Source organism: Dehalococcoidia bacterium, assembly GCA_035574915.1.
Lineage (GTDB): Bacteria > Chloroflexota > Dehalococcoidia > DSTF01 > WHTK01 > DATLYJ01.
On record DATLYJ010000122.1, the window covers coordinates 1 to 57,366 of the forward strand.

General features: G+C 67.1%; 52 protein-coding genes. 29 read left to right on the forward strand and 23 right to left on the reverse strand.

Features of this window, described 5'->3' with window-relative positions; all coding sequences use genetic code 11:
- A partial coding sequence (locus VNN10_11425; GenBank protein ID HXH22631.1) for a hypothetical protein occupies positions 1–275 on the forward strand: 275 nt, incomplete at its 5' end.
- Between the two features lie 220 nt (positions 276–495).
- On the opposite strand, the gene VNN10_11430 is transcribed toward VNN10_11425, so the two are convergent.
- Both VNN10_11430 and VNN10_11435 read right to left on the reverse strand, forming a co-directional pair.
- Positions 496–2,103, reverse strand: coding sequence for a long-chain-fatty-acid--CoA ligase (locus VNN10_11430; protein ID HXH22632.1), 1,608 nt, complete (start codon positions 2,101–2,103; stop codon positions 496–498).
- A gap of 106 nt (positions 2,104–2,209) precedes the next feature.
- Positions 2,210–2,950 (reverse strand): enoyl-CoA hydratase/isomerase family protein, encoded by a 741-nt coding sequence (locus VNN10_11435; GenBank protein HXH22633.1) that lies wholly within the window; start codon positions 2,948–2,950, stop codon positions 2,210–2,212.
- Between the two features lie 234 nt (positions 2,951–3,184).
- Between VNN10_11435 and VNN10_11440 the strand changes: the two genes are divergently transcribed.
- From VNN10_11440 to VNN10_11490, 11 genes are all read left to right on the forward strand, one after another.
- Positions 3,185–4,189 carry an ABC transporter ATP-binding protein gene (locus tag VNN10_11440; GenBank protein ID HXH22634.1) on the forward strand — a complete coding sequence of 335 codons (1,005 nt, stop codon included), beginning with the start codon at positions 3,185–3,187 and terminating at the stop codon, positions 4,187–4,189.
- Positions 4,179–4,895, forward strand: a complete 717-nt coding sequence (locus tag VNN10_11445) for a hypothetical protein (GenBank protein HXH22635.1) — start codon at positions 4,179–4,181, stop codon at positions 4,893–4,895. The genes VNN10_11440 and VNN10_11445 overlap by 11 nt, the downstream gene beginning before the upstream one ends.
- A gap of 494 nt (positions 4,896–5,389) precedes the next feature.
- Positions 5,390–6,433, forward strand: coding sequence for a M23 family metallopeptidase (locus tag VNN10_11450; protein ID HXH22636.1), 1,044 nt, complete (start codon positions 5,390–5,392; stop codon positions 6,431–6,433).
- Positions 6,434–6,633: 200 nt separating this feature from the next.
- The gene (gene pyrR / locus VNN10_11455; protein ID HXH22637.1) at positions 6,634–7,197 is read left to right on the forward strand and encodes a bifunctional pyr operon transcriptional regulator/uracil phosphoribosyltransferase PyrR; all 564 of its coding nucleotides are present in this window, start codon (positions 6,634–6,636) and stop codon (positions 7,195–7,197) included.
- Positions 7,198–7,219: 22 nt separating this feature from the next.
- Entirely contained in the window at positions 7,220–8,686 is a 1,467-nt protein-coding gene (locus tag VNN10_11460) for an aspartate carbamoyltransferase catalytic subunit (protein ID HXH22638.1), read from the forward strand.
- A gap of 7 nt (positions 8,687–8,693) precedes the next feature.
- Positions 8,694–10,022, forward strand: a complete 1,329-nt coding sequence (locus VNN10_11465) for a dihydroorotase (protein ID HXH22639.1) — start codon at positions 8,694–8,696, stop codon at positions 10,020–10,022.
- A complete protein-coding gene (locus tag VNN10_11470) occupies positions 10,019–10,645 on the forward strand; it encodes a DNA alkylation repair protein (protein ID HXH22640.1) in 627 nt (208 codons plus the stop codon). The genes VNN10_11465 and VNN10_11470 overlap by 4 nt, the downstream gene beginning before the upstream one ends.
- Positions 10,638–11,753: a glutamine-hydrolyzing carbamoyl-phosphate synthase small subunit gene (gene carA, locus VNN10_11475; protein HXH22641.1), complete on the forward strand. Its 1,116-nt coding sequence runs from the start codon at positions 10,638–10,640 to the stop codon at positions 11,751–11,753. Before VNN10_11470 ends, carA begins: the two co-directional genes overlap by 8 nt.
- A gap of 2 nt (positions 11,754–11,755) precedes the next feature.
- A complete protein-coding gene (locus VNN10_11480; protein HXH22642.1) occupies positions 11,756–12,208 on the forward strand; it encodes a GNAT family N-acetyltransferase in 453 nt (150 codons plus the stop codon).
- A 46-nt stretch (positions 12,209–12,254) separates the two neighbouring features.
- Positions 12,255–15,548 carry a carbamoyl-phosphate synthase large subunit gene (gene carB / locus VNN10_11485; protein HXH22643.1) on the forward strand — a complete coding sequence of 1,098 codons (3,294 nt, stop codon included), beginning with the start codon at positions 12,255–12,257 and terminating at the stop codon, positions 15,546–15,548.
- Positions 15,549–15,589: 41 nt separating this feature from the next.
- The gene (locus VNN10_11490) at positions 15,590–16,420 is read left to right on the forward strand and encodes a dihydroorotate dehydrogenase electron transfer subunit (GenBank protein ID HXH22644.1); all 831 of its coding nucleotides are present in this window, start codon (positions 15,590–15,592) and stop codon (positions 16,418–16,420) included.
- A gap of 133 nt (positions 16,421–16,553) precedes the next feature.
- Here VNN10_11490 and VNN10_11495 read toward each other — a convergent pair whose 3' ends face one another.
- From VNN10_11495 to VNN10_11525, 7 genes are all read right to left on the reverse strand, one after another.
- Complete coding sequence (locus VNN10_11495) at positions 16,554–16,895, reverse strand: hypothetical protein (GenBank protein HXH22645.1); 342 nt, start codon at positions 16,893–16,895, stop codon at positions 16,554–16,556.
- Between the two features lie 46 nt (positions 16,896–16,941).
- Positions 16,942–18,207: a glutamate-5-semialdehyde dehydrogenase gene (locus tag VNN10_11500; protein ID HXH22646.1), complete on the reverse strand. Its 1,266-nt coding sequence runs from the start codon at positions 18,205–18,207 to the stop codon at positions 16,942–16,944.
- A gap of 212 nt (positions 18,208–18,419) precedes the next feature.
- Positions 18,420–19,544 (reverse strand): glutamate 5-kinase, encoded by a 1,125-nt coding sequence (proB, locus tag VNN10_11505; protein ID HXH22647.1) that lies wholly within the window; start codon positions 19,542–19,544, stop codon positions 18,420–18,422.
- 26 nt (positions 19,545–19,570) lie between these two features.
- A complete protein-coding gene (locus VNN10_11510) occupies positions 19,571–20,542 on the reverse strand; it encodes a cation diffusion facilitator family transporter (protein HXH22648.1) in 972 nt (323 codons plus the stop codon).
- On the reverse strand, positions 20,539–21,585 hold the full coding sequence (locus tag VNN10_11515; protein ID HXH22649.1) for a lysylphosphatidylglycerol synthase transmembrane domain-containing protein: 1,047 nt from the start codon (positions 21,583–21,585) through the stop codon (positions 20,539–20,541). The genes VNN10_11510 and VNN10_11515 overlap by 4 nt, the downstream gene beginning before the upstream one ends.
- A gap of 72 nt (positions 21,586–21,657) precedes the next feature.
- A complete protein-coding gene (locus VNN10_11520) occupies positions 21,658–22,113 on the reverse strand; it encodes a hypothetical protein (protein ID HXH22650.1) in 456 nt (151 codons plus the stop codon).
- A gap of 200 nt (positions 22,114–22,313) precedes the next feature.
- Complete coding sequence (locus VNN10_11525; protein ID HXH22651.1) at positions 22,314–24,128, reverse strand: ABC transporter substrate-binding protein; 1,815 nt, start codon at positions 24,126–24,128, stop codon at positions 22,314–22,316.
- 231 nt (positions 24,129–24,359) lie between these two features.
- Here VNN10_11525 and dapB point away from each other — a divergent pair, with 231 nt between their 5' ends.
- The 4 genes from dapB (at position 24,360) to dapA (ending at position 28,061) form a co-directional block, all read left to right on the forward strand.
- Positions 24,360–25,154, forward strand: coding sequence for a 4-hydroxy-tetrahydrodipicolinate reductase (gene dapB, locus VNN10_11530; GenBank protein HXH22652.1), 795 nt, complete (start codon positions 24,360–24,362; stop codon positions 25,152–25,154).
- A gap of 98 nt (positions 25,155–25,252) precedes the next feature.
- Positions 25,253–25,813, forward strand: a complete 561-nt coding sequence (locus tag VNN10_11535; protein HXH22653.1) for a cupredoxin domain-containing protein — start codon at positions 25,253–25,255, stop codon at positions 25,811–25,813.
- Between the two features lie 242 nt (positions 25,814–26,055).
- Positions 26,056–27,072, forward strand: a complete 1,017-nt coding sequence (locus VNN10_11540; protein HXH22654.1) for an aspartate-semialdehyde dehydrogenase — start codon at positions 26,056–26,058, stop codon at positions 27,070–27,072.
- A gap of 44 nt (positions 27,073–27,116) precedes the next feature.
- A complete protein-coding gene (dapA, locus tag VNN10_11545; GenBank protein ID HXH22655.1) occupies positions 27,117–28,061 on the forward strand; it encodes a 4-hydroxy-tetrahydrodipicolinate synthase in 945 nt (314 codons plus the stop codon).
- A 54-nt stretch (positions 28,062–28,115) separates the two neighbouring features.
- Here the strand turns inward: dapA and VNN10_11550 are convergent, their stop codons facing one another.
- Both VNN10_11550 and VNN10_11555 read right to left on the reverse strand, forming a co-directional pair.
- The gene (locus VNN10_11550; GenBank protein ID HXH22656.1) at positions 28,116–28,508 is read right to left on the reverse strand and encodes a VOC family protein; all 393 of its coding nucleotides are present in this window, start codon (positions 28,506–28,508) and stop codon (positions 28,116–28,118) included.
- A 58-nt stretch (positions 28,509–28,566) separates the two neighbouring features.
- Entirely contained in the window at positions 28,567–28,959 is a 393-nt protein-coding gene (locus tag VNN10_11555; protein HXH22657.1) for a hypothetical protein, read from the reverse strand.
- 274 nt (positions 28,960–29,233) lie between these two features.
- On the opposite strand from VNN10_11555, the gene VNN10_11560 reads away from it, so the two are divergent.
- The 3 genes from VNN10_11560 (at position 29,234) to VNN10_11570 (ending at position 33,226) form a co-directional block, all read left to right on the forward strand.
- Positions 29,234–29,848, forward strand: a complete 615-nt coding sequence (locus VNN10_11560) for a helix-turn-helix domain-containing protein (GenBank protein HXH22658.1) — start codon at positions 29,234–29,236, stop codon at positions 29,846–29,848.
- A 165-nt stretch (positions 29,849–30,013) separates the two neighbouring features.
- The gene (locus tag VNN10_11565; GenBank protein HXH22659.1) at positions 30,014–31,699 is read left to right on the forward strand and encodes a LuxR C-terminal-related transcriptional regulator; all 1,686 of its coding nucleotides are present in this window, start codon (positions 30,014–30,016) and stop codon (positions 31,697–31,699) included.
- 162 nt (positions 31,700–31,861) lie between these two features.
- Positions 31,862–33,226 (forward strand): FAD-binding oxidoreductase, encoded by a 1,365-nt coding sequence (locus VNN10_11570; GenBank protein ID HXH22660.1) that lies wholly within the window; start codon positions 31,862–31,864, stop codon positions 33,224–33,226.
- 371 nt (positions 33,227–33,597) lie between these two features.
- Here the strand turns inward: VNN10_11570 and fusA are convergent, their stop codons facing one another.
- Positions 33,598–35,670 (reverse strand): elongation factor G, encoded by a 2,073-nt coding sequence (fusA, locus tag VNN10_11575; GenBank protein ID HXH22661.1) that lies wholly within the window; start codon positions 35,668–35,670, stop codon positions 33,598–33,600.
- A gap of 319 nt (positions 35,671–35,989) precedes the next feature.
- Between fusA and VNN10_11580 the strand changes: the two genes are divergently transcribed.
- Entirely contained in the window at positions 35,990–38,077 is a 2,088-nt protein-coding gene (locus VNN10_11580; protein HXH22662.1) for a hypothetical protein, read from the forward strand.
- A gap of 77 nt (positions 38,078–38,154) precedes the next feature.
- Here VNN10_11580 and aroG read toward each other — a convergent pair whose 3' ends face one another.
- From aroG to VNN10_11600, 4 genes are all read right to left on the reverse strand, one after another.
- Positions 38,155–39,282, reverse strand: a complete 1,128-nt coding sequence (aroG, locus tag VNN10_11585; protein HXH22663.1) for a 3-deoxy-7-phosphoheptulonate synthase AroG — start codon at positions 39,280–39,282, stop codon at positions 38,155–38,157.
- 4 nt (positions 39,283–39,286) lie between these two features.
- Positions 39,287–39,670 (reverse strand): chorismate mutase, encoded by a 384-nt coding sequence (gene aroH, locus VNN10_11590; GenBank protein HXH22664.1) that lies wholly within the window; start codon positions 39,668–39,670, stop codon positions 39,287–39,289.
- 187 nt (positions 39,671–39,857) lie between these two features.
- The gene (trpA, locus tag VNN10_11595) at positions 39,858–40,658 is read right to left on the reverse strand and encodes a tryptophan synthase subunit alpha (GenBank protein ID HXH22665.1); all 801 of its coding nucleotides are present in this window, start codon (positions 40,656–40,658) and stop codon (positions 39,858–39,860) included.
- Positions 40,658–41,425: a CPBP family intramembrane glutamic endopeptidase gene (locus tag VNN10_11600; GenBank protein HXH22666.1), complete on the reverse strand. Its 768-nt coding sequence runs from the start codon at positions 41,423–41,425 to the stop codon at positions 40,658–40,660. Before VNN10_11600 ends, trpA begins: the two co-directional genes overlap by 1 nt.
- 196 nt (positions 41,426–41,621) lie before the next feature.
- On the opposite strand from VNN10_11600, the gene VNN10_11605 reads away from it, so the two are divergent.
- The 4 genes from VNN10_11605 to VNN10_11620 all read left to right on the forward strand — a co-directional run bounded on the left by VNN10_11605 (position 41,622) and on the right by VNN10_11620 (position 45,363).
- A complete protein-coding gene (locus VNN10_11605) occupies positions 41,622–42,605 on the forward strand; it encodes a uroporphyrinogen decarboxylase family protein (protein ID HXH22667.1) in 984 nt (327 codons plus the stop codon).
- 53 nt (positions 42,606–42,658) lie between these two features.
- Positions 42,659–43,531, forward strand: coding sequence for a riboflavin biosynthesis protein RibF (gene ribF, locus VNN10_11610; protein HXH22668.1), 873 nt, complete (start codon positions 42,659–42,661; stop codon positions 43,529–43,531).
- Between the two features lie 146 nt (positions 43,532–43,677).
- On the forward strand, positions 43,678–44,916 hold the full coding sequence (tyrS, locus tag VNN10_11615) for a tyrosine--tRNA ligase (GenBank protein HXH22669.1): 1,239 nt from the start codon (positions 43,678–43,680) through the stop codon (positions 44,914–44,916).
- A 141-nt stretch (positions 44,917–45,057) separates the two neighbouring features.
- Positions 45,058–45,363: a hypothetical protein gene (locus tag VNN10_11620; GenBank protein ID HXH22670.1), complete on the forward strand. Its 306-nt coding sequence runs from the start codon at positions 45,058–45,060 to the stop codon at positions 45,361–45,363.
- 74 nt (positions 45,364–45,437) lie between these two features.
- On the opposite strand, the gene VNN10_11625 is transcribed toward VNN10_11620, so the two are convergent.
- From VNN10_11625 to VNN10_11645, 5 genes are all read right to left on the reverse strand, one after another.
- Positions 45,438–45,665 (reverse strand): hypothetical protein, encoded by a 228-nt coding sequence (locus tag VNN10_11625; GenBank protein HXH22671.1) that lies wholly within the window; start codon positions 45,663–45,665, stop codon positions 45,438–45,440.
- Entirely contained in the window at positions 45,662–45,868 is a 207-nt protein-coding gene (locus VNN10_11630; protein ID HXH22672.1) for a methytransferase partner Trm112, read from the reverse strand. Before VNN10_11630 ends, VNN10_11625 begins: the two co-directional genes overlap by 4 nt.
- Before the next feature lie 425 nt (positions 45,869–46,293).
- A complete protein-coding gene (locus VNN10_11635; GenBank protein ID HXH22673.1) occupies positions 46,294–47,706 on the reverse strand; it encodes an oligosaccharide flippase family protein in 1,413 nt (470 codons plus the stop codon).
- Between the two features lie 55 nt (positions 47,707–47,761).
- Positions 47,762–48,043, reverse strand: a complete 282-nt coding sequence (locus VNN10_11640) for a hypothetical protein (GenBank protein ID HXH22674.1) — start codon at positions 48,041–48,043, stop codon at positions 47,762–47,764.
- 19 nt (positions 48,044–48,062) lie between these two features.
- The gene (locus VNN10_11645) at positions 48,063–48,407 is read right to left on the reverse strand and encodes a zinc-ribbon domain containing protein (GenBank protein ID HXH22675.1); all 345 of its coding nucleotides are present in this window, start codon (positions 48,405–48,407) and stop codon (positions 48,063–48,065) included.
- A gap of 125 nt (positions 48,408–48,532) precedes the next feature.
- On the opposite strand from VNN10_11645, the gene VNN10_11650 reads away from it, so the two are divergent.
- A complete protein-coding gene (locus tag VNN10_11650) occupies positions 48,533–49,348 on the forward strand; it encodes a DNA-formamidopyrimidine glycosylase family protein (GenBank protein ID HXH22676.1) in 816 nt (271 codons plus the stop codon).
- Between the two features lie 203 nt (positions 49,349–49,551).
- On the opposite strand, the gene VNN10_11655 is transcribed toward VNN10_11650, so the two are convergent.
- Positions 49,552–50,781, reverse strand: a complete 1,230-nt coding sequence (locus VNN10_11655) for an aspartate kinase (GenBank protein HXH22677.1) — start codon at positions 50,779–50,781, stop codon at positions 49,552–49,554.
- 151 nt (positions 50,782–50,932) lie between these two features.
- On the reverse strand, positions 50,933–51,808 hold the full coding sequence (thrB, locus tag VNN10_11660; GenBank protein ID HXH22678.1) for a homoserine kinase: 876 nt from the start codon (positions 51,806–51,808) through the stop codon (positions 50,933–50,935).
- 230 nt (positions 51,809–52,038) lie between these two features.
- Between thrB and VNN10_11665 the strand changes: the two genes are divergently transcribed.
- From VNN10_11665 to VNN10_11680, 4 genes are all read left to right on the forward strand, one after another.
- Positions 52,039–54,447: a heterodisulfide reductase-related iron-sulfur binding cluster gene (locus VNN10_11665; GenBank protein ID HXH22679.1), complete on the forward strand. Its 2,409-nt coding sequence runs from the start codon at positions 52,039–52,041 to the stop codon at positions 54,445–54,447.
- A gap of 107 nt (positions 54,448–54,554) precedes the next feature.
- Positions 54,555–55,364 (forward strand): electron transfer flavoprotein subunit beta/FixA family protein, encoded by an 810-nt coding sequence (locus tag VNN10_11670; GenBank protein HXH22680.1) that lies wholly within the window; start codon positions 54,555–54,557, stop codon positions 55,362–55,364.
- A 75-nt stretch (positions 55,365–55,439) separates the two neighbouring features.
- Positions 55,440–56,411: an electron transfer flavoprotein subunit alpha/FixB family protein gene (locus tag VNN10_11675; protein HXH22681.1), complete on the forward strand. Its 972-nt coding sequence runs from the start codon at positions 55,440–55,442 to the stop codon at positions 56,409–56,411.
- A 117-nt stretch (positions 56,412–56,528) separates the two neighbouring features.
- Positions 56,529–57,257 (forward strand): hypothetical protein, encoded by a 729-nt coding sequence (locus VNN10_11680; protein ID HXH22682.1) that lies wholly within the window; start codon positions 56,529–56,531, stop codon positions 57,255–57,257.
- Positions 57,258–57,366 lie beyond the last annotated feature (109 nt).

Below are 57,366 nucleotides of genomic sequence, written 5' to 3' on the forward strand. Positions count from 1 at the left end.
ATGCGACGCCTGTCGCCGCCCCGGCGCCGCCGCGCCGCGACCCCCTCCGCCTCGTCCTCGAGGAATCGGACGACGAAGCCGCTGACCAGGCCCGGCTCGCCCGCCTGTTCGACCTCCTCCGCGCCCACGCCGGCGAAGACCCCGTCGTGCTCACGATCCGGACGCGTGAGGGCGAAGAGGTAGACCTCGCGCTCCCCAGCGCGCGCGTGGACGCAGACTTGGAAGCGGCGCTGCTACGGACGCTGTCTGGACAGGCTGCGGCCGCGGCCTCCTAAGCGGGTCGAGAGCGCGGCCGGTTGCCCGTCGCCGGCTTCAGGACAAGGCGAGCGGGCTTGCATGTCCCGCGAGCGACAGACATCGGCCAACCTGGTGGTAGCACGAGACCAGGAGTCTCGCGGTCGACATCCGGCGAAGCAAGAGGGCTGGCGGCTTCGGCTGAACCCGCTCGAAGCACGGGCGGGCAAATCACGCATCTGGCCGCTTGAGGGCTGACTCTTACCCGTTGTCCGCCCCGCCGTGTTCCTTCCGCAGTTCAGTCTTCAGCACCTTACCCATCGGGTTTCGCGGCAGCTCAGGTACGAAGGTGATATACGCCGGCATCTTGTAGCTCGCGAGCCTCTCGCGGCAGTAAGCCTGTAGCTCGGCGCGCATCCGCTGCAGCGTCGCCTCGTCGCGGGCGCCGTGGCCGTTCTTCAGCACTACGACCGCCTTGATCGTCTCGCCCCAATCGGGGTCGGGCACGCCTATGACCGCCGCTTCTTCGACGGCGGGGTGCCCCTCGAGCACGGCCTCGATCTCGCCCGCGGAGATGTTCTCGCCGCCACGTATGATCAGGTCCTTCACGCGGCCGGTGATGAAGAGATAGCCGTCCTCGTCCAGATAGCCGACATCTCCCGTGTGCAGCCATCCATCGACGATAGCCGAGGCCGTGGCGTCCGCCTGCTTCAGGTAACCCTTCATCACGCGGGCGCTCATGACGCAGATTTCACCCTCTTGCCCGGGAGGCAACGGCCGGTTGTGCGCGTCCATGATGGCGATTTCGACATCGTCCATCGGGCGGCCGACCGAGCGCAGGCGCTTGATCTTCTTCTCGTTCTCCTCCGGCGTGCCGTCCAGGCGGTGGTCCTCGGGCCCGAGGTACGTGAGCGTGGAATTGCTCTCTGTCTGCCCGTAAGCGTTCATGAGGCCGGCGTTAGGCGCCGCCTTCGCGAAGACATCGATGGCCTTGCGCACCACCTCGAAGGGCATCGGCGCGGCGCCATACGTGATCAGCTGGAGCGAGGTCAGGTCGTACTTCTCGAAGTCCTGGTGCTCCATCACGCGCTTAAGCATCGTCGGCACCACGAACGCGTGGGTCACCTTCTCGTTCTGCACGGCCTTCAACCACGCCTCGGGGTCGAACTGAGGCAGGATCACGAGGCGCCGGCCGCCCCAGATGGAGGACATCACCGCCGTAATGCCGGCAACGTGGAAGACACCCACGGACAGGAGCGTCGACTCGACTTCCGCGGTCGGGTCGGCGGGGCTCATCGTGTTCATCACGTAGAGGGAGAGGTTGAGGTAGGTGAGCGCCACGCCCTTCGGCATCGCCGTCGTACCGGAGGTGAAGATCAGGACGCTCGGCTCGGTCTCGTCCACCTCGGTGAAGATCTCGTCCGGCTCGTAGGACTCGAGAAGCTGATCGTAGGACTTCAGTCCCTCCGGCCGGCTCTCCAGGGCGATGACCTCGTTCAGGGTCGGGAGCCGCGGGCGGAGTTGGGCGATGAGCGGCAGATAGCGGTCGCCGGCAAAGAGCACCTCCGCCTCGGAGGTGTTGATCATGTACTCGATCTCTTCCTGCTTCGCCCGCGGGTTCAGCGGCACGTAGCAGGCGCCGATTTTCGCGCAGGCGTAGTAGGCTTCGACGGCTTCAGGGGAGTTGACGGCCATCAAGGCGACCTTGTCGCCCACGCCCACGCCCATGGCCTGGAGCGCGTTGGCGAGGCGGTTTACGCGGTCGGCCATTTCGATGTAGGTGATGCGCTTGGAGCCGTCGGCGGCAATAAGGGCTTCACGGTCGGGCACAACGGCGCTGCTTATCGTCAGGAACTCGGCCGGATTCATCGACTACCCTCGTATCCACATCTATCCATAACTTGACAGCCTGACCGGTGGGCCTGACTCGCCGCCCGCGGTGCGTGCCGCCAGATTTTACCCACGGAGCGGGGGCTTATGTCACGGCTTCCAGCGCCCGCCCGAGCCGCCACTCCATGCGGACGCCTTCTTCCAGCGGCAGGTCCAGTCCCCTAACGACGGCCTCCTTCGCGCGCCGCACGGCCGGCGCGGGCCGCGCGACGACGCGCCTCGCAAGTTCCTCCGTCCGGGCCTGGAGGTCGCCAGCGGGGACCACCCACTGCACCAGCCCGAAGTCCAGGGCCTGCCTGGCGCTGATCGGCTCCCCTGTCAGGATCATAAGCAGCGCATTGCCACGAGCAATGGTGCGCGGCAAGAGTTGCGTGCCGCCCGCGCTCGGGATATAGCCCAGCTTCACTTCCGGAAGGCCGAAGCTGGCGTCTTCAGACGCGATGCGCAGGTCGCAGCAGAGGCTCATCTCGCAGCCGGCGCCGAGGGCGAAACCGCGGATCGACGCGATCATCGGCTTCTCGATCGCCAGCATCAGGCCCCAGAGGTCACGTTCGTGCCGGGCCCGCCGCGCTTCGACGTACGAGGGCGCCGTACCGAACTCGGTTATGTCGGCCCCGGCAGAAAACGCCCGCTCGCCCGCGCCGCGCAGCACAATTGCGCCGACGTCGGGGTCGGAGCGGACCCACTCCATAGCCGTCCACATCTCGTCGCGCATCTGAAGATTGACGGCGTTCAGCTTCTCGGGCCGGTTCAGAGTGATCCAGGCGATGCAGCCCCCGGGCCTGGGCTCGACCTCTTGTTTGTCGAAGAGGAGGCTCTCGAACATGGTGCCTTCGTGGTGAGTATAGCCGCGCCGATTCGTGCAGGTGGCGGAGGGACGGCGCCCGAAGGCGCCCGCGGCGGATGGGCTGCCGGGACGGCCCGCAGCGAGCCCTGGAGACGGCGGTGCAGCGGAGCCGCTTTCCGCCGACCTGTCGCCGTTTGGCCCTGCACGCTCGGGTGGGTTGCGGTCGACAATTTGGTACGAGGGTGATGTCTCGCAAAGGCTAGAATGACGCTTGTGGATACTGTCTGGGCGGTCGAGACCCGCCAGCTGACGAAGGTGTACGGCGACCGCGTCGTGGCCCTGAGCGGCGTCGACCTGCGCGTGCGCCCCGGAGTCGTCTATGGCCTCGTCGGGCCGAACGGTGCCGGCAAGACGACGCTGTTCCGCATCCTCATGGGCCTGCAGCAACCGACGGCGGGCGAGGCGCTGGTGTTCGGCGAGAAAATGCACGCCAACGCCGCGGATCTGCGTCGCCGCATCGGCTTCCTGGCGACGAACCCGCGCTTTCCCAGGCACGAGACCGCGATTCAGTACCTGCGGTTCGTGGGTGAGGTCTCCGGCCTCAGCAGAGACGAGCGCGAGTTCCGCGTCGCCGCACTGCTGCGCGACTTCGACCTCATGAGTGCCGCCGGCCAGCGCATCGGCACGTTTTCGACCGGTATGACGACGCGCCTGGGCATTGCCGCTGCCTTCATCAACGAGCCCGACCTCCTCATCTGGGACGAGCCGACCAGCGGCCTCGACCCGGTGGGGCGCCGGCAGGTCATCGACCTCATCCGCTCGATGGACGCGAAGAAGACGCTGATCGTGAGCACGCACGTCCTCGGCGACGTCGACCGCGTCTGTCACGACATTGGCGTGCTGTACCGCGGGCAGCTCATTTACTCCGGCCCGATCGGCGAGATGAAGCGCATGACGCACGCCCGCACCGTGGAATTGGAGGTGGAGGGCGAGGTGAGCAGGCTCGTCAGCCGCCTGGCCGCGCTGGAAAGGCCCCTTTCGCCCGAGTACGAAGAGCCGTTCCTGAGGCTGACGCTGTCGGAGGACCTGCCGCTGGCCGCGACGCTCTCGCACGTGCTCTCGCTCGCGGCCGAGGAAGGCGTGGCTGTGACCTCGATCAACATGCTGGGCGACCAGTTGGAGGAGGCGTTCCTGCAACGGCTCGAGGAGGACCGCCGCCACGGTCTGCAGTCGCACTGGCGCGCCGGGACGTTCAGGAGGGGCGGCGATGTCTCTTAGGGCGGCGCGGGCCATCGCTCGCTCCGAGGGTGCCGCGCTGTCCGGCTCGTGGTTGCTTCGCGGCTGGGTGGTGCTGGTGGCGGTGCTAGCGCTGCTCGCCCTGGCGAGCATGGACGAGGCCCGGAGCGTGTCGCGCGGGCTGACCGGCTTCCTCGCGGTCTACTCGCTGCCGTCCGCCATCCTCGCTGGCGTCCTGGGCGCGGCGGCGCTGAGCTCCGATCTGGACGTCGCCGCCGATTCCGTCCTCGCTCGCGCGGTCACCCGCACCGACTTCACGCTCGGCAAGGTCGGGTCCCGCCTGCTGCTCGTCTTTGCGGCGCACCTCGCCGTCGTGCTGCCGACGATGTACCTGGCGCAGAAGGTCGGGAGGGGAAACGCCGACGATGCGCAGATCGCCGTCGTGGCCCTGGCGCTGGGCCTTACGCTTGTGTTTCTCGTGGCGCTGGGCTCGCTCGCCGGCGCGCTGTTTCGCAACACCCTCGTGGCGATCGCGCTGCTCATGGTGGTCTTCGCGTCGCAGTCCCTGATTTTCGACTTCGTGGGCCTTGAGTACCTCTCGCCGACAGCCCTGCTGCGCGATGCCGAGGAGTGGCTCGACGGCCGGGCGGGGACGTGGGAACAGGCGCGGTACATGCTGGCGTTTGCGCTGGGCACAGGCGCGTGCCTCGGCGCGACCCTCGCGGCGTTTTATCGCCGCGACCTCTAGACGCCAACGGGGTGGCGGCCCCGGAGGCTCGCCTAACTGCCGGGAAGTGCCTGATCCCGCGGCATTTCGAACTGCCATAACTGACGAGGCGCAGAAGCGTGGACAACTTCGAGGTTAATAGACTCGTTATGGGGATGTTATGTACAGCGGGGCAATAGAAAACGTCGAATGAACGCTAGAAGTAACTTCTATAGAAGATACGGGCTTGAAATGCAACGGAAGTCATTGACAACGCGGTGTAGAATACTGCGGATTGTTCGACCGGCCAGCACGAAAGGGAGTGCTTCAGCAGGGAGGTTGCAGGCATTACTTCTGCGCCCAGCGGGCGACCTTCGCCCGGAGCCCTGAATCCCCGCGCGGGACGCAAGGCGAGTCCAACCGCTAGTAGGCGATACCGAAGGCCCCTCTTCCACGGTCTGATCCTTTCTATCGCTATCGCTTCGGCCTTCTACGCCGCCTTCCTTCCCGGTCGGGCGTCGACCCGCGCCGGCGGTTTGGCCAACGCCGTGGACGGCCTCACCTACTCCGGCGCCGTCACTGGCCAGCCCGCCCCGCAGAGCGTCGGCGTGACGTTGGTCGCGCAGCAGCGTCAGCTGGCCGCGCATGGCGCCGAGCTCGACGCCGGGCTCCCGGAAGCAGCTTCCACCTCCGCCGGCCGCGGTGATGGCGGCGTGCGCCTCATGGCCAGCAGCGCGGGCTCCCCGACTGCGACCCTGCCCCCCTGCGATACCACTCAGAGCATCCTTTACTGCGTCTACACCATTCAGCCGGGCGACACGCTCTGGACAATCGCCAATGCCTTCGGCCTGACCAGCGGCGAGGTGACCGCCGCGGACTTCCTCGTCCACAGCAACAAGCCTGACATTGCCAGCGCGGACGACCTGCTGCAGATCGGCCAGAAGATCAAAGTCCCCACGCAGAACGGCGTCGTCCATCTGGTGCGCAGCGGCGACACCGCTTCGTCGATCGCCACGCTCTATGACGTTCCCCTCGAAGAGATCGCGGCGCTGCCGCAGAACCAGGTCACTGACCTCAACAATCTCAAGGTAGGTCAGGAGTTGCTGGTGCCGAACCCGAAGCGATTTGCCCGGCCCGCGCCCGTGGCATCGTCGGGCGGCTCAGCGTCGGCTCCCAGCACGCAGATCGTGCGCGGCGGGCAGGCCTCGGTCTCCGGCTTCATCTGGCCCGCCTCCGGCCCGATATCGAGCTATTTCACGGCCGCGCACCCCCTCGGGATCGACATCGACTTCCACGGCAACCCCAACCAGCCAGTGGGCGCTGCAGCCTCCGGGACGGTAGTTTTCGCCGGCGGCAACCCCTGTTGCTCTTACGGCCTCTACGTCGTTATCGACCACGGCAACGGCTTCCAGACTCTGTACGCGCACCTGTCCTCGATTGTCGTCAGCGTCGGCCAGCGGGTCGCCCAGGGGCAGATCCTCGGCTACGGCGGCCGCACCGGCTATGCGACCGGCAACCACCTCCACTTCGAGGTTCATCTCAACGGGGCCATCGTCAACCCGCTGATCTATCTGCCCTAGCCGGACCGGACCCCTCATTCTCCTTTGTCAGTGTTGTGATGCTTGTCACAACCGCGCTGGCGGTGTACAATCCGTTAGAACCTTTAAGTCCGGTCCCGTGAGGCCGGGAAGGTAAGCCTGCAAGTTCGTCTCGCCCGTAGGGCGTCCGAGCCATACAGCTAACCTCACTGACCTCCGGGAGTACCCTGAGGTCTTTCTTTATGCCGGAGCGGGTCCTCCTCACAGCCGATGACATGCGCCGCGCCCTGGTGCGCATGGCGCATCAGATACTCGAGGCGAACCGCGGCAGCGCCAACCTGCTCCTGGTTGGCATGCGCACCCGGGGCGTCCCGCTCGCCCGCCGGCTGGGCGCCCTGATCAGCCAGATCGAGGGCTCGGACGTCGAGACGGCCGAACTCGACATCACCTCCTACCGCGACGACAGGCCACGGACGGGGGCGGCCAACGGCAGCGCCCTGACGCCCCCGCTTGACCCGACAGGGAAGAAGGTTGTCCTGGTAGATGACGTACTCTTTACCGGGCGCTCCATCCGGGCGGCGATGGATGCCATCATGGACCTCGGCCGGCCGGAGCGGATCCAGCTCGCCGTGCTGGTCGACCGTGGCCATCGCGAGCTCCCCATCCGGCCCGACTACGTCGGCAAGAACGTGCCGACCGCCTCGCACGAGCGTATCCAGGTCCACCTGGTGGAGACGGATGGCTGCGATGAGACCTTGATCGCGAACGGGGCCATCGCGCCCAGGACGGAGTTGGCGGCCAAATGATGCAAGAAAGGACGGCGGCGAGATGTTGAACCTGTTTGGTCGCAGCATCGTCTCGGTGGATGACCTCTCCAACGAGGAGATCGAGGAGATCTTCCTCCTGGCAGACCAGATCCGCGACTCGCGTGACTCCTTCATGGACCGCCTACGCGGCCGGATCATGGCGACCCTCTTTTACGAGCCCAGCACCCGCACCCGCCTCTCCTTCGAGAGCTCCATGCAACGCCTGGGAGGCGGCGTCATCTCGGCCTGGGACATGGCGGCGTCCTCGGTCTCGAAGGGGGAGACGCTGGCCGACACGGTCCGGGTGGTCGGCAAGTACGCGGACGTGCTGGTGCTGCGCCACTCCTCCGAAGGCGCGGCACGGTACGCCTCGGAACTTGCCGGAGTCCCGGTAGTGAATGCCGGTGACGGCGCCCACGAGCACCCAACTCAGACCCTGTGCGACCTCTACACGCTGCGGTCGAAGCACGGCCACCTCGCCGGGCTCAAGGTGGCGATCTGCGGCGACCTCCAGTACGGGCGCACAATCCACTCGCTCATCTACGCCCTTGCCCGCTTCGGAGCCAGCGTAATTCTGCTCCCCGGCGGCGACCGCGAGCTCCCCGAGCACCTGCACCGGAAGCTATCGCGTGACTACGGTGTCGACCTCATGAAGGCGAAGATTGGTATGCTCCGCGCCCTCTACGGTGGTGAGGATGCGGAGGTCGGCCCGGAAAATATGGTCGATGCCGTCTATGTGACCCCTACCCAGTCGCACCAGCTCAGCCTGCTGACGGAGGACGAAGTCCGGATCAACTTCCAGGGCGTCCAACTCTATATCACTCGCGCCCAGAAGGAGCGCTGGGCAGCCGGCGAGCAGGCGCCGCCCTTGTACCCTAAGGTTAACGCCAGGGTCCTGTCTCTGCCCGAGTTCAAGGACACCTCCATCCTCCACCCTCTGCCCCGGGTAGACGAGATCAGCCCGGAGGTGGATGAGGACCCGCGCAGTCTCTATTTCCAGCAGGCAGCGAACGGCATCCCGATCCGTATGGCGCTCCTCCTGGGCATCCTCGGCCAGCCCGCCACCGCGGCCGCTCGTCCACCGGAGAAGTACCAGCTGCACAGCGCTCGCGGCGGCACCCGCTGCGAAAACCAGGCCTGCGTCACCCGCACGGAAAACGTCCCGGTTGCGCGGTTCAGGCTTATCCCCGAAACGGACGGCTACCGCCTGCGTTGCGCTTACTGCGACAGCGACTTCCTGGCGACTTACTACGGAAACACTCAGAGCAAGGTGTTTCACAGCGTGCGTGAGCTCGCTCGCGAGGCGCCCAGCCGCGAGCACGTGGTCTTCTTCAAGTCTGAAGCCGATGCGCTAGAGGCCGGGTTCAGGCCCGCGAGCCCTCACACCCGGCGCGCGCCGAGCAAAGATGCCGTTTGGCCGCCCCTCCTGAAGAAGCCGGCTGTGAGCGGCGCCCGGCCCTCGAAGCGCCATCAGGTCGTCTCTGTTTAGGACGGCCATGCTTTCAGGGGACCTCCTCATCTGCGGCGGCCGCGTGCTCGACCCTGCTGCCAGCCTGGACCTCGAAGCCGGCTGCGTCCTCGTGAGCGAAGGCCGCGTCATCCGGGTGGCGCCCTCGCTCGAGGCGAAAGGGGCGCGCGTGCTCGACGCGCGGGGCATGGTGGTGGCTCCCGGCTTCGTGGACCTGCACACTCATCTCCGCGAGCCAGGATTCGAGTACAAGGAGACGATCGAGACAGGGACGCAGGCCGCCGCGCGTGGCGGGTTCACGACCGTCTGCGCCATGCCAAACACGCAGCCGCCGCTGGACAGCCGCGAGACCGTCGACTTCGTCCGCAAGCGCGCCGCCGAACGCGGCCTCGTCCGCGTCCTGCCCATCGGCTGCGTGACGAAGGGCCGCGTCGGCGTCGAGCTTGCGGACCTCGCGGAGCTTGCGGCGGCCGGCTGCGTCGCCTTCAGCGACGATGGCTCTCCCGTCGCAGACGCGGGCCTCATGCGGCGCGCCCTCGAAGCCGCCCGCGACCTCGGGCTCGCGATCATCGACCACTGCGAGGCGCCCGCCATGTCCGGCGGCAGCATGCACGAGGGCTGGGTTTCGGCCCGGTTGGGGCTGAAGGGCATCCCGGCCGCCTCAGAGGAGACGACCGTGGCCCGCGACATAGCGCTGGCGCGCGAGACGGGCTCACACGTGCACATCGCCCACGTGAGCACAGCTGGCAGTGTCGCGCTCGTGCGCGAGGCGAAGGCGCGGGGGGTGCGCGTCACGGCCGAGGTCACACCCCACCACCTGACGCTGACGCACGAAGCGGTCTTGAGGCAGGATGTCGGCGCGGAGCCGCCCTACGACACCAATGCCAAGATGTACCCGCCGCTACGGTCGGCTGAGGACGTAGCTGCCTGCGTCGCGGGTTTGCTGGACGGCACGATCGATGCCATCGCTACGGACCACGCCCCGCACGCTCAGGGCGACAAGTCTTGCAGCTTCGAGGCTGCCGCCTTCGGCATGGTTGGCCTGGAGACCGCCCTTGCCCTCGTGCTGACCCGCGCCCCGTCCATCGGCCTGGTCCGCGCGGTCGAGGCGCTGACTATCGGCCCCGTCCGCGCCCTCGGGCTGGACCGCTTCGTGCCTGGCGCGGGCACTCTCAGGCCCGGCGCCCCCGCGGACATCGTCGTGTTCGACCCGGCCGCCGAGTGGCAGGTAAGGCCCGGCGACTTCGCTTCCAGGGGAAAGAACACGCCCCTGGCCGGCGCGACCCTGCGGGGGCTGGTCGTCGCCACGATCTTCGGCGGCACTGTCGTCTTCGCGCGAGAAGGAGTTGAGGTTTGACCGCAGCGCCCAGCTTCGATGTCCGCGGCGAAGTCGCCCTCCTGACGGCCGCGCTCAAGGGCCGCGCCGACCCGTCGTACGAGTGGGGAATGCGGCGCACCGTCCCCTCACAACAGCCTGCACATGCGGTCCGCGTCCCAGAAGTCAGAAGGGTCGCCGCCGCCTGGGCGCGGGAGCACCGCAGCCTGCCCGCGGGCGCTTTCACGGCGCTCGCCCAGGCCCTCTGGGACACGGGCTGGCGTGAGGAGCGCCTGCTTGCTGTGTACCTGCTGAGCCGGCGGAAGGCTGTCATGGAGACGCTGCCCTGGGACACCATAGAGGCCTGGGCGGCGGGCATCGACAACTGGGAGCACGTCGACAACCTCGCTGGCCTCACCGGCCGCATGCTCGTCACCAGGCCGGAACTCATCGACAGAGTGATGGCGCTGGCTGCTAGCGACCATGTCTGGAAGCGCCGCTTAGCCATCGTCACGCTCATCGAGGCCGCCCGCGACGACCCGGCCTGGTTGCCGCACCTCCGCGCGGTGGCGGAGGGCCTGCGCGGCGACCGCGGCCCCACGATGCGCAAAGCCCTCGACTGGGCCCGCCGCGCGGCGAAGAAAGTGGAGGCCAAGGGTGCCTGAGCCTGCCTTCCTCGTCCTAGAAGACGGCACCGTATATGAAGGCCGGGCCTTCGGCGCAGCGGCAGAGGCCACGGGCGAGGTCGTCTTCAACACTTCAATGACCGGCTACCAGGAGGCGCTCACCGACCCCTCCTACGCGGGTCAGATCCTGGTCATGACCTACCCCATCCAGGGCAATTACGGCACCAACGCCCGCGACGACGAGTCGCGTCGCGTGCAGGTGAACGCCTTCGTCGTGCGCGAATACTGCGAGGCGCCCAGCCATCGCCTGCTGACGGAGAGACTGCACGAATACCTCGCCAACCGCGGCGTGCCGGGGATCGCAGGCGTCGATACACGCGCCCTCACGCGACGCCTGCGCTCCGCCGGCGTCATGATGGGCACCCTCACCTCGGGCGACCCGGCGGCTGCGCTGGCCCGCCTGCGCGACCTGCCGCGCTACGGCTCCGTCGACCTCGTCCCTCAGGTCAGTTCGCCGCGGCCGTTCGCATGGCCGCCGGAGGGCGTCTACGCGCCACCGCCGCGGGACCCCGCCCTGTATCATCGCATCGTTGTCGTCGACCTCGGCGTGAAGTACAACATCATGCGCTCGCTGCGCGTGCTGGGCTGTGACGTCATGGCCATGCCGGCGAAGTCGTCCGCCGAGTCCATCCTTGCCCTGCGTCCGGACGGCGTCGTGCTCTCGCCGGGCCCCGGTGACCCGGCGCTGCTCGACTATGCCGCCGAGACCGTGAAGGGCCTTCTGGGCCGGACGCCGCTCATGGGCATCTGCCTCGGCCACCAGGTCGCCGGCGTTGCGCTTGGCGCGAAGTGCTACAAGCTGAAGTTCGGGCACCGGGGCGCGAACCACCCCGTCCGGGAGTACAGCACGGGCAGGGTGCACATCACCTCCCAGAACCACGGTTACGCCGTCGATGGCGATGGCCTGCCGTCGTCCGTGGAGGTCAGTCATGTACACCTCAACGACGGCACAGTGGAGGGGATGGTGCACAGGGAAGTCCCCATGCTCACGATTCAGTATCATTCAGAGGCCTCGCCCGGCCCCCTGGACAACATGTACTTGTTCGAGCGCTTCATTCAGCTGGTTGCGGCTGAGAAAGGACGCTAGCCATGGTCGAACCGCGCGTACGGAGAGCGACAGAGGACGACGCCGAGGGCATCAGCGCCGTCATCGCGGAGATCCTGAAGGACCCGGAACCAGTTGCCCTGCGCGAGCCCCTCTCGCCGGAGCAGGTGGTCCGCTGGATGGACCGTCTCGGGGACAATGGCGGCCTCTTCGTCTGCGAGGTCGAGGGTGACGTGGTTGGCTTCTCGGCCCTCGACTACAACACTGAGGAGCCGGACACAGCGACCCTTGGCGTATGGCTGCTAGCACCGCACCGCAAGAAGGGCTACGGCACGCTGCTGGCCGAGAGGGCGTTGGAGCACGCGCGGGAGAAGGGCTACAAGCGCATCCGTGGCCGCCTGCCCCAGAACAACGAAGTGGCTCTGAGCTTCCTGTCGAGCATCGGCGCGCTCGTGCCGCTGTACAACCCGGAGGCGCGCTTCGAGCTGCCACTGTGATGCTGACGCTTCATAGCATCAGATCTTGATGAGTGTCGTCCGAAATATGACCAGGCCTTCTAAAGTCCTCATCATCGGCTCGGGGCCGATCATCATCGGCCAGGCGGCGGAGTTCGACTACTCCGGCTCCCAGGCTTGCCGCTCCCTGCGCGAAGAAGGCATCAAGACCGTCCTGGTCAACTCCAACCCGGCCACGATCATGACCGACGAGGACATCGCCGACGTCGTCTACATCGAGCCCCTGACGGTCGAGGTCATCCGCCGCATCATCGAGCGCGAGCGGCCGGATGGCCTCCTGCCCACCCTCGGCGGCCAGACCGGCCTCAACCTCGCCGTTGCCCTCGTGGACGCAGGTGTCCTCGAGCGCTATGACGTGCGCCTCCTGGGGACGCAGGTCGACACGATCCGCAAGGCGGAGGACAGGGAGCTCTTCAAACAGTTGCTGCGCGACATCGGCGAGCCGGTGCCGGACAGCGAGACCGTGACGACGCTCGAAGAGGCGGAGCGCGTGCGTGCGCGCATCGGCCTGCCCCTAGTGGTCCGTCCCGCGTACACCCTTGGTGGCACCGGCGGCGGCGTCGCCTTCACGCCGGAGCAGTATCAGCGCATCATCGAGAGCGGCCTGGCGGCCAGCCCGATTCACCAGGTCCTGGTGGAGCGCAGCCTGCTCGGTTGGAAGGAAATCGAGTACGAGGTGATGCGCGACTCCGCCGACAACTGCATCACCGTCTGCAACATGGAGAACCTGGACCCGATGGGCGTCCACACCGGCGACAGCATCGTCGTCGCGCCCAGTCAGACGCTGACCGACAAGGAGTACCAGATGCTCCGTTCGGCAGCGCTCAAGATAATCCGAGCCCTGAAGATCGAGGGGGGCTGCAACATCCAGTTCGCTCTCGCGCCCCGGCCGGACGTCGTCCCCTGGGCCTGGCCGGACGGCACAGATGCTCGGCCCCGCGACCGGCTCGACCTGCCGCCTTACTACGTCATCGAGGTCAATCCCCGCGTCTCGAGAAGCTCCGCACTGGCCAGCAAGGCTACCGGCTATCCCATCGCGCGGGTTGCGGCGAAGATCGCCGTCGGCAAGACGCTCGACCAGATCCCGAATGCGGTCACGCGCCGCACCACCGCGGCCTTCGAGCCAGCGCTCGACTACTGCGTGGTCAAGATCCCGCGCTGGCCCTTCGACAAGTTCCCCTTCGGCGACCGCCAGATCGGCACGCAGATGAAGGCGACGGGCGAGGTCATGGCCATCGACCGCTCTTTCGAAGCGGCGCTCCAGAAGGCGGTGCGCTCGCTGGAGATTGGCGGCCGCTCGCTCCTCTGGGAGGACCCCAACTGGTCTGAAAGCCCTGAATCGCGGCCTCTGGACGCTACCGACGAGCGCCTGTGGGCCATCATGGCTGCCCTGCGACGCGGCGTCGAGCCGATAGAAATCTCCCGCCGAACCGGGATCGACCCCTGGTTCACGGAGAGGCTGAACAATATCGTCCGCATGGAGAAGCGGCTTCTGTCCGAGCCGTTGACGCGGGACCTCCTGAAAGAGGCGAAGCGCCTCGGTTTCTCCGACGTACAGATCGCAACCCTGGCCGACCGCCTGCCCGAGCAGGTCCGCGACCTGCGCAAGCGCTACAACCTCCGCCCCGTGTACAAGATGGTGGACACGTGCGCCGCGGAGTTCGAAGCCGTCACGCCGTACTTCTACAGCACCTACGAGGACGAGAACGAAGCGCCGCCGCTGGACGGGGACTCCGCCCTCGTGATCGGCTCGGGGCCGATCCGCATAGGCCAGGGCATCGAGTTCGATTATGCCTCGGTGCACGCGGTCTGGGCCCTCCAGGCCGCCGGCTACAAAGCCCTCATCGCGAACTCGAACCCCGAGACCGTATCCACTGACTTCGACACTTCGGACCGCCTCTACTTCGAGCCCCTAGACGAAGAGTCGATCCGCGAGATCCTGCACAACGAGGAGACTGAGGATGGCGTAGCCCCGGGCAGCATCGTCCAGTTCGGTGGCCAGACCGCGATCAACCTCTCCGAACCGCTGCACCGCACGACGCGCGAGATCATCGGTTCGAGCTACGAGACGATCGACCTCGCCGAGGACCGGCGGCGCTTTGAGAACTTCCTCAACGGCATCGGCATCCCCCAGCCGCCGGGCGCCGGCGTGCGCACCATCGAGGAAGCGATACTCACGGCCGACGAGATCGGTTATCCGGTGCTGGTCAGGCCGAGCTACGTTCTCGGCGGCCGCGCGATGGAGATCGTGCAGAACGCGAGCGAGTTGATCCGCTACCTCGCGCCGGCCTTCGAACAGGCCGAGGGCCGGGCCGTGCTCATCGACAAGTATCTGGAGGGCAAGGAGGTCGAAGTCGACGCCATCTGCGACGGCGAGACCGTGCTCATCCCGGGCATCATGGAGCACATCGAGCGCGCCGGTGTCCATTCCGGCGACTCCATGGCTGTGTACCCGGGCATCAACCTCGCGCCCGCGGAAGTCGATACCATCGTTGAATACACGACGCGCATCGGTCTTGCGCTCAACGTCCGCGGCCTCATGAACGTCCAGTACGTGATCATGCCCGATGGCGACCACTCGAAGGTGTACGTGCTCGAGGTGAACCCGCGCGCCAGCCGCACGGTACCCTTCCTCTCGAAGGTCACCGGCGTCCCCATGGTCCGCCTGGCGGTGAACGCGGCGCTGGGCAAGACTCTGCGAGAGCAGGGCTATCAGGGCGGGCTCTGGCCGCGCCAGCCCCTGGTCGCCGTGAAAGCCCCCGTGTTCTCGATGTCGAAGCTCATCGGCGTCGATACCTACCTCGGCCCCGAGATGAAGTCGACCGGCGAGGTCATGGGCATTGACCGCACCTTCCCGGCGGCGCTCGCGAAGGCGGTCATGGCCGCCGACCTGGCCCTGCCGCCGCAGGGCGCTGCCCTTCTCTCGATCTCCGACCACACCAAGGCGGACGCGATCCCCGTGATCCGGCGCCTCCACCAGGCTGGCTACAAGCTCTACGCGACGGAGGGCACGGCCGCCGAGATCCGGGCGCTCGGCATACCTGTCGAGCAGGTGACAAAGCGGTTGAACGAGGGCCGCCCTAACGTGCTGGACGTCATCAACGGCGGCCTGGTGAACTGCGTGATCAACACACCGGAGGGCGGGCGGCCCACCACCCTGCGCGACGGCTTCCAGATCCGCCGCGCCGCCACCGAACGCCGCATCCCCTGCTTCACCTCCATCGACACCGCCCTCGCGGCGACCGAGGTACTGCTCGCGGAGGGCCAGAGCTTCAGCGTCCAGCCGATCTACGAGTACCGCAAGGCTGTCACGGTCACCTGATTGGGCGCGCTAAATCGGCCTTGTGCACGCCGGAGCCTGGATTGAAGACAGCCTTCATCCGCGTGGTCTCCACCCAGCGCCTCTACGGCGATACCTACCTCACCTGGTTCGACGGCCCCGAACTCTTGCGGGGAGCCTCCGCCGGCCGCTTCCTCATGTTGCGCTGCGCCGACATAGCCGACGCGGGCGAGCGTCCGGCTGGCGCCTCCCTTGCCTCCGACCCGCTCCTGCCGCGGCCTATGAGCTATCACCGCGTGCGGGAGGGCGAGCGCGGCCCGGAGTTCTCGATCCTCTACGACGTCGTAGGCCGCGGCACGGCCTGGCTTGCCCAGCGTTCACCCGGCGACCTCGTGTACGCCTGGGGACCGCTTGGCCGCGGCTTTTCTCTGCGCGGGAGCGGCCAGAACCTGCTGCTCGTCGGCGGGGGGATCGGCATCGCGCCGTTGCTCTGGCTGGCCGACGAGGCTGTCAGCAAAGGCAGGAGCGTCGTCCTCATAGCCGGCGCGCGCTCGCGTGAGGGCGTTTTCCCGGCCGAGTTCGTGCCTTCCGAGGTTGAGGTCGTGGTCACCACGGAGGACGGCTCGATGGGCGTGCAGGGCCGGGTCACGGACGTCTTCGCCGACCACTTCGCCTGGGCAGACCAGGTCTTCGTCTGCGGCCCGACCCCGATGTTCGAGGCGATCGCGGCCCTGGTGCGGGACCTCGACGGCGCCGGCCGCGCCCGCGGCCGCAAGCCCGTGCAGGCGCTCCTCGAGGCCCCGATGGGCTGCGGCACCGGCATCTGCTATGGCTGCGCCGTCTTCGACCGCCGCGGCGAGCCCCGCCTTGTCTGCAAGGACGGCCCCCGCTTCGACATCCGCGAGATCTGGTAGCTGGCCCGCGGGCTCGGCCGGGACGAGGGAGCGCCGGCTAAGGGCAACGCCCATGAGTCTCCGGGCGATGGGATCTCCGCTCGCGTTCCTGCGCCTGGATCCTGGATGACCAGCAGGCAGCCGGCTATGAGGCTTAGCGCCGGCGGCCGTCCTCTTCGTCCAGGAAGAGGTCGTCTTCGTCCTCGTCCTCGTCTTCACCGGACTCGGAGAACACGCCGATCTCGCGGCCGGCCCACACCGTGACGATGAAGTCGTCGCGGAGCGGGTCCCAGCTCATCACCAGGCGCTCGTCGACTTCGCTGATGAGCTCCTCGATAGCGTCGTCGTCAAAGGTGTCGGGCACGCAGAGGGTTGCGTAGGCCGTACTGCCGGAGTAATGCAGGTCCACACGCCCGATCTCGGCGCCATCGGCCTCGATGACGAAGGTCTCGGAATTGGGCGTGCGTGTTTCGCGCTCGAAGACATACGTAGCCATGAGTCTCCTTTGCCTGATGTGGGCCGATGCGCCCACGTTATCGCGGTCAGGGCCGCGTCTGCCCGTTTCCGAGCACGTACCATTTATAGGTGGTGATCTCCCTCAATCCTACCGGGCCCCGCGCGATCGTCTTCTGGGTGGAGTCGATAATCTCGGCTCCCAGGCCGAACTGAGCGCCGTCGGTGAACTGAGTCGAGGCGTTCCAGTACACGACGGCCGTGTCGACTTCGTCCATGAAGCGCCGGCCGGCCTCGTAATCCTCGGTCACGATGGCGTCCGAGTGCCCCGTGCCGTAGGCCGCTATGTGCTCGATCGCCTCGTCCAGGGAGTCGACCACTTTGACCGCGGCCACCGGTGCCAGGAACTCGCGCCCGAAGTCGTCCTCCGATGCTGCCACGGCGTGAACGCCGTTGCCGGCCCGGGCGAGGGCCGCCATGGCCCGTTCGTCGCAGCGCAGCTCCACGCCTGCCACCGCATAGCGCTCCGCGAGTCGCGGCAGGTACTCGGCCGCCACTTCCCGGTGGACGAGGAGGGTGTCCATGGCGTTGCAGATCGACCAGTTGCGGGTCTTGGCGTTCACAGCCACGTCTAGCGCCTTCTGCAGGTCCGCCGCGCGGTCCACGTATGTATGGCAGACGCCAACGCCACCCGTGAGGACGGGCATGCTCGCGTTCTCGGCAACATAACGGATGAGCTCTTCGCCGCCGCGCGGGACCACCAGGTCGATGTAGCGCCGTAGCGCCAGGAGCTCGCCGACCAGGGCGCGCTCGGTGCTTTCGATGAACTGCAGCGCGCCCTCGGGGACGCCGGCGGCCGTCTCCGCCTCGACGGCGATGCGCGACAGCACGGTGTTCGAGCGGATCGCCTCGGACCCGCCGCGCAGGATGCAGGCGTTCCCCGACTTCAGGCACAGGCTGGCGATATCGATCGTGACGTTTGGCCGGCTCTCGTAGATCGCGGCAATGACGCCTAGGGGGACTCGCCGCCGGCTCACCTGCAGGCCGTTCGGCAGCGTGCGCCCGTCGATGATCTCGCCGACGGGGTCGGGCAAGGCCGCTACCGTGCGCACGTCCGCGGCGATGCTCGCGATCTTCTCGGGCGTGAGCTTGAGGCGGTTGAGGGGCGCATCGGCCAGGCCGGCGTCGCGGGCGCGCTCTATGTCCTGCGCGTTCGCTGCCAGTATCTCGTCCTGCCGGGCGACCAGCGCCTCCGCGATCCCGAGCAGGGCGCGGTTCTTGACATCCGTCGAGAGCCCCGCGAGCTTTCGCGCCGCCTTCTTCGCCGCTTCCGCCTGGTCCAGGAGCTTGCTCATCTCGGTAGGCCTGACGGACCGAATGGGCGCGCGGGCGCGAAGCGGTGTTCGACGGGGCCAACCCTGAATCTCGGAGTCTCGACGGCAGCGACTCCCGGGACAGGCATCGGGACGTGCGCCCCCGTGTCGGCGAGGAAGCCGACATCCAGCGCGGGGTCTTCACTTGTCCCGATGCGGAAGGTTACGAGCACGAATCCCACCTTCGACCTGGCCTACACCAACACCAGATTATCGCGGTGCACCAGTTCTGTCCCGTAATCGTGTCCAAGGACTTCGGCGATCTTCGAGGACTTGAGGCCGCGGATGGCCTCGGCATCGCGTGAGTCGTAGTTCGTGATGCCGCAGGCCACCTGGCGGCCGTCCGCGGTCAGGATCTGTACGGTGTCGCCGCGGGCGAACTCGCCGCAGACCTCGCGCACTCCCGCCGGCAGGAGGCTCGTGTTCCGTTCGCGTAGGGCCTGGGCGGCGCCTTCGTCTACCACCAGGCTCCCGCGCACGGCGAGGCCGGAAAGGATCCACCGCTTGCGGCTCTCGAGGCGGTCGCTCGTGGCCGGGAAAAACGTCCCGATGTGCTCGCCGTGCGCCAGGCGCAGCAGGACGTCAGGTTCGTTACCGCTGGCCAGCACAACGTCGGCGCCTCCTGCCGTCGCGAGACGAGCGGCCTTGAGTTTTGTCACCATGCCGCCGGTCCCTCCGCCCTCGCTGCCGCCGGCATAGCCCTCGATGGTCTCGTCAATCCGGTCGACGCGCCCCACCAACGTCGCGCGGTCGTCCAGCTTCGGGTCCGCGGTGTACAGGCCCTCCCTCGTCATCAGAATGGCCAGGAGGTCGGCGTCGATCAGGTTCGCGGTGAGGGCAGCGAGCGTGTCGTTTTCGCCGATCCGGCTCTCCTCCAGCTCTTCGACCGCGACCACGTCGTTCTCGTTCACGATGGGCACGACTTTGTAGTGCAGCAACGCCAGCAGGGTGTTACGCGCGTTCAGGTAGCTCACTCGGTCTGAGAGGTCACGACGCGTGAGTAACGTCTGGGCCGTGACTATTCCCTGTTTGGCGAAGAGGTGGTCGTACGCCTGCATGAGCTGGCTCTGGCCGACGGCGGCCAGCACCTGGCGGAAAGGGATGTCCCTGTGTGCCCGCTTGGCCCCGAGGCGGGAGCGCCCGGCCGCGACCGCGCCGGAGGTGACGACCACCACGCCGGCGCCCTCCTCGTGGAGGCGCGCGACCTGTGTGACCAGCGACTCCAGGCGCGCCAGGTCCAGCCGTTCCGTCCCGCCGGTGATCAGGTTTGTCCCGAGTTTGACGACGATGCGCCGGTAGCGCCGCGTGGAGCCCTTCATTTCAAGTGATTATAGAGTCGGGCGTATTACGAGGCCCGGCGGCGGCCAATGCGCGGCACTTCTCCCTCGCGGCCGCGCGACTCTGGCGATTGCATTGGTCCGAGGAAGCGGCCGTCCGCAGGCTCTGTCTGGATCGTGACGCAGGCGTCGGGCCAGCGCGCACAGATCTCGGCCTCTATGCTGTCGGCTATCGCGTGCGCTTCGGCGACTGTCATGTTCGCCGGCTGGATTATGTGGACGTCGATGTACGGGCGCTGCCCGGACCGGCGCGTCCGCAGCCGGTGATAACCAGCGATCCTGTCGCTGTGCCGCATGATCGCGTCTTCAACGAAGCGGACGTCTTCCTCGGCCAGGCTCACGTCCATCACGTCGTGCAGGGACTCCCAGAGGATGTGACCTGCGGTCCAGAACAGGTACAGGGCCAGGCCAAGGGCCGTCAGCGGGTCGAACAGCACTTCTCCGGTGAGCCGCACCAGGCCGAGCCCGGCAAGGATGGCCGCCGCCTGTACGACGTTCGTCCACAGGTGACGGGCGTCGCTCTCGATGGCGGGCGAACCCGTCACCCTGGCCGCGTACGACACGTAGCGCACCACGACGAGGTTTACCAGCGCCGTTATCACCATCGCGCCGACGCCCAGGTCGACGCCGATGCTAGCCGGAGGGTCCGCGATGCGCGTGATCGCCCTGTACGTGATGTACACGCCCCCGAGCCCGATCAGGAGCGACTGGATCATCGCCGCCAGCGTCTCGGCGCGGCCATGGCCATAGGGATGCGAGAGGTCGGGCGGCCGCATCGCGAAGCGCACGCTCAGGAAGGCAATCGCCGAGGCGATCACGTCCTGGGCGCTGTCGATGCCGTCGGACAGTACTGCCACCGAACCGGTGATGATGCCTGCGGCCAGCTTGAGCGCCATCAGGCCGCTGTTGGCCAGGAAGGAGACTACTGCCGCGCGGCTGGCAAGGTCTGACGGGACCGGGAGACGGAGGCGAGACATCATGACGCGGGCGCCCCTTCCTCCACCGAGAGACTGCCAGCCGCCTCACCAGCGTCCTCATCTTCATCCGAGCCCAGCCGGCTGCGAAGTCCCCGCCCCGGAAGCCGCCGCGCGACGAGCGCGAGGGCGATAAGGCCCACGATGACCCCGAACCAGAGCGTCCCGAAACGGATGATCAGAGTGCCCACCGCGGCGCCGGCCTCGGTCATGTCCAGGAGGCGCACGGACAGCCCGGTAATGCCCGCCTCCGCGACCCCCAGGCCGCCCGGCGTCAGGAGCAGGGCGCTGGCAAGCGTCGCTGCTGGCATGATGAAAGAAGCCTTCAGAAGCACGCTCAGGCTCGTCTCCAGCCCCAGGCCCTGGAGGACCAGAAAGAAGCCCAGCACCTCGAAGCCCCATGAGACTACGCTAAGCAGCGTCATGGACACGAGCGGCCAGGGGGCAAGGAGGGCGTAACTGCTGTCGTAGAACTGCTCCGCCTGCCGCGCAAACCGGCCGATAAGCGGCAGCGCCTCCAGGCGCTGAAGGAACCAGTGAGCCAGCGGCTGATTGCGGGCGACCAGCACGAGAGCGCCACAGCCCAGGATCACGATCAGGAACACGGGCCACGAGTCGCCGAAGACCAGCAGTCCCGCCGAGCCAAGCACGACGAGGGCGAGCATGTCCGTCAGACGCTCAGCCATGACGATGGGGGCGCTGCGGCTGAAGGGGGTACCGTGGAGCTCCCGCAGCAGGTAGCACTTCAGCCACTCGCCGACCTTACCGGGCGTCACGACCATCCCCAGGCCGGAGAGGTAGGTCAGCGCGCTCTCCTGTCGCGAGAAGCCGGATATCCCGATCGTGCGCAGGTAGTACTGCCACTTCAGGAAGCGCAAGGCATAGTTCGCGCTCGTCAGGGCAAGCACGGCGGGAAGGTACTCCCAGCGGAATTCGCCGAAGGACTCCATGACCGCGCTGAAGTCCGCGTAAGCGCTTAGCCCGACGAATACCAGCGCGCCGAGTATCAGGGACAGCAGCAGCCGCCCGCGCAGCTTATCGAAGGTCACGCATCGATTTTACGTCGCGCGGGCCGCTAGTCCGTGTGCCGGATGGCCTCCGCCCCTCAATCCTCCGTGTACTCAATCCTCCGTGTAATAGATGCAGCCGAAGACGTCGTAGAGAGTGTCCCAGGGCAGCGAGTTCAAGGCGCCGGCGTACACGTTCACCGGCTGCTGTGGCCCCGCGGAGAAGTAGTGGCCGGCGGGGAGGAATGTGTTCACCACGAGGTCGTTCGGACTCGTGGGCTCCGTGTAGACATCCCGCTGGGAGTAGAAGAGGAAGTCGCGCTTCAGCTGGACCCAGTTGCGATAGCGTGATGGCCGCGCCTGGTTGTATGTGACCGCCACGTACAGTTCCACGCAGCCCTTGCTGTGGTCATCGATGCTGCAGGTCAGCAGCCCCAGGGTAGCCCCGACGATCTTCACGTCGCGCTCCGGCCGGAAGGTGGCCAGGCGATAAGCGACCTCGGTGTTCTTCCCCCGGGCCGCTTTCAAGTTGCGCATGGTGTGGAAGTGAAACCGCTGGACCTCCGGCATCGTGAACTCCTTGCGGGCTCTGATTTTCTGATTATCGAGAATCCATCCAGCCGAAGACCATCGCCGCCACCGGCCTTCGGGCGGCGGCTGTCGGACCCTTCGGGCTGTCTCCAGGTACGCCGTCGCGAAGATGACATAAACACGCCGGGGCCGCTGCCAGGCACCGAGGGCCATTGTCCCCAGGCGCTCAAGGCCGGCCTTTATCCGGGGCCGAGCGGCGGTTTCGACGTGTCGATCCAGAGATGCAGGTTCGCTTCCGTGATCGCCGACCCCGCTGGCCAGCCGTGATACGCGCCCAGGTTCGCCAGCGCGGGCCAGGTCAGCGTGAAGCCGAGAGCCGCGTACGGCACGTTCGGGATCACATAAGCGAGCTTGGCCATGAGGCGGGCAAAGTCCTGCGCCAGTTCCTGCTGGCGCCTGAGTTCGAACTCCCGCCGGAGCGTAACGAGGGCGGCATTCACCTGCGGGTCGCCCGCCTCCGGGTTTCGCCCATCCGGCGTCATGCCCTCGAAGTGCGCCCCGTCCCTGTGCATCTGGGCGAAGAGCTGGTGCGCGGCGTGCGGATAAGACGCCGCTGCCCTGTAAGCGATACCGCTGAATCCCTTGCCCGCGCGGCCGCCGTTACGCCCCGCGGCGTAGGCGTAGTGGTAGTTCGGGAGCCAGTCGCTTGCGTAGTCGTGGGCTTCCAGTCGCACCCGGATCCCGCCGGCAGCGAGCATGCCCGACACCAACTCGGCGGTCCGGGCGTAGCTGGCGCCGTACTGCAGCCCGCCACTGTAGTGCAAGACCGAATCAAGGCCGTTCTCGAAGCCCGCGGCCGCGATTAGCTTTTTGGCTTCGTCCGGGCTGAACCTGTAGTACTGGCCATTGGGCCCGAACGTGTCCGAACGCGGGTCGAGCCAGTATCCCTCCCATCCCGCGCCGACTGCCGTGTGATAGCGCACGTCGAAGGGGAGACCTTCGGCCCAGAAGTGGCCTCGCCGTGTCTGGACGTCGATCATCGTCTCCCGGTCCAGCAGCATGGACACGGCCTGCCGCAGACGCTCGTCCTTCCAGGGGCTGTTGTCGGCGTAGCCGAAGGCCAGCGAGGAGGGGTTCGTCGCGTAGTGCTCGGCCTTGCGCAGGAGGAGCGCTGGCAGCTCTTTCTTCACGCTGACGATGTCTCCCTGGCTGGCGACGTGCGTCCAGATGTTTCCGGCCTTGAACTGCGCCAGCCGCGCAGCGTAGCCCCCGAAGATCGGCAGTTCGATCGAGTCGATGAACGGGCGGCCCTTCACGTGGTAGTCCGGGTTGCGTACCCAGGAGCGGAAGGTTGCGGCGCGGTTTTCGCCCAATCTGTAAGGGCCGTATCCTCTCAGCTCGTATCGCGGGTCGAAGCCTGCGTCGGCCTCCCTGGGGAGCACGTAGAACAGCCGGTCCGAGGCAAAGAGGGCCGTTATCCCGGCGTCCGGTTGCTTCAGCTTCACAACCACGGTGCGCGAGTCCGGGCTGGTCAGGCTCTCCACGGGCGCCGCCGGTGCCGCCGCGGCGTCGTAGGCGATGTCGCCCCGATAGGGGCTGAGCTTGAGGAACCGGTTCCAACTCGCGACCACGTCCTGGGCGTCGATCACGCGGCCGTTTACCGGTGGCTTCAGGTCCCATCGCAGTCCCTGTCGCAGCCTGAACGTGAGCTGCAGCTTGTCCGCGCTGAACTCGAAGCTCTCCGCCAGGTCGCCTTCGACATCTCCCCGCGCGAGATCCGGATGTCTGGCGGTGGCGAACTTCAGGAGGCGCGGATAGGTGTAAGCGGCGACCTGGGTGTGGACTGCCGTCGACTGCGCCGAATGCGGGTCGAAGCTGGGCACATCGGCAAGAGCGGCGCTCTTGAGCGCCCCTCCCGGTCGCGCCCTGGCGGTACTGTCTTCGGGCAGCGAAAGGAGGCCGGGCACCGGTGACGGCGTCGCCGCTCCCGGCGGCGGCCCGCAGGCAGCCGTTATCGCCGCGGCCAGGGTGCCTGCCGACGAAGCCGCGAGCATGCGGCGCCGACTCATACGCGCCGAGAGAGCGCGCCGCCAGTACCCTTTGCTGCCGGCCAAGGGGACTTGCCTCCGACTGTTATGCAGCCGCAACCCTATTGGATTGAAGCTGCTCCGTCAATGAAACGTTTGGCGGTCGCAGGCCACTTCGGGCTTCCTGGTGCTGCTCCGAGTCCGTCCCCGCCGGCCTGCCTCCCGTCGTAATACAATCCATTGCCGGAGGATGGGGTTATGCCACCGATTAGAGTCCTCGTATCCGGGTCGGGGCACATGGGGCGCGAGGTGCTGCAGGCCGTAGCGGCGGCCGAAGACCTCGAACCCGTCGGGGTGCTCGAGAAGTTCTCGAAGGAGGAGTTCCACTCCCTGCCTGGCGGCTCCGACCTCATACCTATGGGACACGAACCGGAGCCTTTGATCGGCCGCTGCCGGCCGGACGTAGTGATCGACTTCACGAACGCCGAGTGGACGCCGCGGGTAGCGAAAGCCGCCCTGGCCGCTGGCGCTCGACTCGTCATCGGGACCACGGGCCTCAGCGAGGCGTTTCTGCGGGAGTTGGAGCGCGAGTGCCGCGCGCGGAAGCTGGGCGCCTTCGTCGCACCCAACTTCGCCATCGGCGCTGTGTTGATGATGCACATGGCGGCCATCGCCTCCCGCTACTTCGACTGGGCCGAGATCACCGAGATGCACCAGGAGCGCAAGGTGGACGCGCCGTCCGGCACGGCTGTGACGACCGCGCGGATGATGGCTCAGGCCAGGGGCAAGTCATTCCAGCACAACGAGCCCGAGAAGCAGACACTGCCAGGGAGCCGTGGGGCAACCTATGAGGGCATCGCCATCCACAGCGTGCGCTTGCCCGGCCTCGTGGCCCATCAGGAGGTTGTCTTTGGCGGGCTCGGGCAGACCCTCACCATCCGCCATGACTCGACCGGCCGCGAATCCTTCATCCCCGGCGTCCTTCTGGCGACGCGAGAGGTGATGAAGCGCCAGGAGCTCGTTGTGGGCCTCGAGAACCTGATCGGCCTCTGAAAGCCCGCGCCTCATTGGCTAACGAATCCTCAGAGGCCTCCGGGAGCGTAAGTCCTAATGGCAGCCCACTTGTCCTGTCCTGAAGGGAGCCCGTCCCCATGCTTCGTAGTTTCATGCCCGCCGTCCTGTTTGTAATCGTCCTTGCTGGCGCCGTTGCCGCTGCCTGTGGTGGCGACGATGACGGCGGAGGCGCCGCGGCCTCCCCGACGAGGCCCGCTGCCGCCGCGGCCAGCCCGACCTCGGCGCCCGCCGCGGCCAGCCCGACGAGCGCGGCCGGCGGCACTGGCAACAGCATTACGATCGCTGATTTTTCCTACTCGCCGGCCCGCATCACCGTCCGCGCCGGCCAGCCCGTCCAGCTCACGGTCACGAACGGCGGCCAATTCCCTCACACCTTCACGGTTGACAACCTGGTCGACAGCGGCTCCCTGGCGGCTGGTCAGACGCGCAACGTGACCTTTACTCCTCCGGCGGCGGGCCAGTTCACCTTCTACTGCACCATCCACGGCCAGGCGCGCATGAGCGGCCAGCTAACCGTGCAAGGGACCACGGGTGCGGTCCCATCCGAAGGCGCCCCGGCCGGCCAGAGCACCTCGGCGTCGCAGCCAGCGGGCGATGCGACCCCGGCGACCCAGACCGGTTACGACTACGGCTACTAGGCCGTCCGTCAGGCGGAGAGTACCGGCCACGGAACAAGAAACAAGGACCAGGCTAGAATCTCCGTCCCGGGGCCTCAGGCTCGGGCGGCCTGCTTCCGGCTTACCGTTACCGCTTTCTCACCTGACCAGTCATTTAATTCGAACATAGCATTTGGACACCGCGATTTAGATCGCATATCATGAGGTGGCTCGCCGCACGGCGAGCCTCATCTTTCCCTGTCGGGTGGAACCAGGTGCGGCATATGGCGAAGAGCTACAACGTAGCGGTTGTTGGCGCGACCGGAATTGTTGGCGAGGAGTTCCTCAAGATCCTCTCCAAGCGCACCTTCCCGCTGAAGTCCCTCAAGCTCCTCGCGTCGCACCGCTCCGCGGGCAAGCGTATCCCCTTCCGCGGCGACCTCCTCGAGGTCGAGGCCCTCACCCCTCAGTCCTTCGAAGGCTGCGACATTGCCTTCATATCGGCGACGGACGAGGTCTCCCGTGACTACTGCCCCATCGCTGCCAAGGCGGGCGCCGTCGCCATCGATGACTCCGGTGTCTGGCGCATGGACCCGGACGTGCCGCTCGTGGTGCCCGAGATCAACCCCCAGGACGTCGAGAACCACAAGGGCATCCTTGCCATCCCTAACTGCTCGACGACCCCGGTTGTCCTCACCCTGTGGCCCCTGCACCAGCGCAACCGGGTTCGGCGCATCGTGGCTTCCACCTATCAGTCCGTATCCGGCACTGGCCGCGCCGCCGTCGATGAGCTTCAAGCCTCCACGAGACGCGTAATGGACGGCGGCACCTTCCCGCCGCATGTGTACCCGCACCAGATCGCGTTCAATCTGATCCCCGAGATCGGGTCAATGCGAGAGAACGGCTACACGAGCGAAGAGATGAAGATGGCCAACGAGTCGCGCAAGATCATGCATGACGAGTCCATTGCCATTTCCGCGACCTGCGTGCGCGTCCCCGTATACTTCGCCCACAGCGCCGCCGTAAACGCCGAGTTCGAGCACCCTATCGACCCTACGGAAGTGCGGCAGGTGCTGTCCTGCGCGCCGGGCGTCGTCGTCCAGGATGACCTCGCGGCGCACGTCTATCCGATGCCGGCGGACGCCGCTGGGAAGGACCCGGTATTCGTGGGCAGAATTCGCAGAGACATCTCCACCGAGAACGGCATCACCTTCTGGGTGGTCGGCGATAACCTGCGCAAGGGGGCCGCCCTCAATGCCCTGCAGATCGCCGAGGAGATGATTTCGCGCGGCGTCATATAATCTAGGCCCCGCCAGGCCAGTTCAAGCACGGCCGGAGGATGGCTATGACCCCTGAGTCTGGGAACGGCACGGCCCGCTCGCGCCAGGAAATAGGCCGTCTCCTGACGGCGATGATCACTCCCTTTACCCCCTCAGGAGAGGTTGACTACGGCCAGGCGCAACGCCTGGCCGTGGCCCTTCTCGACAGCGGCAGCGACGGCGTGGTTGTTGCCGGCACCACCGGCGAGGCGCCTACCCTCAGCGCCCGCGAGAAGGTCCGGCTCTTCGGGGCGGTGAAAGAGGCGGTAGGCGACCGGGGGACCGTACTGGCCGGGACTGGCACCTACAACACTGCCGAAAGCATCGAGCTCTCGCGGGAAGCGGAGCGGGCCGGCGTGGACGGCCTCCTCCTCACCGTGCCCTATTACAGCAAGCCTTCGCAGGAAGGCATTTACCGCCACTTCGAAGCCATCGCTGCGGCGACCCACCTCCCCTGCGTCCTCTACAACATACCGGGCCGCACCAGCGTCAACATGGCCCCCGAGACCATCGTGCGCGCTGCCTCGATCCCCAACGTGGTCGGCGTCAAGGAGGCAAGCGGCAGCCTTGACGCCGTCGCCAGGATTGTGGAGGAGGCAGGCCCCGAGTTCCGCGTCTGGAGCGGCGACGACCAGCTGACCTTGCCCATGCTGGCCGTCGGCGGTTACGGAGTGATCTGCGTGACCTCCCATCTCACGGGCCGCCAGGTGAAGGCGATGATCGAAGCCCACCTTGCCGGCAGGGCCTCAGAGGCCGCTGCACTTCATCGCCGGCTCCTGCCGCTGATGAACGCGCTCATGACCATCGCCAGCAACCCGGTACCGGTGAAGCACGCGCTCAATAAGCTCGGCTTCGACGCGGGCGGCGTGCGCTTGCCCCTCTGGGACCTGGACGCGGCGGCGTCAAGCCGCCTCATGGCCGAGGTCAGCCGCCACCAGATCGACCTCCCTATCGCCGCCGCAGCGCGCTAGCGGCCTCGCCGCTCGCGGCCCTTCGCCGTCGGCGAGACAACCTCACGCTGACGCTTAGAAGAACAGCTCCTGCGCCTGCTCAGGGTCCATGTCCTTGAGCTTCACCAGGATGACGTTGCCATCAGGGTCGGCGCAGTAGACTCCGTATTCGAGGCGGCGTAGGACGCTGCCGCCGGCCGCCACCAGGTGCTCGATCCCGACTTCGAGGTCGTCGACGGTCCAGAACAGACGATGGGTCTCGCGGCGGCCGCCGGGCTTCTCTCCCTGAATGAGGTCGAGCACGACGTTGCCGTAACGGATGGTTGCGATGCGCCTGTCCTGGCCCGGGTCCTCCTCGTCCCGCAGGACCTCGAAACCGAGGTCGTCGCAGTAGAAGCCCAGAGAGCGCTCGATGTCCGCGACGTAGATCGCGGCGCCCAGCTCGATGATGGCCTCGAAGCCGTTCACGCTGCCTCTGCCTGGCATCCGCCGTGGCCGGACCGCGACCGAGGCCGCCGGTGGCGGATCAAGCCTTCTCCTGTTGCTCCAGCTGGTACTCCACCACGGCCTTGATGGCCTGGTGGGCGAGGATGATGTACTCGTGCGGCAGTAGCTCCAGGGGCCGCATCTCCTCGTCGCGCATGCCCACCGGGTCGCTGTCGTCGCCGGAGAAGTCCATGCGCATGATCAGCTCGTAGAGTTCCCCGTCTCGCCCGACGACTATGCAGCCGCGGTTCGGCCCCGCCAGGACGCCGGCGTCGACCTCGATGCCGTAGTTGAAGAAGGACCCCGGATAGGGCGGGAAAGGGTCGAGGGACGCGACCGCGGCGTGGAGGATGTCACGGAGCTGCTGGGCCGCGCGCTCCACCACGAGGTCGGCGTGGGCCTTGCGGGCAAGCGGGTCTGTGTCTGCCGTCATCGACGTACCTCTTTGTGCTCGTCGGTAGTATAACCGCCGCCTCTCGATTGGGCCGGAAGGCTCTTCAATATGCAAATTGACGCTGTGCTATATTCGATTGGAGGCGTCTATTGCGCCTGCGAAGGCGGTCGTCGCGACGACTCTCCGGCCTTCGCCGGGATATCGAGTTGGAAGCCTCAGCAGGGTTTGGCTCTTCTATTGCGCCGGGTAGCTCTCGGTCTCTGTCGCGGCGGCGTCCCGGCAGTGGGCGAGTGATGCGCCGCGGAAGGTGACCATGCAGGCCACGCGTCAGGAGATCCTCGGCTACCTGCGTCGCCACGGCGAGGCGACGGTGAAGGAGCTTGGCGACCTCCTCGGGCTGACCTCGACGGGCATCCGCCAGCACCTCACGGTGCTGGAGCGCGACGGCCTGGTGCAGGTACGGGAGACCAGGGGGCGAGTCGGTCGCCCCGCCCTTGTCTATTCCCTCACCCCCTCCGGATTGGCCCTGTTTCCCAACCGCCACGATGACCTCGCCAACCTTCTCCTGACCGAGATAAGGGCGATAGCCGGGAGCCAGGGCCTGCAGAGCGTCCTGATGCGCGTGGCCGCGCGTTCGGCCGAGCCGTACGAGCCGCGTGTCCGGGGGCTGGGCCTGGCGGCGCGCGTGTCCGAGGCGGCGGCCATCATTAACGAGCGCGGCTGCCTGGCCGAGACGGAGGCCAGCGGCGATGAGTTCCTGATCCACCAGTTCACCTGTCCCTTCCCCAACGTGGCGCGCTACAACAGCGGCGTTTGCGCCATGGAGGTCGAGTTCGTGCGCCGGCTCACCGGCGGCGACGCTCGTCTGGTGCGCAGCCTGCTGCGCGGCGACAAGTCGTGCACCTACCGGGTCCGCGAGCCGAGCTAGCCGGGGCGAGACTCTCTCACTGAGGTAGCCCCACGAGGCCTCTCTTCCGTCCGCGCCGGCTCTGGCGGGCACGGAGGTGCCTGCCTGCCCGCGGGTGGGCACTGGGCCTCCTGGCACCGACCCGCCCGCGCTCCCCGCCGCGGCTGTAGAATCTGGCGGGACTGTATGTCGGACGTGACCGCCCTTAGCGCCGATCTGCTCGCGGCGGGCCGCGATGCGCTGGCGCGCGGCGCCTGGACGGAGGCGAAGGACCGCTTCCGCCGCGTCCTCGAGGTCGAGGAGTCGCCCGAAGCGTTGGAGGGCTACGCCCTCGCCTGTTACTGGCTGGACCACGTTACGGAGCTTTTCGACACGCGCGAACGGGCCTTCCACGCCTATCGCGCCCGTGGCGACCGGCGCTCGGCGGCCCGGGTCGCCACGGCGATTGCCGTGGACTTCGGGGACATCCGCGGCGAGCTTGCGGTCGCGAGCGGCTGGTTCCAGCGCGCCGCGAGCCTGCTCGCTGATATCGAACTGTGTGACGAGCACGGGTGGCTCGAGTTCTGGCAGGGCGTAGTCGCAGCCGCTATCGAGGGAGACGTTGCCAGGGCTCGCAAGCACCAGCCGGAGGCCCTGCGGCTGGCGCGCGAGCTGAAGAACTTCGACCTCGAGATGATGGCGGTGGCCCTGGATGGCTTCGCGATGGTGCGCGAAGGCCGCGTCGAAGAAGGCTTGCGCCGGCTCGACGAGGCGACTGCCGCGGCCGTCTCGGGTGAAATGTCCGACCTTCTGGCGATAGGGACCGCCTGCTGCGCCGCGATCTACGCCTGCGAGGCCGTGGCCGATTACGACCGCGCCCGGCAGTGGTGTGACCGCGCCACCGACTTCTGTCGCCGGTGGGGCCTTGCTTCGCTCTTTGCCATCTGCCGTTCCTATTACGCCACGGTGCTGGTCTGGCGCGGTGACTGGGCCGAGGCCGAGGCGCAACTTATGGCCGCGGCGCGAGAGCTGGAGACGAGCCGCCCCGGCAACGCCTCGGAGGCGCTCGCGAAGCTCGGCGACCTGCGCCGGCGCCAGGGTCGCCTGGCCGAAGCGGAGGAGCTCCTGAACCGAGCCGAGACGCACCCCATGAGCTTGCTCGGCAAAGCGGCGTTGGCGCTGGACCGCAGCGACCCGTCCTCGGCGCTCGACCTCGTTCGACGCTTCCTGCGGCGCATCTCGGACGAAGACCAGGCCGAGCGCGTCTTCGCGCTCGAGGTCGCGGTCCGCGCGAGCATAGCCAAAGGGGACCTCGAGAGCGCGCGCATGGACCAGGAGCAGGCGGCTGCCGCGGCTCAGGCCGTCGGCACGGCGTCGCTCCGCGCCTCAGCGTCACTCAGCGCCGGCCTTGTCGCCCTGGCCGAAGGCGAACTGCAACTGGCAAGGGAGCGTTTCGAAGACGCCATCGACCTGTTCGAGGTGACAGGCAACGGCTTCGATGGCGCCCGCGCCCGGCTGGAGCTCGCACGCGCGCTGCAGGCGCTCGGGCGCCCTGAAGCCGCTACCGAGCAAGCCGCCGCGGCCCTGCAGCGCTTCCAACGGGTTGGCGCCGCCTACCACGCACAGCTCGCCGCCAGGGCAGCCGGTGCTCTCCCCCGCTCGGGCAGCGCCGGCCAGCCGAGGCCGCTGCCCGGCCTCACCGCCCGCGAGAGCGAGGTCCTCTGGCTCCTGGTTGAAGGGCGGACCAACCAGGAGATCGCCGACGAGCTCGTGCTGAGCGTACGCACGGTCGAACGGCACATCTCGACGATCTACGAGAAGCTGGACCTGCACGGCAAGGCGGCCCGCGCTGCCGCCACAGCCTTCGCCCTCCGCCACGCCTCCCCCACCTAGACTAGGCCCGATTTACGTGTAGGGAATGAGGCGTTTTGCGTGTAGACACGCACGCGCGCCCTCCCCAGCCCTTTGTAGGCTTCTGGCATCCCGCGGGGCTTGCCGGACGGCCGGTCCTCGGACACCCGGCGGGTCCCCGGGATCGAATTGAGGAGGTTGGACGTGGACAGAGAAGCACTGGCTGGACTGGCGGCGGGTTTGCGCGGCGGCGTCATCGCGGCGGGCGACGAGGGCTACGAGCAGGCGCGTCAGGTGTGGAACGGCACCATCGACAAGCATCCGGCGCTGATCGTGAAGTGCCAGGGCGCCGCCGACGTAATCGACGCTGTGCGCTTCGCGAAGCAGCACGGGCTTGGAGTCTCCGTCCGTGGTGGCGGACACCACGTCGCGGGCGGCGCCTTGCTCGATGGTGGGCTAGTGATCGACCTCTCGCCCATGCGCTCGGTGCGCGTCGACGCGGCGGCGAACACCGTGCGCGCCGAGGGCGGCGCCCTCATCAGCGATGTCGACCGCGAGGCGGGAGCCTTCGGCCTCTGCGTGCCGCTGGGGGTCGTCCCGGACACTGGAATTGCAGGCCTCACACTTGCCGGTGGGCTCGGCCTCCTCCGGCGCAAGAGCGGCATGACCAGCGACAACCTGATTTCCGCGGACGTGGTAACTGCCGGCGGCAGCCTGGTACGGGCCAGCGCCGAGGAGAACCCGGACCTCTTCTGGGCCCTGAGGGGTGGCGGCTGGGACATGGGCGTCGTCACCTCTTTCGAATTCCGCGCCCGCCCCATCTCCCCTGAAATCTTCCTAGTCTTCACGGCCTATCCAATCGAGGAGGGCCGCACGGTGCTTCGGAATTTCCGGGAGTTCATGGCAGGAGCGCCCGATGAGATGAGCCCTCTCGCCATCGTCTGGACGTTTCCGGAGGAGCCTTACCCGAAGGAACTCTGGGGCCGGCAGTTCGTCGCGGTGGTCGGGATTTACGATGGGCCGGCGGATGAAGGCGAAAGGGCATACCAGCCGTTGCGTCAGCTCGCCACGCCGCTGATGGACGCCAGCGAGCGCACCACCTACCTCGCGGTCCAGCACTTGTTCGCCGAAGACTATCCGAGCGGCCGCCGCTATTACTGGAAGTCGAGTTACCTGCCGAAGCTGGGAGACGACGCGATCGACACGTTGCTGGACTTCGGCCGCCGGCGGCCTTCGCCGTTGAGCAGCGTCGATGTCTGGCCCCTCGGCGGCGCGCTTGACCGCGTCGACCCGCAGCAGACGGCGTTCGGACAACGCGGCGCGGGCTACCTCATCGGCATCGAGGCTAACTGGGAGGACGCGGCAGCCGACGCGGCCAACGTGGCCTGGGCTCGCGAAACGACGGCCGCCCTCGAACCCCATTCCACCGGCGGGTCCTACCTGAACTTCGAGGACGTGCGCGACCACGCCGTATTTGCCCGCTCGCACGGGGCAAACTTCGATCGCCTCGCGCAGATCAAGCGCAAGTACGACCCGGACAACCTCTTCCGCTCACGGCGCCTCGCCTGAGGAGCCGGGCGACCCGACCACCGGTGTCACCTCGCGGCCCCGCCTGCCACGCGCCGGGGCCGCGCCCCGCCGGTTCGCGGAAGGCGGGGCTCACGTCCGACCGTCATCCGGTCCGCCTTGCTCCTGATGCTTGCGGCGCAGATGCAAGGGAGGATGCCGGCCTCCTCCCACACCCGGCGGCCCACGGCCCCGGTGGCTGATGACTCGCCAGCCGTGTTGTCGAAGGCATCGCCATGGCCGCGCGCGGGCCAGCCGAACGCGGACGGATAGAAGGCCACCGCGATCGCGAATCCTCGGATCCTCTGACCGGCCCGAGCGGCGCAGCCACCGACGGGAGCAGTGTTGCCGCAGAAGACGCGGCCGGTCGCCCTTCAGGCGTGCGCGGCCGCGCGCTCCTTCTCAGCCGCCTCCACCACCTTCTTCGCCACGTGCTCCGGGACCTCTTCGTAGTGGTCGAAGCTGACCTCGAAGGTCGCGCGGCCCTGGGTGAGGGAGCGGAGGTCGGTGCTGTAGCGTAGCATCTCCGCCGCCGGCGCCTGGGCGTCGATTACCGTCACGCCGTCCTCGGGCGTGATGCCAAGCACCCGCGCCCGCTTGCCGTTGAGGTCGCTGACGATGTCGCCGGTGTAGGCCTCGGGCGCCTTCACTCGCACGTTCAGGATCGGCTCCAGGAGCACTGGGCGTGCCTTCTGCGTGCAGGCCTTCAGCGCCTGCGAGCCGGCGAGCTTGAATGCCATCTCCGAGGAGTCCACAGGGTGGTCCTTGCCGTCCAGCAAGGTCACGCGCAGGTCCACCATCTGGCAGTGCGCCAGCGCACCCTCCTGCAGCGCCTCGACCACTCCAGCCTCTACAGCCGGGATGTACTGCTTCGGCACGTTGCCGCCGACGACCTTGTTGACGAATTCGAAGCCGGCGCCGCGCGGCAGCGGCTCGACGGACAGCAGCACCTTGGCGTACTGACCGTGGCCCCCGGTCTGCTTCTTGTGTGTGTACTCCGCGCTCGCCGCGGTCGTGATCGTCTCCTTGTAAGGCACCTTCGGGGTCTGGAGCACGATGTCCGCGCCGAACTTGCGCTTCATCTTCTCGACGGCGATCTCGACGTGCGATTCGCCGAGGCCGCTGAGGATGGTCTCGCCGGTATCGGGGTCGCGCTGCACGCGCAGCACGGGGTCCTCTTCGGTGATACGCGCCAGGGCGGTGGACATCTTCTCCGTGTCCGCTTTCGAGCGCGGATAGACGGCCACATTGAAAGTTGGCGAGGGGAAAGCGATAGGGGGCAGGATGATCGGCTTCTCGCGCAACGTGAGCGTGTCGCTCGTCACGGTCTTGTCGAGCTTGGCGACGGCGCCGATGTCGCCCGCGATCAACTGCTGCACTGGCTCCTGGGTCTTGCCGCGTACCATGAAGAGCTGGCCCACGCGCTCGTCAGCGTTCTTGTTCGCGTTCCAAACGTGCGAGTCGGCTTTGAGGACGCCGGAGAACACGCGCAGGTAGGTGAGCTTGCCGACGTAGGGGTCGGCCGTCGTCTTGAAGACTTGCGCTGCCAGTGGACCCGAGACGTCCGCCTTCAGCTCGACGGCGGCGCCCGAGCCGTCCTTCGCGGTTACGGTCCGGGCCGCGGGCGAGGGGAAGTACCTGGCGATTGCGTCCAGGAGAGGTTGGAGGCCCACCACTTTCGCGCCGGAGGCCACCATTACGGGCACCACGGTACCGGAGGCGATCCCGGCCTCCAGCCCCTGGCGGACCTCGTCGGGCGTCAGCTCTTCGCCTTCGAGGTACTTCATCGTCAGATCGTCATCGGCCTCGGCCACAACCTCGAGAAGGGCCTCCCGCGCCGAACTGATCTGGTCGGCCATATCCTCCGGGAGGTCGGCCGGTGCTGCCTTGTCGCCAAGGAAGGCCTTCATGTCGACGACGTCGATGACGCCCTTGAAGCTGTCCTGGCTGCCGATGGGCAGGTGGATGGGGACGCAGCGCTTGCTGAGCACTGAGCGCACCTGCTCGAGGGTGGCCGCAAAGTTTGCGTTCTCGCGGTCCATGCGGTTGATGACTATCGCGCGCGGGATCCCCCGCTGCTCAGCCATCCCCCAGGCCTGCTCGGTCCCCACCTGCACGCCGGAGGCGCCGCAGACCACCACGACGGCGGCGTCCGCTGCCGCCAGCCCGCTATAGGCATCGCCGATGAAGTCGGCGTAACCGGGTGCGTCGATGAAGTTGAGCTTCCGGTCCTTCCACTCCGTGGGAAGGATCGAAGCGTTGATGCTGACCTTGCGCTTTACCTCATCGGGGTCGAAGTCGGACGTCGTCGTCCCGTCCTCGACCTTCCCCATGCGGTTGATGGCGCCGGAAACGAAAAGGGCGGCCTCGGCAAGCGTCGTCTTGCCGGTGCCGCCGTGTCCGAGGAGGACGAGGTTCCGGATCTTCTCTGTGGGGTAGTCCTTCATAGAGCGGTGGCCTTCCGTCGGGTCAGAGTCGAGCGTCGGCGGCGCCCCGCCGCTGCGAGCAGACGGGGTGTAGTAAGCGATTGTAGGCCAGACGTATGGTGACGGCCAGTGACCGACATATGGCCGAGCGTGGTTCGTTTTCGCGGCCGGCACAAGACCGGGGCGCCGCGGCCGCCCTGGTAAGAGGCGCGTACGCGGTCAAGCAGAGCAGAGGCTTTCAAGGGCTTGTCAACGAAATGTCAATAGTGCAGTCCTAATCTGGTCACGCCACACCCGGAGCGGGAGCGATGAATTGGCGGGCGGAAAGCGCACTGCGAATATGACAAAGGGGGCCAGGCGCCGCTCGCGCGAGAAGCCCCCTCAGGGCGAAGACTTGCTCGCGCCGCTGCCACAGGACCTTGCTCACCTTCGCCGGCTCCAGAACTTGCTCGGCAACGCGGCACTCTCGCGCTACGTCACCGAGCGTTCGGCGGACGTCAAGGCAGCGGCAGGCTCCCGGCGGGCGGTGGCCGTCTCCTCAGTGCGCGCGGCAGTGAGCGCGCCGGCTCCTGTCGCCACGTCGGACGCTCCATCCGCCAACGGGGTTCAGCCACACGAAGGCCGGCCCGTGGCGGCCGTCCAGCGCCAACCCGCGCCCGTCGCGGCAGACCCCCAGGAGAAGCTCAGCCCGCCGGCGAAGCAGCGCTGGGAGAAGCTCTACCAGGAGGCCTGGAAGCTGCGACTGGACCTGGCGCGGGAGCCGACGCCCGACCGGTTCAAGTGGGGCACGGAACTCGACCTTGTCCTGACTAGGATCGGCGAAGCCGACAGCGAGGAGGCCATAGCCCAGGCGACCGCCTGGCTCGATGCGCTCAAGAACAAGATCTACGACGAGACCATCCCACGGGCGCAGGAGTGGCTCGACGTGAAGGCCCGCTACGAGGCCGAGCGTGACCGCCTGATGGACGAAGCGAGCCGCGCCAGCCTGCGCGCCCTCGAGTATTTGGACCGTGAATTCGAAGGGGTCAAGAAGCGCATAGAGAGCGTCGGCCTTGACCTCGTCGTCATCGACGACTACACGCCGCTCAAGTACATGCTCGACAACGACAAGCACCTGTGGTTTGGCGAGCTGCAGGCGGCCCGCGAGCGGCTCGAAGAGCTCGAAGAGCTCTTGGACGTCGTTGCCGATATCCGCTCGGAGGGCAAGGACGAAGACAAGATCGTGCCCGGCTGGCAGGAACGCGTCTGGGAGGAGAAAGACCGCCTTGACCGCCTGGCCAAAGACGCACCGGACAGCAACTACGCCTCCGCGTTCTCTCGCCTGGCGGAGGAAGTAACGGAGAAGCGCGACCGCGCCCTCGAGGCGAGGCCGCCACACGTTACATGGCTGGAAAAGGGCTTTCGTTTCGTCAAAGGGGTCATTTCCGGCCTCATCGGGCCGTTTGTCGAGGCGGGGAAACAGGTCGTGGACCTGGCGCAGATCGGAGCCCACTTCGTCAGCGCCGGCTGGTACGAGCCGAAGTTCGTCAGCGACCTCGCGGAAGCGGCGAAGCAGGGCAAGGGCACCACCGAGATCCTCAAAGACATGGCCCTGGGTATCGTCGAGACGCCGAAACGCTGGCTCGAGGCCGTCGAGACCGGCGACTGGGAGGGGATTGGTCGCGAGACAGCGAACCTCTACATGATCGTCAAGAGCGGCGCCCAGGGAGCAGGCAAGGCGCGGCAGATGATCCGTTGGGCGAAGGCGCGCCGGGCGGCGAAGGCCGGGCTGGAGGGCGGCGTTGGCGCCGAGGCGGCCTTGCAGGCGCTGAAGGTCGCGAAAGAGAAGGGCGTCATCATCCGCGTCCGCCCGGTCGAGGACATCGCGATACAGCTACGCGCGGCCGGGCATTCACCCAAGCCTGAGTTCATCAAGATGAAGAGCATCAACAAGATCGACACCCTGATCGGCGCGGATCCCTCAGAGCTGGGCATGGTCGGCTACTTCAAGCCGAAGCTACCCGCGAAGTTCGAGCTCCTTTCACCGAAGACGAAGGAGATCATCCTGAAGCGCTACAACGCGCGTCAGGCCGAGTTCGTCGGGCTTGCAGACGAGGTAGCCCAGCTGGAGGCCAGCGGAAAGATCGGCCGTTCCGGCAACACTATCACTGACCCACGGAACGGCAAGGCGTTCACCTCCGACTATGACTTGTTCGAGATACGGAAGCCGGGCGGTGGCGAAGGTTCGTTCGCAGACGTGCAGGAGCTGACCAAAGGCCCGTTCGCCGCCCAGCACGGCCCCCATCTGGAGTGGCATGACATCCCTGCGGGTAAGGCGAAAATCTTCGCCGACATCGTGCTGGAGACCCGGCCTGGGACGAAGGGCGCTAAGAAGCTGGTTGAATTTCACCCGGACGGGCGCATTCGCTACGCCTACTTCACCGATTAGAGGACGGCATCCTCGCGCGCGCGCCGGCACGGGTGGCTACGATCGGTCGGCTCCCGCCGAGGGCGATGGTCAACCTCTCAGGAGCCGCCGCCTCCGGCGGCCTCCGCTTTCAGCCGGCGTTTCATGACCGCCTCTGCCAGCAGGTCGAGCAGGCCGCGACTGTCCTCCCAGCCGAGGCAGGCATCCGTGATGCTCATGCCGTACACGAGCTCCCGCCCGGGAATGTAGTCCTGCCGGCCTTCCTTCAGGTGGCTCTCGACCATCACGCCCACGATCCGCTCGTCGCCGTTCGCTATCTGCTGCGCCACCGAGGCCCCGACGTCGAGCTGGCGCTCGTGCTGCTTCATGCTGTTGCCGTGGCTGAAGTCGATCATGATCCGCGCGGGCAGGCCGGCGCTCGCCAGCTCCCGGGACGCCGCATCGATGCTGTCGGGGTCGTAGTTGGGCTCGCGGCCACCGCGCAGGATGATGTGGCAGTCCTCGTTCCCGGCCGTCGATACGATCGCGGAGTGTCCCGCCTTGGTCACGGAGAGGAAGTGGTGCGGCACTTGCGCCGCCCTCAGGGCGTCCACCGCGATACGCACGTTGCCGTCGGTGCCGTTCTTGAAGCCGACAGGACAGGAGAGGCCGGACGCCAGCTCGCGGTGGATCTGGCTCTCCGTCGTGCGGGCGCCGATGGCCCCCCAGGCCACGAGGTCGGCGATGTACTGAGGCGTGATCATGTCCAGGAACTCGGTCCCTGCCGGTATGCCGTCGTTCGCAAGGTCCAGTAGCAGCCCGCGCGCGGTACGCAGCCCGTGGTTGATCTGGAAGCTCCCGTCCAGGTAGGGGTCGTTGATGAGCCCCTTCCAGCCGATGGTAGTGCGCGGCTTCTCGAAGTAGACGCGCATGACGATGAGCAGGTGCTTCGAAAGCCGGTCGCGCGCCTCCTTGAGGAGGCCGCCGTACTCCTTCGCGGCTTTGACGTCGTGGATCGAGCAGGGACCGATGACGACGAGCAGGCGGTCGTCTGCGCCATGCAGGATGCGGTGGATGGCCTGGCGCGTGTCGTAGACCGTGCGTGCCGCCTTGTCGGTGATCGGAAGCTCCGCCAGGACCTCGTCGGGCGACGAGAGCTCCTTTATTTCGACGATGCGGACGTCGTCCGTCTGGGGCCTCGAGGCCGTGGTCTTGGCGGGGGGCGTGCCGTTCTTGGTGGTTACCATCGTGCTAATCCCTTCGAGCGTCCGCGCGGGGCAGGTCCGGCCGGAGGACGGCCGCGCCGCGCAGGTAGACATGACAGATTTCGTCCTGGGTCCTGTCCGTGTTGACGTGCAGGAGGATCCGGACGCACATCGGCAGGCTGCCGGGGACGGCCATTTCGTGGCCGCACATCAGGGCAACGTTGTGCCAGCCGAAGTCGTTCCGGGCGCTCAGCGCCGGGAACTCGGCGTTGAGGTCCACGGTCGTCGTGAAGTAAGCGCTGGCAACGTCCTCGGCGCGGACATCATTGGCGCGCACCATCTCCGCCAGTAGTTCTCGGGTGGCTTCGAGGATGGCTTCGCGCGTGTTGGCTTCTGCGGTGGTCGCGCCGCGGATACCCCGGCATGCCATGAGGTGCGTCGTCTCCCCTTCTCGGCCGCTGCGGGCCTTTTCTCTTATCGTCCGGGCGGACGATTGTCCTTCGCGGAAGGACGCCTAGCGGGGGAGCCCAAAGACTCCGGTCGAAAGCCCCGGCTCGGGGCAACCGCCGGCTCTCCCCGCCTCAGGCGGGGCATAACCAGCGGCCGCGGCCCTGAGGTCAAGGGCTACGACGACCGGACAGCACCTCCACGTACTCACGTACAGCTCTCGCTCGATCCTTACTCTCGGTCCTGGCAAGAAGGTCGATAAAGGCGCTGCCAATGACAACGCCGTCGACCACGCCAGTGAGCGCCTCGATGTGCTCGCGGCGCGATATGCCGAATCCTACCGCAAGGGGGAGGGTGGTGCAACGCCGCACACGGGCGATGAATTCCGCCAGGTCTGGCGGCAAATGCTCGCGCGCGCCCGTGATGCCGGTCACGCTCACGCAGTACACCCACCCCGAGGCCCTCGAGGCGATGAGCCGCAGCCTTTCATCGGTAGTCGTCGGCGCGACCAGGAAGATGAGGTCCAGGGCCCGCGCGGAGAGGGCAGCCTGCGCCTCCTCCGCTTCCTCTGGCGGCAGGTCCACCAGGATCACGCCGTCGGCGCCGGCCTCTGCGGTGGCGTCCGCGAACCGTCGCAGGCCCATGGCAAGCACCGGGTTCAGGTAGGTCATCACCACCACGGGGACCGAGGGATGCCGCTGACGCATCTCTCGCACGAAGTCGAGGCAGCTTGCCGGTGTCGTGCCGTTCTCCAGCGCCTGGAACACGGCGCCCTGGATCGTCGCCCCGTCTGCCAACGGGTCGCTGAACGGGATCTCCACTTCGATGATGTCGGCGCCGCCTTCGACCTGGGCGTCGAAAGCGCGTCGCGAGTCCTGGAGGTTCGGGAACCCCGGGATCACGAAGGAGATGAGGGCCGGGCGCCCCTCCTTCGCTGCTCGCAGGAAGGCCTGCTCCAGACGCCTTGCCATCACGCTTCCGTCGCGACCAGCGCGGAGAAGGCGACGAAGTTGAAGAGGAAGTGACAGAGGATCGTGGTGTAAAGCGAGTCCGTGCGCCGGTAGAGATAGGCGAACCACATGCCGATCGCCGCAAAGGGGACGATGAAGCCGACGTCCATGTGCGACAGGCCGAAGAGCAAGCCGCTCCCGAGCGCCCCGGGAATGAACCCGAAGCTCTTGGCGAGGGCCGGAAACACGAAGCCTCGGAAGAAGAGCTCCTCGAAAAGCGGCGCTCCGACCATCACAGACGCGCCGAGCGCGATGATCACAATCCAGTGAGAGAAGAGCTCGCTCGGAATCTGCTCCTCCGGCGGCTCCAGCGATTCCGCGCCAGCAGCGGTCACCAGCCAGACGTAGCCCATGAGGATGAGCAGGGCGAAGAGCCATGCGCCCAGCACCAGCCCCAGCCAACTCAGGCGAAAGCTGCGCCGGCCATCGGGCGTCAGCGGCGCCCTGAACCCTAAGTCTCGCAGACGCACGCCCTTTGGCTTGAGGAGCAACCGGTATACCACTGCTGCAGCTATCACCTCAAACACGAGCGTGCTGAGGGCGGTTGCGGTCCGGCCCGCGATCGAGTCCTTGCCGAAAATGGCCCACGCCGGCGCCACGATGCTCGCCAGCGAGAGCACGATTGCTCCAGCCAGGACGGCGATGGCGATTAGCACGTCAACGAGGCCCCAGGGGAGCCCCCTGGCGCGCTCGGTGAACGCCTGCTCCGGGTGTGCGATGACGCTCAAGCCTGCCCCGCTAGCTTGTCCGCCCAGAGGGCCCGTGATACCATCGGCCCGTCCTGAAGGAATGCCGAAGAGCGGAGGGGAAGCGGCCCCTCCGTTCTCACTCTAAGGCAACCAGGCTCATGCAGGAAGCGTCGGGCGGCCGGCTTGGAGGCGGGGCGCCCGGCAGCCTCGTCTGCTCGCGGGGGTGGGGTTCCTGATGCAGAAGAGGGAGCGAGTCCGCGCTGCCCTGGCGGGCCAGCCCGTCGACCACGTGCCGATGAGCTTCTGGGGCCACGACTACTTGCGCGAGTGGTCGCCGCGCGGCCTCGCAGACGCCATGCTCGAGCCCTTCTTCCGCTACGACTGGGACTACATGAAGGTGAACCCCCGCGCCACCTATTACGCCGAGGCCTGGGGCGCGCGGTACAAGCCCTCCAACGACTCGACGCGCGGCCCAGAGCTGATCCAGCGCCCGCTGAACTCCGCCGCGGACCTGGCCCGGGTGGTGCGAGTCAGCGGCGTAGACGGCCCCTTCGCCGAGCAACTGGAGGCCCTCATGCTGATCCGCGGGGAGATCGGTGGCGCTGACTTCATCCAGACGGTTTTCTCTCCCCTCTCGGTGCTCGGCTATCTCGCCGGCCGCGACCTTGAGATGGTACGAGGGTGGATGAAGTCGGACCGCGAAGCCGTGCACCATGCGCTTTCTAATCTGACGGAGACGCTCTCGGATTACGGACGCGAATGCCTGCACGCCGGCGCCTCCGGCATCTTTTTCGCGACCACCGATTGGGCGACCACCGACAACCTGTCGCGCGAGCTCTACGCCGAGTTCGGCCGCCCCTACGACCTCGAAGTCCTCAGCGCTGTGGAGATGGCGGAGTTCAACGTGCTCCACGTCTGCCGGGCGCATAACATGATTGAGGACATGCTCGACTACCCCGTGCGCGCGTTCCACTGGGCAGACCGCGAACCGGGCAACCCGTCGCTGGTGGAGTTGGCGGGGCGCGTGGAGCAGGCGGTTATGGGCGGCGTGTCGCAGCAGACGATCGCCGAGGGCTCCATTCAGGAGGTCGAGCGGGAGGTGCGCGAGGCCGTCGAAGCCATGGGCGGCAGGCGCGTGCTCATCGCTCCCGGCTGCTCTATCTCTCCTCGGACGCCGCCGCAAAACCTCGAAGCCGCGGCGCGCGCGAGGTTTCTGTGAGCGCCTTCGCGCGGGAGGAGCTCAGGCGCGCTGCCCCCGGCCGGCCTTGCGCCGTGACCGTTGGCGTCTTCGATGGCGTGCACCGCGGCCACGTCTATCTGTTCTCTCATCTCCTGCGGCGCGCCCGCGCCCTGGATCTCGCCGCTGGCGCCGTGACGCTCTATCCGGACCCCGTCCGGGTGCTGCATCCCAACCGGCCCTTCTACTACCTCACGAGCCTGGAAGAGCGCATCGAGCTCCTCCGCGCCACGGGGATCGACTTCGTGGCGCCGCTGACATTCACCTCGGAGCTGGCAGAGCTGGAGCCCGCGGACTTCGTCGCCATCCTCTACCAGGAGCTGGGCATGCGCATGCTCCTCATGGGGCCGGACAATGCTTTTGGACGCCACCGCGAGGGCTCGCCCGAGGTCATTCGCGAGATTGGCGAGGAGATGGGCTTCAGAGTCGAGGTGCTGCCGGAGCCGCTGGTCGCCAGCGAGCGACCCGTGCACTCGACCGCGATCCGCGAGGCCCTCGCCGAAGGCAACCTGCGCCTCGTGGAGGAGCTGCTCGGCCGGCCCTACTCCATCCGCGGACCCGTAATGCGTGGCGATCAGCTGGGACGAAAACTCGGCTTCCCCACGGCGAACATCGGAGTGACACCGGACCGCGCCCTGCCCAAGTACGGCGTCTACGCTACCTGGGCCTACCTCGGCGAGTCTCGCTACGCCTCGGCAACAGACATCGGCATGCGGCCTCACTTCGGGGGCGACTACGTCAGCGTCGAGACGTATATCATGGACTTCGATGCCGACATCTACGGCCAGATGTTGAAGATCGAGCTCGTGGAGCGCATAAGCGCCGAGGAGAAATTCGAGACTCTGGACCAGCTGAAGGCGAAGATTGCCGCGGACGTGGCAAAGGCGCGGGAGATACTGAAGGCGTGATCTGGCACTATCCGGGCCGGGACCAGACGCTGACTTGAGAGCGGGAGCTTGCGCACTGGCTAGCCTGTAGGGGCGCAGCGGTGCTGCGCCCCTACGTCGTAATAGTCACCCGGCGTTGTCCGGTGAGCCACTGAAGGGCCCTCAAGATGACGACTAACCTCTCCGTCGACGAGCAGATGCGCATCCTCATGCGGGGTGTCGAGTACGGCGACCCGCACATCCACCGCACGATGGAGCAGGAACTGCGCGAGCGCCTGGCCGAAGGACGCCCTCTCCGCGTGTACTGCGGCTTCGACCCCACCTCGACGGACCTGACTATCGGCAACCTGGTGCCGATGCTCAAGATGCGCCAGTTCCAGCGGCTGGGCCACGAAGTCACCTTCCTCTTCGGCACCATGACCGGCATCGTCGGCGACCCCAGCGACAAGACCGCGACCCGCCAGATGCTGACAATGGAGCAGGTGGAGGCCAACGCGCGCGAGTGGCTGCGCCAGGTCTACCGCGTGCTCGACAGGGAGCGCACCATCATTCGCCGCAACGCCGACTGGCTGGCGAAGCTCACCCTCCCCGACGTGATCGAACTTGGGTCGCACTTCACGGTGGCCCAGTTCCTGGAGCGCGAGACATTCGCGAAGCGCATGCAGGAGCACAAGCCGATCTACGTGCACGAGTTCCTCTACGCTCTCATGCAGGCTCGGGACGCCGTCGAGCTCGAGACGGACGTCCAGATCGGCGGCGTCGACCAGCTGTTCAACATCATGGCCGGCCGCATCCTCCAGCGCGACCTCGGTCAGCGGCCGCTCGTCGCCATTTGCACGCCCCTCCTCGTCGGCACCGACGGTCACCTCAAGATGTCGAAGTCGACCGGGAACTACATCGGCATGGACGACCCTCCCGACGACATGTACGGCAAGGTGATGTCCATCCCCGACTCGCTGGTGCTGGACTACTTCACGCTCTTGACAGAGGTGCCGGGTGACGAACTGGGCCGCATCGGCGAGGACCTGCAGGCCGGCGGCGCCCGGGCGATGGAGGCCAAGAAGCGCCTGGGGCGGGAGATCGTTGGCCTGCTCTACGGCGCCGACGCCGCGCGCCAGGCGCAGGAGGAGTTCGAGCGCGTCTTCCAGCGCCGCGAAAGGCCCGAGGACAGCGCCATTGACCTCGCCGTCGACCTCGACAGCGACGGCTCTACGCAGGCAGATGTCACCCTTCTCCTGAGCCAGGCCGGCGTGGTGCCCAGCCGCGGCGAGGCGCGCCGCCTGCTATCGCAGGGCGCCATCTCGCTCGACGGCGCTACCCTGAGCGAGGCGAAGGTCCGGCTCAGGGAGGGCGCCCTGCTCCGCGTCGGGCGTCATCGCTTCCTGCGCATCGTGCGTAAATCCTGACCCCTCTGCGAGCGCCGAGGGCCTGTATCGAGCAGCAGGCCCCAGGCGCGTGCCAGCCGGACGCAGCAGTCGTCCGCGCTCGCTCCGAGCGCTCGGTGCACTTAACTGGAGGGGCCGCTACCCTCTGACGGGAGGCCAGAAATGCCTGACATCAGCGTCGAGGAAGCCGTCGATCAGACCTGCCGCGCGCTCATGGCGGGCGACGTCATGAAGGTCATGTCCGACTTCACGCCGGAAGCGCTCGCGGCGGTGATGGCCTCGGCCGCGGGCATCACGGCCGTGCCGTCACTAATTGGCTACGAGGTGCGCACGCACGACGTCAACGGCGATGACCACGACTTCACGATCTCCTTCCGGACGAGCGAGGGCGAGGTCACCGCAAAGGCAACCTGGCGCGAGGTCGAAGGCGCCTGGAAGATCGCGGCCCTGACCGTGGCCGGACTGTAAGGGACAGGACGGGGAGCAGAGAGAACGAGGGCCAGGAAAGCGTTCTCGAGCGGGCCCTCGTTCCTGTACGTTTGCTACTCCGCCACGGTTACCGGCGGCTCCTCGGGCTCCTCTTCCATGGTCATCATCGTCCAGCCCACCCAGAAGCCGAGCGCCGTCAACGCCGTCATCGCCACGGTGACGGGCAGCGCCAGCGCGAGATAGCTCTTTCGCAGGACGCCGTAGACGAAGAGCAGCATCTGGAGGCAGGCCAGCGCCACCACTATGCGGCCGGTGATCTGGGCGCGGCCCTGGCCGGTCATCGGGCCTTGTTCGCCTCCATCTGCCGCCGCAAGTCCGGCGGCAGCAGGTTGGGGATCGTATCTTCGATGGGGTAAGTCTCGTTGCAGTTCGCGCAGTGCAGCGAGCCGGTGACGATCTCGTCGCCCTCTTCCTTCTCGATGTTCAGGGTCAAGGGGCCCTTGCACACCGGGCAGGCGAGGATCTCCATCATGTCTTTGCGCATCGTTGGTCCTGAGCTGGCGGAAGCTGGAAAGCGGGCCGCCGGATCCGAGCGCGACCCCTGCGAATTCTAGGTATGGCCCCGAAGGAGTGTCAAACAGGTTGTGTGCGGGGACCAGGACATCCTATACACCCGGGAGGGGCGGGGAACGGCTACCAGGTTTACGTTGCTTCTGTCCTTAGGCTCTCGGGTTGGGGGGCCGAAGGCCCTAGTCTTAAGGAGTTGGCGGGGTGGCGTCCCTATGTGCCAGAGCAGCTGGAGCCGCGCCCGTGGTTATCGACTACAAGCTCTGCGAGCCATCAGCCCGGAGACGGCGCGTGAGGCCGTCCTCGAATATCTAAGGTCAGCGAACGCAACGGCATGCGCGGCTACCGCGGCGGCCGCCGCCCGGCAGACCAGCGGCGAGCTGCGTATACGCCTGGCCCGCGCTAGGCAGCGGCCGCTTCGTTCCGGCGGCGCAGGCGGCGCAGGGCGGCCCGGGCGGCGTTGCCGTAAAGGGCCGCGTCCTGTGGCTGGGGGAGCAGGGCGGGCAGGATGGGTCGGCCGGAGAGCGCGCGATAGGCCAGGGCGCTAAGGGCCAGGGTCAGGAAGTAGCCGAGTGTGGTGCCCAGGGCAGCGCCTGGCACGCCGAAGAGGTGGATCAGGACGATGTCGGTCGGGATCGTAGCGAGCAGTGTCGCCAGGGCGATCCAGGCGTTGATGATCGGGCGCCCCCGGCTGAAGACGTAGGAGCCGAGTATCTTGGCCCCGGCGATGGCCACCGTGCCCGGTAGAAGCAGGAGGTAAGGCAGCACCGATTCGCGGTACGCCTCGCCGAAGACGACTGGTATCCAGAGCCAGGCAATCAGCGCCGCTCCGGCGGCTCCGACCCCGGTCACGAGCATGGTGTTGCGGCAGACGACAGGCGTGGCGTCCGCCGCGCGGGCGTCATCCGCGGGCGTGATGCTCGTCAGCAGCACGATCGCGACGGAGTTGGCGATGATCCACAGCCCCTCCGTCTGCGAGCTGGCGACGGTATAGAGGCCGACACCGCCGGTGTTCACGAACACCAGGATCAGGAACACGTCCAGGCGGTAATTCAGGAGCTGGATCAGGTTGGTGATCTGGCCCTGTCCGCCGAATTTGACCGCCTTTACGAGCAGCGACAGGGACGCCAGCCGGCGCGGCCAGGAACGAGGCCCGAGCAGGGCGTAGGCCAGCAACAGCGGCGGCAGGTAGGCCAGGCTCCAGGCCCAGACGGCGCTGGACACGGTGAGGCCGGAGGCAAGCTCGACGGCGCCCAGGCAGGAGAGCATCGACAGCGGCAGGGCAAGCTCGAGGACGTTCATCGCCGTGAAGCGGCCACCGGCCCGCAGCAGGCCCTCGGCAAGCCTGAGCTGGATTACGGCGGGAATCGTGGGGATGACCAGAGCGTACGGGATGTCTCTGCCTTCGACCTGGCCGTCGAAGAAGAGGGCTGTGACGCCTACTCCCACGGCGCTGACGCCGGCGGCGAAGAGTGAGATGCTGAACCCCGCCTCGGTCGCCTGTCGGAGGCTGAACTCGTTGCGGGCCACGTAGTAGAACCCCGCCGCGCTCACGCCCAGGTTCAGGAATGCGAATCCCAGGCTCACCGCTGCCTGGTACAGCGCTGCCGTGCCGCGGCCTTCCGGGCCCAGGGCGCGGGCGAGCAGGATTGCCACGAAGAAGCCGAGGGTGTTGCTCGCCAGCGCCGCCACGAAGACCAGGTTGATGTGCAGGAGGAAGCGCCCGGCAAGCGGGTGCTCCGGCTCGGGCTCGGGCAGGCCGGTGACGGGAGGCAGCGCTGTCGTCGTGCTGTCGCGGACTGGTCCGAGGGACATGCGGCTCCCGGAGGCAATAGTCAGCCCAGATTATCGTTCCGGCGGGAGGCGGCGCTCACCAGGCCGAGAGCCTGGCCGTCAGCTCCTCGCGGAGGCGCTCGATCAGGTCGGGCGGGACGACCAGCGAAAGCTCCGAGAGCCGCAGGTTGGCGTAGCGCAGGGCAGAGGCGCGGTCGAAGACGTCGTCGCTGTCCGCGGTCTCGGCCACAAGGGCGTCGACGAGGGCGTCGAAGCTGCGCCCGAGGGCGGCGCCCACCTCCTCGTCGGACCCGGCGCGCAGGGCATCGTCACCCAGCATTCGCGCCAACTGGGCCAGCACTTCGGGCCTGACGGCCATCGGGGTTATCGGGGGTGGATCAGGTGCGGGCTACACCGCGGATCTTGTTGTAGCAAGAGCTGCAGTAGACCGGACGGTCGCCCCGTGGGATGAAAGGGACCTCCGTCATCATGCCGCACTCGGCGCAGGCGGCTGGGTGCATCTGGCGCGGCGTCTTGCCGCCGAAGCTGGCGAATACGCCGTAACGCACGTAGCCGTCCTCTGGCTCCTGGGCCTTGGCAGTCCTGCGGGCCGTCCGGCAGCGCGGGCAGCGCGCCGGCTCGTTCTGAAGACCTTTGCCGGCGTAGAACTCCTGCTCGCCCGCCGTAAAGATGAACGTAATGCCGCAGTCCTTACAAGTAATCTCTTTGTCTACGTATGCCAACTCGTGTGCAACCTCCTTGAGCAAGACAAACCGCTGGGCATCTTAAGGATCGAGATGCGCAAGGCACAAGCCCACGCTCTCACGAATGACTTTCGACCGGATCAGGCATTTAGAATAGGCCCGCTATGCCCGAAGTCCCTGACCTCGAGGCCATCCGCGGCTTTTTGAACCGGCGCATCGTTGGAAAGAAGGTTCAGCGGGTGGATGTCTTTATCCCTATCGTCGTCAGGATACCACGAAACGATTTCGTACGGCTGCTCACGGGTGACACCTTCGGCGAGGTGCAGCGCCACGGCAAGTTCCTGCTCTTCACCTTCGCTTCCGGCAGGGTCATGGTAATCAACCCCATGCTCACCGGCCGCTTCGCCTACGTCGACCGGAAGGAGAAGCGGCGCGCTCGGACTTGCTTCGCCCTCGCGGTCGACGACGAGCACGAGCTCCGCTATGCCGACGAGCGGGTCATGGGCAGAGTCTACCTCGTGCCGCTCGAGGAGCTTCACACGGTGCCCCAGTTCGCCGAGATGGGACCGGATGTGCTGTCGCCAGAGTTGACGGAAGAGGTGTTTCGGGAGCGGCTCCGCCGCCACAACGGGATGATCAAGGGCATTCTCGTGAACCACAGGTTCGTTGCCGGCATCGGCAACGCCTACGCGGACGAGATCCTGTGGGAGGCCCGCATCCACCCCTATCGCAAGCGCACGCAACTCTCGGACGAGGATGTCGGCCGCCTTTACGCAGCCGTGCGCGCGGTCTTCGAGTGGGCGATCCCGATCGTGGCCCGGGTGTTCTCGGAGTCCCTGGACTACACCGAGTGGCGTGACCACCTGCGCGTGCACCGCCGCGGCGGCCAGCCCTGCCCGCGCTGCGGCACCCGCATCAGCGAGATCACCGCCGGTCAGCGTATCACGAGCTTCTGCCGCACCTGCCAACCGGGGCCTTAGGCGACGGCAGGGCGCTTCGCGGGCGAACCCGGGCCGCAGTACCGTCACGCGCGCTGCTGTTGGACGCGGCCGGGACTCGACAGGGGAGGGCACGCCGTTACGCGTGTAGTCGAACAGGGCGCGCCGTCCCGTGACAGCCGGCCAGGAGCGGTTGCACCGCCGACGACGGGGGCAAGCGCCGCTTCGGGACCGAGATGCGAGGGTTAAAGCTCGCTGGGCTCCGCCTTGTCGAGCTCGAAGGTGCGGTGCAGCGCCCTTACGGCGTCCACCACGCGGTCCTCGCGGACGATGCAGGTTATGCGGATCTCGCTGGTTGAGATCATTTCGATATTGATGCCCTCTTCGTAGAGACAGCGGAACATGCGCGAGGCATAGCCAGGCGCGCTCTGGATGCCGGTGCCGACGATGCTCACCTTGCCGATGTGGTCGTCGGTGGTCACTCCGGCCGCGTTGATTTCCTTCGCCACCTTCTGGACGATGGGCGCCGCCTTCGCAAGGTCGCCCCTGGAGACCGTGAACGTGAGGTCGGTCAGGCCCTGCGTGCTGGCGTTCTGGACGATGACGTCCACGGAAAGGTGGTTGGCGGCCAGGGGCTCGAATACTGCTGCAGCGATACCGGGCTGGTCCGGCACACCTTGAATCGTGATCTTGGCGACGTCGAGGTCGTGGGCGATGCCCCTGACGCGCTTGAACTCCTCCATCGTGATGCCTCCCTGGATCATCGTCCCCGGGGTGTCCTCGAAGCTCGAGGCCACGAGGATCGGGATGCCGTAGACCGCGCCCAGCTCTACTGCCCGAGGCGCCATGACCTTCGCGCCTTTGCTCGCCAGCTCCAGCATCTCCTCGTAGGTGATCTCCTTGAGCTTGCGGGCATTGGGCTCGATGCGCGGGTCGGCCGTGTAGACCCCCTGGACGTCGGTATAGATCTCGCATGCCGCGTTCAGGGCGGCGGCAAAGGCGACCGCGGTCGTGTCCGACCCGCCTCGGCCTATCGTCGCAATGTCCTCCCCCTCGGTGACTCCCTGGAACCCGGCGACGATTACCACGCGCCCGCGGGCGACCTCCGCCTGGACGCGTTTCGGCTCCATCGCCAGGATGCGGGCGTTGCGGTGCACGGCAGAGGTGCGCATGCCTGCCTGCGCGCCCGAAAGGCTGATCGCGTCGACACCGAGGTCGTGCAGGGCCATCACCATGAGGGCGCTGGACACGGTCTCGCCCGTCGAGAGCAGGACGTCCATCTCCCGCGGCTCAGGATGGTCCGTGATCTGGTGCGCCAGCGCTATCAGCTCATCCGTCGTGTCGCCCATGGCGGATACGACCGCGACCACGTCGTCACCCTGGCGCCGGCGGCTGGCGATGCGCCGGGCGACGTTCTTTATGCGCTCAGCATTGGCGACGGACGAGCCGCCGTACTTCTGGACGACCAGGGCCATGGAATCTCCCGTGTTGCTGCCATAAAAGGCGGCAACGCTCGCGGCTGGCTTCTATTCGCTCAGTATATTAATGACGGCCGCCTCTACGGGGAAATGGCGCTCACGGTGACGCTCTCTCGGCCGGAGAGCACCGGGATCAGCGCGAAGGGGACTAGGGTGCGCCGCCTGACACGATGTGCGCCCCGGCCTCCGTTGGCCTGGTGATGATGCTGCGGCCGCTGTAGCCGTGCGAGATCGCTGCTTGCGTCATCAAGCGCGCCACGCGTTCCTCGTTCTCGACCGTGAAGGCGGCGACGGTGGAGCCGCCGCCGGAGAGGTAGGCTGCCACGGCGCCGCCGTCCTTCGCGCCCTGCATGATCGGGCCGAGGCCCGGGAAGATCTCGCCTCGCACCGGTTGGTGCATCCGGTCCTGTGTCGCCTCGTCCAGGAGGTCATAGCGCTCGGCCGCGAGGGCCGCGAGGAAGAGGGCCACCCGGCTGGAGTTGAAGATGGCATCCTCGCGGGAGAGCGACTTCGGCAGCCGGCGCCGGCTTTCCTGTGTTGGCATCTCGAAGTCTGGCACGAAGACGACGACCTTGAGGGCCGCGGGCACCGGAAACGCGAGGTGGATCAGCCTCTCTCTGCCCCTGACGCCCACCTGCAGCCCGCCGAAGAGGCAGGGGGAGATGTTATCGGGAAAGCCCTCGAGGCTCGTCCCCATCTCGAACAGGCGCTCCAGGTCGTGGATGCCGTCCAGCATGGCGTTACCGGCCAGGAGGCCCGCGGCGCGAAGCGCGGCGCTGGCGCCGAGGCCGCGCGCCAGCGGTATGGCCTCGTCCCAGGTGACGTCGAGGCGCGGCGCCTGCTTTCCCTCGAAGGCAGCTTGCACGCCCTGCCGCACCAGCCGCCCGCCAATGCTCTCCCGCGGCGGGCGGCCTTCCACGGTGCGGACTGTCACGGTGCTCCAGATGTCGAGCGCCAGCCCGAGGCAGTCGAACCCCGGGCCGAGGTTCGCGGATGTCGCCGGGACGCGCACGGTGATCAGCATTTCAGCGTTTCGGCATGGCAGGAGCTCAGCATCTAAGCGGACTGTCCGGCTTTCACTGCGGCGAGAGAAAGGCTAACAGGTTTGACCCTATTGGGGAGCAGACCTATGATGGCGCTTGCCAAACGGCAGGTCTGGGCCTTGAGCGGCGACCTACTCGATGAGGCGGTTCGGCGGGCGCGGGACTGTGCTCCGGCGGCTTCCTCGAAGGCACAGGACGGGATTAACGAGTCTTGGCAGCGCCTGCTTCCGCCCCGCGCGTAGACCGCATCACCCGCTTTAACATTGCCCTGCTCTCCTGGCTGCTTCTCGCCGCGATCATCCTCGGCGCCCTCGTCCTCGCCTTCCTCCTGAGCGTCGACGATGCCGGACTGGCGACCAGGGAGGTGCTATTCAACGTCGGCCACGTGCTGCGCTGGGCCCTGTACGCCGGCACGGCGGTCGTCTTCGTCATCCTCGCCCTTGGTCCGGCGCACCGGTCGCAATACTGGCGCATCGGCAAACCGGAGAAGCGCTGGGACCGCATCCTGGAGCGGGCGAAGGTCTTCCTGATCTACGGCATCGGCCAGGGCCGCATGCCCAACGACCTCTACGCCTCGGTGATGCACCTCTTCATCTTCTGGGGCTGGGTGGTGCTGTTTATCGGCACCGTGATAATCGCCACTCACGCGGACGTCGTGTACTTCCTCGAGGGCCGTATTTATCTCGCGTACTCCGCAATCCTGGACGCCTTCGGTCTCCTGGCCTTCATCGGCCTGGCGATGGCCCTCGTGCGGCGCCACATCCTCCGGCCGCCGCGGCTGCGCCTCGGGAGCCTGTGGGACGATGTCGTGCTGCTCTGGATGATGCTCGCGATCGTCGTCACGGGCTTCATCGTCGAAGGCATGCGCGTCGGCACGGTCGAGATCCCCGGCGGGGAGTTCGAGGCCCACGGCGCGGCCTTCATGGACGACCTCGGCATCGCCCACATAAGCACTCGGGTTGTGGCGAACCCGGACTGGGCGCCCTGGTCGCCCATCGGCTACGTGATCGCGAAGCTCGCCGACGGCTGGGGCATGAGCGCTTCATCGATGCTCGACGTGCACAAAGTGATGTGGTGGATCCACACCCCGCTGGCCCTGGCCTGGACCGCGTGGGTGGGCTACGGGAAGATCGGCCACATAATCAAGGGCTCCGCGAACATCTTCATGCGGGATTTGCGCTCGCCGAAGGGGCTTCTCGCGGGTTCCCGGCTGGCGCCCATCGAAAACTTCGAGACCGCGGAGAGCTTCGGCGCGGGCCGGCTCCAGGACTTCACCTGGAAGCAGCTCATGGATGTCGACGTCTGCGTGCGCTGCGGCCGCTGCGAGGCGAACTGCCCCGCCTTCCTCACCGGCAAGGAACTCACCCCCATGGGCTTCCTCAAGGACATCAAGGACTACATGGAGGAAACCGGGCCGAAGATCGTCCAGGCGCGGCGCGCCGGCAACTTCGACCCGCTGCCGGGCGAGCGCATGATCGCCGGCGATGTCGTCAGCTTCAACACGATCTGGGACTGCGTGACCTGCGGCGCCTGCGAGACCCAGTGCCCTGTGATGATCGAGCACATCGGCAAGCTCCAGGACATGCGCCGTTACCTGGTGCTCACGGAGGGCAACATGCCCCCGACGGCGCAGGCCGTCCTCACCCAGCTCGAACAGCGCGGCCACCCCTGGCGAGGCACCAGCCTCACGCGCGCCAGCTGGATGGAAGGCCTGGATATCCCGCGCTTCACCGGCGAGCAGGAGTTCCTGTACTGGGTCGGTTGCTCCGGCGCGCTCGTGGACCGGAACGTGCCGATCACGCGCGCCGTCGCGCGGCTGCTCAAGGAAGCTAACGTCAGCTTCGGCTGCCTGGGCGAGGAAGAGGTCTGCAACGGCGACCCGGCGCGGAGGCTGGGCAACGAGTACCTGGCGCAGGAGCAGATGAAGGGCGCGATTGAGCTCCTGAACCAGAAGGGTGTGTTCAAGATCATCACCAACTGCCCCCACTGCTTCAACATCTTCCGCAACGAGTACCCGGAGTTCGGCGGGCGTTATGAGGTCTTCCACCACACGGAGGTCCTGGCGCACTTGATCGAAGAGGGCCGCCTCTCGCCGAAGGTCGACCTGAACCAGAAGATCACGTATCACGACTCCTGCTACCTTGGCCGCCACAACGGCGTCTTCGAAGCGCCGCGGGTCATCCTGGGCGCGCTGCCGGACGTCGAGTTCGTGGAGATGCCGCGCAGCCAGCGCCAGAGCTTCTGCTGCGGCGCCGGCGGCGGCCACATGTTCGTCGATGAGAGCCAGGGCAAGCGCATCAATCACGCCCGGGCAGAAGAAGCCCAGAGCACAGGGGCCGGCATTGTTGCCAGCAACTGCCCCTTCTGCATCCAGATGTTCGAAGACGGCGTCGCGACGGTGGAGCCCGACGAGACGAAGCGCATGAGGCCGCTGGACCTGGCCGAGCTGCTTGAGATGACCGTGCTCGGTAGGCCGCAGCGGCCGGGTGAGGCGGCGAGGCCGCCCTCGCCTGACGGCGGTCAGCCGGAGGGTGCGGCCGTCGCCGTCGAAGATAAGCCAGCGGACACGTCGCCCCCCGCCGCCGCCGTGTCGGAAGACAAGCCCGGAGATCAGCGGTAGGAGCTTGCCCTAAAGCCCCTTCGCGGACAGATTTGTTTCAGGGTGTCCCCCGCCTTGGGAGCAGGACTGCGCGTCGGGTCGCCCGCGACTGGAATCGGAGGTATTAGATGGCTCTCAACATCGTTTGCTGCGTAAAGCAGGTGCCCGACCCCGAGACACCCGCGAGCGCCTTCAGGGTGGATGAAGGCGCGAAGAAGGTAGTGCCCGCCCCGGGCATTGCCCCGGTGATCAGCCAGTTCGACGCCATCGCCGTCGAGGCGGCGCTCCGGATCAAGGACGCCAAGGGCGAAGGCAAGATCACCGTCCTCAGCCTTGGTCCCGATAGCGCCCGCGACGTGATCAAGCATGGCCTGGCCATGGGGGCGGACGAGGGCGTCCTCCTGAACGACCAGGCCCTGTTCGATGGCGACCCCTTCGCTACGGCGACCGCACTCACGGCCGCCATCAAGAAGATCGGCGACGTGAACCTCGTCCTCTGCGGCCGCCAGGCGGTCGACTGGGACTTCGGCGTCACCGGCCTGGCCATCGCCGAAATCCTGGGCTGGCCGGCGATCTCGATCACGAAGAGCGTTACCGTGACCGACGGCACTGTCCGCGCCGAGCGCGTCCTGGGAGACGCCTTCGAGACGGTCGAAGTCCCGCTCCCGGCCGTCGTGACCGTAAGCAACGAGCTCGGTGAACCGCGCTACCCGAAACTGCCGCAGATCATGGCCGCGGCCCGCAAGCAGGTTACCGTCTGGACGGCCGCAGACCTCGGCCTCAGCCCTGACCAGGCCGGCAGGAGTGGCTCCCGCCTGAATCTGGAGCGGCTGTTCATCCCCCAGGTGAAGAGCCAGTGCGAGTTCATAGAAGGGGACACGCCCGAGGAAATGGCCAAGAACCTGGCCCGCAAGTTGCGCGAGGCGAAGCTGATCTAAGGCTCGCCGGCGAGCCGGCCAGGGGTCAAGAAATCTCGCGGCCATGGGCCGCTGAACCGAAACAGGAGTAGTTGGATGTCCGGAATACTGGTACTTGCGGAGCACAAGAACGGCGAACTGATAGGCCTGAGCACCGAGATCCTCGGCGCCGCCCGACGCCTGGCCGATCAGCTGGGCGAGAAAGTGGTCGCCCTGAGCCTGGGCAGCGGCGCCGGCGAGGCCGCCAGGAAGGCCATCACCTATGGCGCCGACTCGGCCCTCACCGTCGAGAACCCGGCGCTGGACGAGTACAGCGGCGACGCCTGGGTGGCGGCGCTCCTCGCCGCCCACAAGGAAGTCGAACCGTCCATCGTGCTCATGGGCCAGACGATGGTCGGACGCGACCTCGCCCCCCGCTACGCCGTGCGGGCAGGCACGGGCGTGGCGATGGACTGCATCGACCTCTCGATCGAGGGCGGGAAGCTGGTCATGACCCGGCCGGTGTTCGGCGGCAATGCCCACGCTTCCTACACCAGCAAGACTTCCCCCGCGGTCGCCACCGTGCGCGCGAAGTCGCAGGAGCCACTGGAGCCGGACCCGTCCCGCAGTGGTGAGGTGAAGGCGATCTCGGTCGACGTCTCGAGCCGCTCGAAGGTTGTCGGGCGCGAGGAGGTCAAGGCGGAGGGCATCCGCCTCGAGGACGCGAAGGTAGTGGTCTCCGGCGGCCGCGGGCTCGGCGGGCCCGAGGGCTTCGAGCAGCTGCACCAACTGGCGGAGGTCCTGGGCGGCGCTGTGGGCGCCAGCCGCGCCGTGGTCGACCTCGGCTGGGTGCCGGTCTCGCTCCAGGTCGGGCTGACGGGCAAGGTCGTGACGCCAGACCTCTACATCGCTGTCGGCATCTCGGGCGCAAGCCAGCACGTCGCCGGCATTACGGGTGTGAAGAACGTCGTCGCCATCAACAAGGACAAGGACGCGGACATCTTCAAGATCTCCCGCTACGGCGCCGTGGTCGACTGGAAGCCGTTCATGGCCGCGTTCCTGGAGGAGTGCAAGCGCCTCAAAGCCTAGCTCTGCCGGCATCGCGCGCCGCGGGCCGGCAGCGCGGCCGGCCGGTCTGCGGCGATTTCGATGCCTTATGCTGGAGACAGGCGTCCCCAGGCGCCTCAGTACTCACTAGAGGTGGCCATGTCCAAGCTCGCTGAAGCCATCCGGCGCACTTTGAGGTCCGAGGCAGCCCCCATGGGCTTCGGCGCCGCGCGCGCGGCGCCGAAGCCCACTCTCCTGGTCGGTGTGCTCGGCCCTTCGAGCGCGGAGGCGGACCTGGTGGTCCTGGACGGGCGCCGCGCGCTGCCGTCCCCCCCGGACATCGAACGCGCGAAGGGGGCCGGCACGGCGGTCGTCGGACTGCGTGCTAACGACGTGGACCGGGCGACGCTCGTGGACCTCGCCAAGGCCGGCCTGGACTTCCTGATCTTCGAACCTGAGGCAACGCCGGCCGCGGCGCTGCTCGCTAACGACCTGGGTTACGTCCTCGCCATCAGCGGCAGCCCGGACGAGAACTACCTGCGCTCTCTCGCGCCGCTCAACCTGGACGCCTTCTATCTAGATGACCTCCCCTCGCCTCTCACGGTGGCGCGACAACTCGAGTTGACGCGCATCGGCGTCTTCGGCGGGCGGCCGATCCTCGCCCGCGTGCCGGCCGACGCCAACCAGACGGACCTGGAGTGCCTGCGCGCCGCAGGCGTGGTCGGCTTGCTGGTCGAGGACGCCTCCGGCGTAGCGCGGCTCAAGGAGACCGTGATGTCGCTCCCGCCTCGCCGCGCCCGCAAGGACGAACGCCCCTCGGTTGCCGTCTCCCTTCCTCGCTCCCAGCCCGACCACGACCACGACGACGACGACGACGAGGACGATTAGTCCGGATATCCCCAGGTCACCGAGTCCGGCCCTGGGCCGCCGGAGGCGGCTGCCGTGCGCGCCTCGGACTGCCAGAGATTCAGGCCTTCGGGGCTGCGCATGAATGGCC

Bases quoted from the DNA above. Each gene is read 5' to 3' on its own strand.
- VNN10_11430 (HXH22632.1), bottom strand. From the start codon at position 2,103: ATGAATCCGGCCGAGTTCCTGACGATAAGCAGCGCCGTTGTGCCCGAC.
- VNN10_11435 (HXH22633.1), bottom strand. From the start codon at position 2,950: ATGTTCGAGAGCCTCCTCTTCGACAAACAAGAGGTCGAGCCCAGGCCC.
- VNN10_11445 (HXH22635.1), top strand. From the start codon at position 4,179: ATGTCTCTTAGGGCGGCGCGGGCCATCGCTCGCTCCGAGGGTGCCGCG.
- pyrR (HXH22637.1), top strand. From the start codon at position 6,634: ATGCCGGAGCGGGTCCTCCTCACAGCCGATGACATGCGCCGCGCCCTG.
- VNN10_11460 (HXH22638.1), top strand. From the start codon at position 7,220: ATGTTGAACCTGTTTGGTCGCAGCATCGTCTCGGTGGATGACCTCTCC.
- VNN10_11465 (HXH22639.1), top strand. From the start codon at position 8,694: ATGCTTTCAGGGGACCTCCTCATCTGCGGCGGCCGCGTGCTCGACCCT.
- VNN10_11480 (HXH22642.1), top strand. From the start codon at position 11,756: ATGGTCGAACCGCGCGTACGGAGAGCGACAGAGGACGACGCCGAGGGC.
- carB (HXH22643.1), top strand. From the start codon at position 12,255: ATGACCAGGCCTTCTAAAGTCCTCATCATCGGCTCGGGGCCGATCATC.
- VNN10_11495 (HXH22645.1), bottom strand. From the start codon at position 16,895: ATGGCTACGTATGTCTTCGAGCGCGAAACACGCACGCCCAATTCCGAG.
- VNN10_11500 (HXH22646.1), bottom strand. From the start codon at position 18,207: ATGAGCAAGCTCCTGGACCAGGCGGAAGCGGCGAAGAAGGCGGCGCGA.
- proB (HXH22647.1), bottom strand. From the start codon at position 19,544: ATGAAGGGCTCCACGCGGCGCTACCGGCGCATCGTCGTCAAACTCGGG.
- VNN10_11510 (HXH22648.1), bottom strand. From the start codon at position 20,542: ATGATGTCTCGCCTCCGTCTCCCGGTCCCGTCAGACCTTGCCAGCCGC.
- VNN10_11520 (HXH22650.1), bottom strand. From the start codon at position 22,113: ATGCCGGAGGTCCAGCGGTTTCACTTCCACACCATGCGCAACTTGAAA.
- VNN10_11525 (HXH22651.1), bottom strand. From the start codon at position 24,128: ATGCTCGCGGCTTCGTCGGCAGGCACCCTGGCCGCGGCGATAACGGCT.
- dapB (HXH22652.1), top strand. From the start codon at position 24,360: ATGCCACCGATTAGAGTCCTCGTATCCGGGTCGGGGCACATGGGGCGC.
- VNN10_11535 (HXH22653.1), top strand. From the start codon at position 25,253: ATGCTTCGTAGTTTCATGCCCGCCGTCCTGTTTGTAATCGTCCTTGCT.
- VNN10_11540 (HXH22654.1), top strand. From the start codon at position 26,056: ATGGCGAAGAGCTACAACGTAGCGGTTGTTGGCGCGACCGGAATTGTT.
- dapA (HXH22655.1), top strand. From the start codon at position 27,117: ATGACCCCTGAGTCTGGGAACGGCACGGCCCGCTCGCGCCAGGAAATA.
- VNN10_11555 (HXH22657.1), bottom strand. From the start codon at position 28,959: ATGACGGCAGACACAGACCCGCTTGCCCGCAAGGCCCACGCCGACCTC.
- VNN10_11560 (HXH22658.1), top strand. From the start codon at position 29,234: ATGCAGGCCACGCGTCAGGAGATCCTCGGCTACCTGCGTCGCCACGGC.
- VNN10_11565 (HXH22659.1), top strand. From the start codon at position 30,014: ATGTCGGACGTGACCGCCCTTAGCGCCGATCTGCTCGCGGCGGGCCGC.
- fusA (HXH22661.1), bottom strand. From the start codon at position 35,670: ATGAAGGACTACCCCACAGAGAAGATCCGGAACCTCGTCCTCCTCGGA.
- VNN10_11580 (HXH22662.1), top strand. From the start codon at position 35,990: ATGACAAAGGGGGCCAGGCGCCGCTCGCGCGAGAAGCCCCCTCAGGGC.
- aroG (HXH22663.1), bottom strand. From the start codon at position 39,282: ATGGTAACCACCAAGAACGGCACGCCCCCCGCCAAGACCACGGCCTCG.
- aroH (HXH22664.1), bottom strand. From the start codon at position 39,670: ATGGCATGCCGGGGTATCCGCGGCGCGACCACCGCAGAAGCCAACACG.
- trpA (HXH22665.1), bottom strand. From the start codon at position 40,658: ATGGCAAGGCGTCTGGAGCAGGCCTTCCTGCGAGCAGCGAAGGAGGGG.
- VNN10_11605 (HXH22667.1), top strand. From the start codon at position 41,622: ATGCAGAAGAGGGAGCGAGTCCGCGCTGCCCTGGCGGGCCAGCCCGTC.
- tyrS (HXH22669.1), top strand. From the start codon at position 43,678: ATGACGACTAACCTCTCCGTCGACGAGCAGATGCGCATCCTCATGCGG.
- VNN10_11620 (HXH22670.1), top strand. From the start codon at position 45,058: ATGCCTGACATCAGCGTCGAGGAAGCCGTCGATCAGACCTGCCGCGCG.
- VNN10_11625 (HXH22671.1), bottom strand. From the start codon at position 45,665: ATGACCGGCCAGGGCCGCGCCCAGATCACCGGCCGCATAGTGGTGGCG.
- VNN10_11630 (HXH22672.1), bottom strand. From the start codon at position 45,868: ATGCGCAAAGACATGATGGAGATCCTCGCCTGCCCGGTGTGCAAGGGC.
- VNN10_11635 (HXH22673.1), bottom strand. From the start codon at position 47,706: ATGTCCCTCGGACCAGTCCGCGACAGCACGACGACAGCGCTGCCTCCC.
- VNN10_11640 (HXH22674.1), bottom strand. From the start codon at position 48,043: ATGGCCGTCAGGCCCGAAGTGCTGGCCCAGTTGGCGCGAATGCTGGGT.
- VNN10_11650 (HXH22676.1), top strand. From the start codon at position 48,533: ATGCCCGAAGTCCCTGACCTCGAGGCCATCCGCGGCTTTTTGAACCGG.
- VNN10_11655 (HXH22677.1), bottom strand. From the start codon at position 50,781: ATGGCCCTGGTCGTCCAGAAGTACGGCGGCTCGTCCGTCGCCAATGCT.
- thrB (HXH22678.1), bottom strand. From the start codon at position 51,808: ATGCTGATCACCGTGCGCGTCCCGGCGACATCCGCGAACCTCGGCCCG.
- VNN10_11670 (HXH22680.1), top strand. From the start codon at position 54,555: ATGGCTCTCAACATCGTTTGCTGCGTAAAGCAGGTGCCCGACCCCGAG.
- VNN10_11675 (HXH22681.1), top strand. From the start codon at position 55,440: ATGTCCGGAATACTGGTACTTGCGGAGCACAAGAACGGCGAACTGATA.
- VNN10_11680 (HXH22682.1), top strand. From the start codon at position 56,529: ATGTCCAAGCTCGCTGAAGCCATCCGGCGCACTTTGAGGTCCGAGGCA.